52 protein-coding genes and 2 pseudogenes are annotated in these 50,394 nt (G+C 40.0%); 15 read left to right on the top strand and 39 right to left on the bottom strand.

Annotation, left to right across the window (positions count from 1 at the left end; all coding sequences use genetic code 11):
• Positions 1-347 precede the first annotated feature (347 nt).
• Positions 348-1,196: a hypothetical protein gene (locus tag HMPREF1505_RS11160; protein ID WP_036925378.1), complete on the bottom strand. Its 849-nt coding sequence runs from the start codon at positions 1,194-1,196 to the stop codon at positions 348-350.
• Between the two features lie 148 nt (positions 1,197-1,344).
• A complete protein-coding gene (locus HMPREF1505_RS11165) occupies positions 1,345-2,805 on the bottom strand; it encodes a hypothetical protein (RefSeq protein ID WP_081722959.1) in 1,461 nt (486 codons plus the stop codon).
• Positions 2,806-3,773: 968 nt separating this feature from the next.
• Here HMPREF1505_RS11165 and HMPREF1505_RS11175 point away from each other — a divergent pair.
• The 3 genes from HMPREF1505_RS11175 (at position 3,774) to HMPREF1505_RS11185 (ending at position 6,742) form a co-directional block, all read left to right on the top strand.
• Positions 3,774-4,871 carry a hypothetical protein gene (locus HMPREF1505_RS11175; protein ID WP_036925383.1) on the top strand — a complete coding sequence of 366 codons (1,098 nt, stop codon included), beginning with the start codon at positions 3,774-3,776 and terminating at the stop codon, positions 4,869-4,871.
• Positions 4,872-4,914: 43 nt separating this feature from the next.
• Positions 4,915-6,249, top strand: a complete 1,335-nt coding sequence (locus HMPREF1505_RS11180) for a vWA domain-containing protein (protein ID WP_036925385.1) — start codon at positions 4,915-4,917, stop codon at positions 6,247-6,249.
• A gap of 127 nt (positions 6,250-6,376) precedes the next feature.
• Complete coding sequence (locus HMPREF1505_RS11185; RefSeq protein ID WP_231480391.1) at positions 6,377-6,742, top strand: hypothetical protein; 366 nt, start codon at positions 6,377-6,379, stop codon at positions 6,740-6,742.
• Between the two features lie 98 nt (positions 6,743-6,840).
• On the opposite strand, the gene HMPREF1505_RS11190 is transcribed toward HMPREF1505_RS11185, so the two are convergent.
• Entirely contained in the window at positions 6,841-9,816 is a 2,976-nt protein-coding gene (locus HMPREF1505_RS11190) for a leucine-rich repeat domain-containing protein (RefSeq protein WP_231480392.1), read from the bottom strand.
• 946 nt (positions 9,817-10,762) lie between these two features.
• On the opposite strand from HMPREF1505_RS11190, the gene HMPREF1505_RS11195 reads away from it, so the two are divergent.
• Both HMPREF1505_RS11195 and HMPREF1505_RS11200 read left to right on the top strand, forming a co-directional pair.
• A complete protein-coding gene (locus HMPREF1505_RS11195; RefSeq protein ID WP_036925387.1) occupies positions 10,763-14,149 on the top strand; it encodes a SusC/RagA family TonB-linked outer membrane protein in 3,387 nt (1,128 codons plus the stop codon).
• A 12-nt stretch (positions 14,150-14,161) separates the two neighbouring features.
• On the top strand, positions 14,162-16,075 hold the full coding sequence (locus HMPREF1505_RS11200; protein WP_036925428.1) for a SusD/RagB family nutrient-binding outer membrane lipoprotein: 1,914 nt from the start codon (positions 14,162-14,164) through the stop codon (positions 16,073-16,075).
• 239 nt (positions 16,076-16,314) lie between these two features.
• Here the strand turns inward: HMPREF1505_RS11200 and HMPREF1505_RS13575 are convergent.
• A pseudogene (locus HMPREF1505_RS13575) lies at positions 16,315-16,488 on the bottom strand (PDDEXK nuclease domain-containing protein); the annotation flags it as partial.
• Positions 16,489-16,669: 181 nt separating this feature from the next.
• Between HMPREF1505_RS13575 and HMPREF1505_RS11205 the strand changes: the two are divergent.
• The 7 genes from HMPREF1505_RS11205 to HMPREF1505_RS11235 all read left to right on the top strand — a co-directional run bounded on the left by HMPREF1505_RS11205 (position 16,670) and on the right by HMPREF1505_RS11235 (position 22,527).
• The gene (locus tag HMPREF1505_RS11205; RefSeq protein ID WP_155948938.1) at positions 16,670-17,296 is read left to right on the top strand and encodes a hypothetical protein; all 627 of its coding nucleotides are present in this window, start codon (positions 16,670-16,672) and stop codon (positions 17,294-17,296) included.
• A 22-nt stretch (positions 17,297-17,318) separates the two neighbouring features.
• A complete protein-coding gene (locus HMPREF1505_RS11210; RefSeq protein ID WP_036925391.1) occupies positions 17,319-17,801 on the top strand; it encodes a hypothetical protein in 483 nt (160 codons plus the stop codon).
• A gap of 788 nt (positions 17,802-18,589) precedes the next feature.
• Positions 18,590-18,808 (top strand): DUF6140 family protein, encoded by a 219-nt coding sequence (locus tag HMPREF1505_RS11215; RefSeq protein WP_036925393.1) that lies wholly within the window; start codon positions 18,590-18,592, stop codon positions 18,806-18,808.
• A 10-nt stretch (positions 18,809-18,818) separates the two neighbouring features.
• Positions 18,819-20,747: a M48 family metallopeptidase gene (locus HMPREF1505_RS11220; protein ID WP_036925394.1), complete on the top strand. Its 1,929-nt coding sequence runs from the start codon at positions 18,819-18,821 to the stop codon at positions 20,745-20,747.
• Positions 20,748-20,967: 220 nt separating this feature from the next.
• Positions 20,968-21,333 (top strand): hypothetical protein, encoded by a 366-nt coding sequence (locus tag HMPREF1505_RS11225; RefSeq protein ID WP_036925396.1) that lies wholly within the window; start codon positions 20,968-20,970, stop codon positions 21,331-21,333.
• 92 nt (positions 21,334-21,425) lie between these two features.
• Complete coding sequence (locus HMPREF1505_RS11230) at positions 21,426-21,998, top strand: hypothetical protein (protein ID WP_231480393.1); 573 nt, start codon at positions 21,426-21,428, stop codon at positions 21,996-21,998.
• A gap of 10 nt (positions 21,999-22,008) precedes the next feature.
• Entirely contained in the window at positions 22,009-22,527 is a 519-nt protein-coding gene (locus tag HMPREF1505_RS11235; protein ID WP_036925401.1) for a hypothetical protein, read from the top strand.
• Positions 22,528-22,604: 77 nt separating this feature from the next.
• Here the strand turns inward: HMPREF1505_RS11235 and rplQ are convergent, their stop codons facing one another.
• From rplQ to rpsL, 33 genes are all read right to left on the bottom strand, one after another.
• The gene (gene rplQ / locus HMPREF1505_RS11240; RefSeq protein WP_036866554.1) at positions 22,605-23,087 is read right to left on the bottom strand and encodes a 50S ribosomal protein L17; all 483 of its coding nucleotides are present in this window, start codon (positions 23,085-23,087) and stop codon (positions 22,605-22,607) included.
• Between the two features lie 58 nt (positions 23,088-23,145).
• Positions 23,146-24,144, bottom strand: coding sequence for a DNA-directed RNA polymerase subunit alpha (locus HMPREF1505_RS11245; protein WP_004361631.1), 999 nt, complete (start codon positions 24,142-24,144; stop codon positions 23,146-23,148).
• 14 nt (positions 24,145-24,158) lie between these two features.
• A complete protein-coding gene (gene rpsD / locus HMPREF1505_RS11250) occupies positions 24,159-24,767 on the bottom strand; it encodes a 30S ribosomal protein S4 (protein ID WP_004361630.1) in 609 nt (202 codons plus the stop codon).
• A 37-nt stretch (positions 24,768-24,804) separates the two neighbouring features.
• A complete protein-coding gene (rpsK, locus tag HMPREF1505_RS11255; RefSeq protein WP_004383890.1) occupies positions 24,805-25,194 on the bottom strand; it encodes a 30S ribosomal protein S11 in 390 nt (129 codons plus the stop codon).
• 20 nt (positions 25,195-25,214) lie between these two features.
• Complete coding sequence (gene rpsM / locus HMPREF1505_RS11260; protein WP_004361628.1) at positions 25,215-25,595, bottom strand: 30S ribosomal protein S13; 381 nt, start codon at positions 25,593-25,595, stop codon at positions 25,215-25,217.
• A gap of 97 nt (positions 25,596-25,692) precedes the next feature.
• On the bottom strand, positions 25,693-25,809 hold the full coding sequence (gene ykgO, locus HMPREF1505_RS11265) for a type B 50S ribosomal protein L36 (RefSeq protein WP_004361627.1): 117 nt from the start codon (positions 25,807-25,809) through the stop codon (positions 25,693-25,695).
• Between the two features lie 13 nt (positions 25,810-25,822).
• Positions 25,823-26,041, bottom strand: coding sequence for a translation initiation factor IF-1 (gene infA / locus HMPREF1505_RS11270; RefSeq protein ID WP_004352768.1), 219 nt, complete (start codon positions 26,039-26,041; stop codon positions 25,823-25,825).
• 7 nt (positions 26,042-26,048) lie between these two features.
• Positions 26,049-26,849, bottom strand: a complete 801-nt coding sequence (map, locus tag HMPREF1505_RS11275) for a type I methionyl aminopeptidase (RefSeq protein WP_036925404.1) — start codon at positions 26,847-26,849, stop codon at positions 26,049-26,051.
• A gap of 16 nt (positions 26,850-26,865) precedes the next feature.
• Positions 26,866-28,206 carry a preprotein translocase subunit SecY gene (gene secY / locus HMPREF1505_RS11280; RefSeq protein WP_004361625.1) on the bottom strand — a complete coding sequence of 447 codons (1,341 nt, stop codon included), beginning with the start codon at positions 28,204-28,206 and terminating at the stop codon, positions 26,866-26,868.
• A 4-nt stretch (positions 28,207-28,210) separates the two neighbouring features.
• Positions 28,211-28,657, bottom strand: coding sequence for a 50S ribosomal protein L15 (rplO, locus tag HMPREF1505_RS11285; RefSeq protein WP_004361624.1), 447 nt, complete (start codon positions 28,655-28,657; stop codon positions 28,211-28,213).
• Between the two features lie 26 nt (positions 28,658-28,683).
• Positions 28,684-28,860: a 50S ribosomal protein L30 gene (gene rpmD / locus HMPREF1505_RS11290; protein WP_004361623.1), complete on the bottom strand. Its 177-nt coding sequence runs from the start codon at positions 28,858-28,860 to the stop codon at positions 28,684-28,686.
• Between the two features lie 19 nt (positions 28,861-28,879).
• Entirely contained in the window at positions 28,880-29,392 is a 513-nt protein-coding gene (rpsE, locus tag HMPREF1505_RS11295; RefSeq protein WP_004361622.1) for a 30S ribosomal protein S5, read from the bottom strand.
• A gap of 6 nt (positions 29,393-29,398) precedes the next feature.
• Complete coding sequence (rplR, locus tag HMPREF1505_RS11300; protein WP_009435167.1) at positions 29,399-29,743, bottom strand: 50S ribosomal protein L18; 345 nt, start codon at positions 29,741-29,743, stop codon at positions 29,399-29,401.
• Between the two features lie 21 nt (positions 29,744-29,764).
• On the bottom strand, positions 29,765-30,331 hold the full coding sequence (rplF, locus tag HMPREF1505_RS11305) for a 50S ribosomal protein L6 (RefSeq protein WP_009012402.1): 567 nt from the start codon (positions 30,329-30,331) through the stop codon (positions 29,765-29,767).
• A 14-nt stretch (positions 30,332-30,345) separates the two neighbouring features.
• Positions 30,346-30,741, bottom strand: a complete 396-nt coding sequence (gene rpsH / locus HMPREF1505_RS11310; RefSeq protein WP_004361620.1) for a 30S ribosomal protein S8 — start codon at positions 30,739-30,741, stop codon at positions 30,346-30,348.
• A 125-nt stretch (positions 30,742-30,866) separates the two neighbouring features.
• Positions 30,867-31,169 (bottom strand): 30S ribosomal protein S14, encoded by a 303-nt coding sequence (rpsN, locus tag HMPREF1505_RS11315; protein WP_004361619.1) that lies wholly within the window; start codon positions 31,167-31,169, stop codon positions 30,867-30,869.
• A gap of 5 nt (positions 31,170-31,174) precedes the next feature.
• The gene (gene rplE, locus HMPREF1505_RS11320) at positions 31,175-31,729 is read right to left on the bottom strand and encodes a 50S ribosomal protein L5 (protein WP_004361618.1); all 555 of its coding nucleotides are present in this window, start codon (positions 31,727-31,729) and stop codon (positions 31,175-31,177) included.
• Positions 31,729-32,046, bottom strand: coding sequence for a 50S ribosomal protein L24 (rplX, locus tag HMPREF1505_RS11325; RefSeq protein ID WP_004361617.1), 318 nt, complete (start codon positions 32,044-32,046; stop codon positions 31,729-31,731). Before rplX ends, rplE begins: the two co-directional genes overlap by 1 nt.
• Positions 32,047-32,066: 20 nt before the next feature.
• The gene (gene rplN, locus HMPREF1505_RS11330) at positions 32,067-32,432 is read right to left on the bottom strand and encodes a 50S ribosomal protein L14 (RefSeq protein ID WP_004361616.1); all 366 of its coding nucleotides are present in this window, start codon (positions 32,430-32,432) and stop codon (positions 32,067-32,069) included.
• Between the two features lie 2 nt (positions 32,433-32,434).
• On the bottom strand, positions 32,435-32,701 hold the full coding sequence (gene rpsQ / locus HMPREF1505_RS11335) for a 30S ribosomal protein S17 (protein ID WP_004361615.1): 267 nt from the start codon (positions 32,699-32,701) through the stop codon (positions 32,435-32,437).
• A 2-nt stretch (positions 32,702-32,703) separates the two neighbouring features.
• Positions 32,704-32,898, bottom strand: coding sequence for a 50S ribosomal protein L29 (gene rpmC, locus HMPREF1505_RS11340; RefSeq protein ID WP_004361614.1), 195 nt, complete (start codon positions 32,896-32,898; stop codon positions 32,704-32,706).
• A 5-nt stretch (positions 32,899-32,903) separates the two neighbouring features.
• The gene (rplP, locus tag HMPREF1505_RS11345; RefSeq protein ID WP_004361613.1) at positions 32,904-33,332 is read right to left on the bottom strand and encodes a 50S ribosomal protein L16; all 429 of its coding nucleotides are present in this window, start codon (positions 33,330-33,332) and stop codon (positions 32,904-32,906) included.
• Between the two features lie 14 nt (positions 33,333-33,346).
• A complete protein-coding gene (rpsC, locus tag HMPREF1505_RS11350) occupies positions 33,347-34,075 on the bottom strand; it encodes a 30S ribosomal protein S3 (RefSeq protein WP_004352815.1) in 729 nt (242 codons plus the stop codon).
• 8 nt (positions 34,076-34,083) lie between these two features.
• Positions 34,084-34,497, bottom strand: a complete 414-nt coding sequence (rplV, locus tag HMPREF1505_RS11355; RefSeq protein ID WP_004361612.1) for a 50S ribosomal protein L22 — start codon at positions 34,495-34,497, stop codon at positions 34,084-34,086.
• A 36-nt stretch (positions 34,498-34,533) separates the two neighbouring features.
• A complete protein-coding gene (gene rpsS, locus HMPREF1505_RS11360) occupies positions 34,534-34,803 on the bottom strand; it encodes a 30S ribosomal protein S19 (RefSeq protein ID WP_004361611.1) in 270 nt (89 codons plus the stop codon).
• Positions 34,804-34,825: 22 nt separating this feature from the next.
• Positions 34,826-35,653 (bottom strand): 50S ribosomal protein L2, encoded by an 828-nt coding sequence (rplB, locus tag HMPREF1505_RS11365; protein ID WP_004361610.1) that lies wholly within the window; start codon positions 35,651-35,653, stop codon positions 34,826-34,828.
• Positions 35,654-35,660: 7 nt separating this feature from the next.
• A complete protein-coding gene (rplW, locus tag HMPREF1505_RS11370; protein WP_004361609.1) occupies positions 35,661-36,005 on the bottom strand; it encodes a 50S ribosomal protein L23 in 345 nt (114 codons plus the stop codon).
• 22 nt (positions 36,006-36,027) lie between these two features.
• On the bottom strand, positions 36,028-36,657 hold the full coding sequence (gene rplD / locus HMPREF1505_RS11375) for a 50S ribosomal protein L4 (protein WP_013264195.1): 630 nt from the start codon (positions 36,655-36,657) through the stop codon (positions 36,028-36,030).
• A complete protein-coding gene (rplC, locus tag HMPREF1505_RS11380; protein WP_004361607.1) occupies positions 36,657-37,271 on the bottom strand; it encodes a 50S ribosomal protein L3 in 615 nt (204 codons plus the stop codon). The genes rplD and rplC overlap by 1 nt, the downstream gene beginning before the upstream one ends.
• Positions 37,272-37,342: 71 nt before the next feature.
• Positions 37,343-37,648, bottom strand: a complete 306-nt coding sequence (rpsJ, locus tag HMPREF1505_RS11385) for a 30S ribosomal protein S10 (RefSeq protein WP_004352787.1) — start codon at positions 37,646-37,648, stop codon at positions 37,343-37,345.
• Between the two features lie 88 nt (positions 37,649-37,736).
• Positions 37,737-39,854: an elongation factor G gene (fusA, locus tag HMPREF1505_RS11390; RefSeq protein ID WP_036925408.1), complete on the bottom strand. Its 2,118-nt coding sequence runs from the start codon at positions 39,852-39,854 to the stop codon at positions 37,737-37,739.
• Positions 39,855-39,881: 27 nt separating this feature from the next.
• On the bottom strand, positions 39,882-40,358 hold the full coding sequence (gene rpsG, locus HMPREF1505_RS11395; RefSeq protein WP_004361605.1) for a 30S ribosomal protein S7: 477 nt from the start codon (positions 40,356-40,358) through the stop codon (positions 39,882-39,884).
• Positions 40,359-40,576: 218 nt separating this feature from the next.
• Positions 40,577-40,960, bottom strand: coding sequence for a 30S ribosomal protein S12 (gene rpsL, locus HMPREF1505_RS11400; protein ID WP_004335835.1), 384 nt, complete (start codon positions 40,958-40,960; stop codon positions 40,577-40,579).
• A gap of 893 nt (positions 40,961-41,853) precedes the next feature.
• On the opposite strand from rpsL, the gene HMPREF1505_RS11405 reads away from it, so the two are divergent.
• The 3 genes from HMPREF1505_RS11405 to HMPREF1505_RS11415 all read left to right on the top strand — a co-directional run bounded on the left by HMPREF1505_RS11405 (position 41,854) and on the right by HMPREF1505_RS11415 (position 48,599).
• On the top strand, positions 41,854-44,673 hold the full coding sequence (locus HMPREF1505_RS11405) for a TonB-dependent receptor domain-containing protein (RefSeq protein WP_036925412.1): 2,820 nt from the start codon (positions 41,854-41,856) through the stop codon (positions 44,671-44,673).
• Positions 44,674-44,688: 15 nt separating this feature from the next.
• Positions 44,689-45,975, top strand: a complete 1,287-nt coding sequence (locus HMPREF1505_RS11410; protein WP_036925416.1) for a hypothetical protein — start codon at positions 44,689-44,691, stop codon at positions 45,973-45,975.
• 551 nt (positions 45,976-46,526) lie between these two features.
• Positions 46,527-48,599 carry an LTA synthase family protein gene (locus HMPREF1505_RS11415; protein WP_036925418.1) on the top strand — a complete coding sequence of 691 codons (2,073 nt, stop codon included), beginning with the start codon at positions 46,527-46,529 and terminating at the stop codon, positions 48,597-48,599.
• 107 nt (positions 48,600-48,706) lie between these two features.
• Here HMPREF1505_RS11415 and HMPREF1505_RS13025 read toward each other — a convergent pair.
• Together HMPREF1505_RS13025 and HMPREF1505_RS11425 are read right to left on the bottom strand one after the other, a co-directional pair.
• A pseudogene (locus tag HMPREF1505_RS13025) lies at positions 48,707-48,867 on the bottom strand (DUF3467 domain-containing protein); the annotation flags it as partial.
• 862 nt (positions 48,868-49,729) lie between these two features.
• On the bottom strand, positions 49,730-50,059 hold the full coding sequence (locus HMPREF1505_RS11425) for a DUF3467 domain-containing protein (protein ID WP_004361672.1): 330 nt from the start codon (positions 50,057-50,059) through the stop codon (positions 49,730-49,732).
• Positions 50,060-50,394: the final 335 nt, after the last annotated feature.

The following is a 50,394-nucleotide window of genomic DNA, read 5'->3' on the forward strand; positions in this document are numbered from 1 at the left end:
GGCGTCTTTTAGAAGCTAAAAGAGCATGTATTCAAAATTATGATGTGAAAAATTATGACAGAACAATAAGTTATTAGCCTAATTAGACCAAATAGCCTAATTAGGCTAATAGGAATAAGTTGTTTGTAGAAATATGTTTAGCCTCTAATGACCGATTTGGGTTAAAAAGAAATAGAGGCTGCACCAGTTTAATGATACAGCCCCATTCCGTCATTTAAAGTTTTAGTTATCAGTAGTTAGTACTTACACAATAATATCTTTATAATCTCTATTTAATCTTACTCTTTTTAGAATCCATATCGTAAGACGATTTGCTGACTCTTTATGTTTTCTGTTTATCAACAATCTTACTTACTGGTTCTTATATTGAATTCTGTCACTTTGCTTATACTCTTCTGACCCTGCAAAACAGTTAAAGCAAATCGTGCCATACCATTCTTTAATTTCTTATCAGCCTTCACAAGTGCTGTGTAACGGACGCCCTTACCGGGTGCAATACTCTCAATGTGGATAGATGGACTGATGTAAATGTGTGCATTACCGGTTGTTTCCAACACTGAAGGCTGTACATCACTGATCGTCTTATCCCCTCGATTCATCACCTCAAAGATAATCTTACCCACCTCATTGCGCGACAAGATACCATCTTGGTTATCATCAACAAAACGAGCATTGATAATCTCAATATTCGGTGTATACTGATAATTACCTGCCAACTTATCCACACTTGACTCAGCTGGTGCCTTGGTATTTGGCTGTGCTGCGCTGTAACTGCCTGTATAATCACTGCCTTGGAAATCGTAAATACGGTCGTCACCAGAGTTGGTACTATCAAAACCGCTTCCATCTACCCTATTAGGCTGTGCATAGTCGTCTGTCTGATTATAATTATCGTATCCTGATTGATTCCTTCTTTCACGTGCCTTACGCTGTTGCACCTTCTCATAATGGTCGTGTACATCCTCTTTCGCACGTCTGTCAGCCTTTGCTCCTGTAGAAGCACCTATGATAGCACCACCAGCCATACCAACAATCGTACCGATATCTGAACCTCTCGCTCCACCAGCAATACCACCAATAGCGCTTCCAAGAATGCTTCCTAACGAGCCACCTGTTACAGCACCTGACCCTGTATAGGTATCGCAACTGCTCAGCACCACAGCTGCAGAGAGGGAAAGAATTAAAGACTTCTTCATAACTTACAATTTCTTAACGTTGGCAAAATTAGCTACATATTTTCACACTTACAAAGATATTTCCCTACTCAGCGAGGGGAAAACCCTAAAATACCTAAACATATCTTCCACTACTCTGATTTCCAAAAGTAAAAAGCAATAAAATATATTATTCCTCTATCGGAAGATACAACATCAAATGATCAAATGCTATATAACGTTTACCAGCCCAAGTGATAATACCAATAGCATCATTCAACGTACAGTTTCTTAACTCTTCATGTTCAGAAACAGAAACTCTATATGACTTCCCATTCTCATCTTTTACAGAGATAAAATCTGGTGTTATAGCTTCCAATTCTTGATAGAAAGTATAGGAATAGGCTGCAAAATCATTTACTACCTCCATTCCCTTTTCAGTTGGAGCTACCCAATCATCTTTTGCACGTGTCAATTGTATCGGACGAAACCACGACACATCCATCATAAACGACTCAAAAGCTATCTTCGTTGGTTTTTCTCCTCCCCCAAAAACAAAGTGTGGATAAGTGATATCATCCTTTGACAGCTTTTCATTGTTCAACCACTGCAAGACAGAACGTGGATGCTGCACACAAGCATAATCCTCACCATTACTATAGAAGCTTACAGTGAACTCTTGCTGATGCAGTTTACCAACCTCACCTTCCTTCTGAAAATAATGACAAAATAGATAGCTTGTTGCTAATTCTTCCACCCGCCAATAGTCTGGACATTGCTCACTATGCTGCTCACCCAACCAATAACCATCGAGATTAGGATATAACTGGTCCCACTGAACACGCCGACCATTCTCTGCGATCTGCTCTGCACTTGCAAGAATTGACAGATTGCAAAGTACATCAGCCGTAAACTTAACCAATCTAATACGCGTCAGTTTCTCTTCTGCTTCCTTTAAAGCCTTATGAAAGAGTGTCATCCTTGGCGTTTGTACAAAAAGAATATTCCGATGACATACACGTAGAAAGAAGTTATAAACCTGCTCGTATTTCCCCTTCATCTCCTTCGCATCCCCTTGTCGAGTATCAAAAGACGAGGGCAATACGCCAAGCAACATCAACAACAAAACCGCAAGGCAATAAGTATCTTCTTCCTGCAAACGCAGAAGAAGTTCCCTCATCTTCGCATCTTGCTTATCTGTTATCTCATCATCAAAAACACAAACATTGATGATTTGCTCACAACATTCTGTCCTCACATCCCTATCTTCGACATCCCCCAGCAAGGGCTTGTACCTCTCCATCAGTCTTTCCGCCAGCCCATAAGCTTCTATCAATCTATCAAGAGAAATACCCATTTCTTCATTCCATTCACGCTCCAACTCGTGATAAACAGCCTTACGCAAAAAGGCATCTTTCCCTCCAACACGACCAAAGGAATTGTTTCCACTACCCGCCTTTCCTATATGTTTCCACAGCTCTTCACCACTATTATATAATAGTCTAAGGCGATACACAGCATTCAGCTTTGCCTTTATTGCCTCGTCTTCAATATCAGTCTCGACAGACTTTCCGCACGTCTTAGCCTCCTCAGTACTTAAGTTGATAGTCTTATCGTCTATATTCATATCTTTCATTCTTAGCTTTGCCATCTTCTATCTGCCTACAAATACTGCACAGATACAAGTCCTTCCAAACGTTTTCTGCTATTAACACCATCTCTCGCCCTCAATCTGTAAAGAAGATTCCGAAGTTCTTTCCTACAATTTTGAGTTCCCCTTTCTTCATATATTACTAATCGCAGCACTTAAGCTACTCTTCCGCAAAAATACAAATTAATTCCTTTGTGCCTCTCACAATTAAATATTTATTTTGCAAACAGAAACAAAAACCTAATAAATTATGAACAAAACAACATTTATCTTAACGATTGGTATTACATTACTCTGTAGCACTACCTTACTCACAACTACCAGTTAAATTGAGTTTTTCTGTTCATAAAGGAGTAAATAGTTCCTACGTTTCAAATATGCTTTATTAACTTGTGATAGTACAACTCATTCCCTAAAAAGAAGTTGATTCCTTCACAACAAGACTGAGAATTATAATTTAAATCATCAAACTTATGATCAGAGGTTATATAAATTTCAGATGCGATAACTGCAACAACACCTTTCGCGCATTAGATATTGAATATGGAGCAACTGCTATGTCAGTTCCAATGCCCTGCCCAAATTGTAATAGTCGCCACACTTACCCTCCTAACTGGCGTATTCTCGGCTTTTATCCCCTCGACAACAACCGTGAGCTTTATAAAAGAATCTGGGAAAGGATGGATAAAGAGGAAAGCAAGTGTGATAGCTAATAGGCTAAAATGTGATAGCTTCCTCGCTTGTTAAAATGATGAACAAGATTAGCAATTTTCAAAAAGTAAGTAAACATTCAAGGTAATAAAGGCTCCACAATAAGAGAGAGAAATGCCTTATTGGATTTTATTCACTTTATTTTGTTGTTATTTTGTAATTTATAATAAGATTATTATATTTGCAACAGATATTATAGAATGACACGAGTCAGCCACTCGAGTTTAATTGAAACATATAACTAAAAACAAAAGTAAATGAAAATCAAGCTCACTACAAAGCAGTACTTTATAGTACTCTTAACGACATACATGTTTGTATCAATTATAGGATGCTCCTCTAAGGTAAATAATAAACCTACTGCAGATGAACAAGATTCTCTTTCATATGTAGAAACTGCGAGTACAGATCCTGCCCCACTCAGTCAAAAAGAGGCAACAGATATTATGAAAAGTCTATTGATAAGACATTCTCCACAAGCAGAAACTGTTCTTATCAAATACGCATTGTCACAAAATCAGCCAACAATTATCGCAGTATTTAATGAAACTAACTCAGAAGGTTTACCTGAGTTTCATTACGCTATAGCACGAAAATATGGAGAAAGTTGGCAACTTGATAAAGCAACGCCAAAAACTGGTTATTGCGATTATATACACGAATATAATCCTAAATATGATGTTTTTAAAATTGTTGAAATCAAAAAACAACAATACATCTATTTTTCCTACATAAACAACTGTGGGGGTACCGCATGCGACGGATTCTCATATATAACGTTTTCATTACTAAACCTTGAAAGTGGGAAGGTTATTGACCTCGTTTATAGTGGAGAATACAAAGGAGAATCTGATGATAATCTTGATCAAATCCTGTATGGAGAATATTCTAACATTGAGCAATTGAAGTCAGAAGCTCCTTTCTTAACAACATGGTTAGTAAATGCATCAACTAACAGCAAACGCATTTACAAGCCAACAAAGGGGGACTTCGACTTGGATGCTCCAAGAAATTTCAGCAAAAAATGGGAAGTTGATAATCAAGCTGCAATAGATCAAAATATAGGAACTTTGACCTATACATATTATTCAACATTTATACCTGATGGGCTTGAACCCAAAGATGCGGATGACATCCTTGAGAATAAAACATATAAAGTGTTTAGCTATTGGAGAGGATGTGTAATTGCATTTAACAAAAAAGAAAAGAAATATTTTACTTTAATTGCTGGGTATTGGAAGCCAGAGTTAATAAGCTGGAAAAATAAAGATAATAATGTCTTGCGTATTTCAAACATTGGATCACAAACAATGACAATAAACATTGATACTGGTGATTTTGAGATTACAGACTGATAAATTACGCAAAATATAATCAAAAATAAAATAGAACAGAAAAATGAGAAAAAGTATTTTCATACTACTTATATTGCTTGTAAGCACCTCTTTATGGGCAAACGAGAAAACAGAGAAACATATCTATATCGTAGATTTGAGTGGTTCAATGGCAGGATACAAAACTTCCATAAACGTCTTTAATAAAGAGAAAAGAATACTATCAGAATCGCTACACTCACTCAACAGAAATATAGAAGTGTCAATAATACCTTTCGCTGAAAACATATTACCTGTATTGCATGGAAATGGAGAAGAATTATCAGTGTTAGTTAAGTCCTTTAAAGTTTATCCCGGCAACTCCAATATCTATACAGCATGGATTAAAGGTATCAATGAAATAGACAGTAACAAAAACAATAAGTTATTTCTGATTTCTGATGGACTTCAAAATACAGGATGTCAGACAACTAAATTTATAGAAGCATTAAATGTTTTTTCTGCCAAAGCTTTATTATGGAAGACAAAAGCTTATTTTGTAGCTCTTGATAGCACAATGGAGAACACAGAAGTAGCTATGACTTTCAAGAGAAATGACAATATGTTTATAATAAAAGATTTAAATACAGAAATTATAGAACAAAGTAAAAAATCCACCACACATATGCCATCAGAAACATATATAAAACAAAATAAAGCTCAAACAACTATAAAGATCAAAGAAAAAAACACTTTAGATAATTTAGACTCAATAGATAAATATATAGTCGGAATAATAATATTAATTTGTATTCTTATTATAACACTGAAATATATTGACATCGATTTTATCATAAGTGAATTTGGATATCAAAAAGGAGAAAGAAACATTCTCCCCAGAGACAATCCAGAAAGAAATCCAGAATATGGTTACTTTACCGGGGAAAAAGGGGAATCAAACTATATGCTTGCCGAAAAACCACATATCAATGGTTCGAATAAAGAAGGACTCAGTGGAAAAGAGCTACTAAAAAACCCTATGTCTTTTTATAATTATGAGGATTGTCCAAACAAATATGTAAGAAAAGAAATTAGATATATGATGAGAAAAAGGGGAAAAGAAAAAGGGATTCCATACAAAAACAAAAGACCTAATTTTTACAAATGGACAATCCCTCTTCTATTTATAAAAATAACGGATAACAGAATAGATAATGAAATGCGAGCTATCACTAAACTTGCAAAAAGATGGCACTGTTCAATTGAAGAAGCAAGCTATTATAAAGCGCAAGCTGATTTAACTTTCCACGAAACCATAATTAATTTTATGGGGTTTAAAATAGGATGTGTCTATAGTATTCCAACAAACATACATGAAAATGCAAGACACTCAGGAGGAGTATCTGATGCTAAACAATAAAAATATTGAGAGGTAATAAGACTTTATAGGATACGCGCCGACAAACATATAAAGAACTGATTACATTTTAGTTGTATTCAGTTCTCCATATTTAACCCAAATCAACACCCACACTATTGCACGCCAAATGGCAGAGGAATGCAACGAACGTAACAGCAGAGATGGGTTTACGATGTATAAAATAGATAGGGAATACTGCTTTGAAGGACTACGAGTAGGCCCAAAGGTGAAAATCCCTTCTAAAGAAGAATTATTGGCTCTATTAGGAAATCAACCCATCAACGCACCCTCTATCCGTAACATCACATATACGCTCATACGCGAAGAATTAGCACGTTTATACGGAACATCTGTACAAGAAGCAGCAGACATCATTGGAAACCAACTTGACTGCGCTCCGCACGAAGACATCTCTGGCTATATCTTTATGGTACCTAACTGGGCACATAAATGGTTTCGTCACAATGGCTATGTGTCAAGAATGTTAAAGTAAAAACACTTATAGAAAAACAATCCCGAAAGTTTATAATGACCTTCGGGATTGCTAATTCTACTCTTTCCGCTTTCTCATGCGGACAAGTTTGATTCATTCTATTCAACTGCTACAACCTTTGAATAGTCCTTCGTTTTAACAATATAGATACCTGATGGTAGACTAACCGTCTTATGCTCTCTTACAATAGTAGAGAACATCAATTTGCCACTTAAGGTATAGACTTGCAAGTGTGTAGGCGTTCCTGTTATAAAACTTAGATAATTTTTACCCCCAGACACTTTAAGTGCTTCATTAGAAAGAGTATCTATTTGATCCGAAACTGTGAAGATTCCTCCAATAGTCACAGAAGAAGTAACCTTAAAATTAGGAGAATCTACTTCTTCATCATTAAGTGTCAAAGTTTCAAGTTTATATCCAGATGCGGGTATTGCTTTAATAACAAGATCTGTATTCTTAGCCACCTTTGTGCCCGTCAGAACCTCAACATCATCTGTTGTAAAAACCTTTAACGTTCCATATTCCGGCTCCTGTATTGTAATATATGCCATATTACAACCTGTTCCATCGCCCTCGTAATCAATCGTCCAACCCTTCAACTTAGCAATAGAAGACTCAGCATGCTCGGCATCATTATACTCTCCTGCTTTTTCACCATGAACGAAAAGCGTGTTACCACGTGGCATCTTTCCACTCTGAAGTTTAGGATAACGTGAAAGGCTATAATAAAGATCATTTAAAGTACATGCATCCCATCTATTACCACCTACATTCAGATAGGTCAATCGTTCATGTCCCTTAAGGTCCAGCCCCTCTAATCTATTACCATCTACAGTAAGTGTCACAAGTTGAAGATTATTCTTTAAGTCTAAGTTTGAGACTGAATTATTAGAAAGCTGCAATGTCTTCAATGCAGGGTTCTTACTAACATCAAGAGTCGTAATCTTGTTATTTGAAACATAAAGTTCTACAAGTTCTGGCATATCCCTCACGTCAACTGTCTCTATCTCATTACTACTTATATTCAAATAAACGAGTTTCTTGTTATGACTTAAGTCTAAGCTTTCTAACCAATTATTTTTGACATCAAGATAAGCTAAATCGACAGCACCTGTAATATCTATATTTTCAACTTGATTACCATAAGCACGTAAATTAACAAGTTTACTATTCTTGCTAACATCCAAGGAACTGAGGTCTGAATAAGAACAATCAAGAGATTCAAGATCCAATAGCTTTGAAACATCTATAGACGTAATAGAATTCATATACGTAGAAAGAGAACGTAAATGAATATTATGACTCAAATCAATAGCAGTTATCTTATTATCAACACCTACACCTGGATAACTTGAGAAGTCAGCTCCTGTAACAGCACCATATATCGTTACAGTCGCTCCAGATGTTTGCCCCTCTACTGTTGTTGGAGTCGATTTAACCTTCACTTTTACAAGTTCGCCATCTCCCCAGTCAATTGAAACATCTTTTTCCTCACCATTAACAGAAAGGAAATACTGTTGATCTATACCTGTAGGAACTGTTAGTTTGATATAATCATCATCACCAGAAACACTAAAAATAGGTTTTACAACCGCCGCTTCAGATACGACAAATATACTGTCAGCTATTAATTTTCCATTCACCTCTACCCCAACGAACTTTGAGCCAGCAGGTGCTTTAGTATCTATCTTAATTGGAAAACCAGGCAGAACTTTCCCATTAACAGGTTCATAAGTTGCAAAATACCCATCATCAGGGATTTGACTTAGTGTATAACTACCTCCATTTTCGGATGTTTGCATAGTTATAGAAACAGAATCCATAGACGCAGTAGCATCACCATGAACATCGAGTTTATAGGAATTGTCGGCATCATCATCTAAAATCCCAGTATTGGCGTGTTCGTAGTTAGACCCCGATAGGAAAACATTTGTACGATAAGAATTACCGGTATGTGACGGCATTGCTTTGAACGTGAAGTTAAGTGACTGAGGAGTAGTATTCTTACAGTCACGCATATCAAGGTGATTAAGTCTATTAGTACCGATAGCACCATGCATATCAAGAAATTGTATTCCAGTATTCCGTACGCTCACACTACGTAAAAACCGTTGGTGAGATAAATCAATACGTTGTATCTTCGTATTATCAATATTAATCGTATAAAGATTTGCAAGATTAGACACATCTAAACGAGACAACTTCGTATCACTAAGTTCAAGCGTTGTTACATTCTTGTTACCACTTAAGTCAAGCTTTGCAATGTCGGTATTAGACGCATCAAGCATGATAAGCTCTGGGTTATTAATAAGGTTTAACTCAGTTATCTTCGTTCCCTTTATAAGGAGCTTTTCAAGTTTAGTTTGTTGCATAACATCAATAGATGTTACTCCGATATTCCCTGTAATATCGACATCACGTAACTCTGGATAATTATTACCCAGTTCTAACTCTAACAAACTACCGTTCGCAAGATTAAGATAACGGAGGTTAGGAAGACTAACAGAATAAAAGTGTGTGATATCTCCATCTGACATGTCGATATTTCGTAGTTCTGTACTGCCATCTGGAAATAAAACAGTTGCCAAAATTGTATTATGATTAGCTGTAAAGTTAGTTAACTTCTTAAAATTACGCAGGTCTAAACGCGTAATTTTATTATAGCTAAGGTCAAGTGTAACAAGATTAGGAGCACCTAAGAGATCAATACCCTCGTAGGTTAATTCGTTCTTCTTTGCTTCAATTTGCTTTAAATTAGGCTGATTCTTAAAAGCAAGATATGTTGCTTTTGCCTCAGAAACTTCAACAGCAGAAAAATCACCATAAACAATAATTGTGTCTTTCAGTAACTTTCCTGTTACCTTCTTATTATTACTCCATCCTTCTAACGTAGCCTCTTGTTTATTACCATCTCCCCAGTCAACAAAAACTTTACTGGCATCATTGGTTCGAGTAACACGGAATTCAAAGTCTTGCCCTACGGGCGTAGATGTTGCAATCCTCATTTCACCACCTGTTTGTGCATAAGAAGTTAAAGACACAAACAAAGAAAACATCAGTAAAAATTTCTTCATAAGCTGTAATGTCTAAGCACTTTATAAGAAAGGTTTATCAAACGACAGAACATAGAAATTAACCATAGTTCTGTCGACCAAAGCGTAAAGAACATCGTGATAGTGCTATTAAACCACAATATAAATCACACTTTTGATTGCAAATATAAGTAAAATAAACATAACATGCAATATATTGTAACATTGACTATTATCATTTATTACATACCACAGAATAAGCGTCAAATGTAAGTCCTCAACAAATACTTAGATTTTAACATTAACGAATGAAGAAACATGTACTATACAATATCACCTAAAACATCTGAAAAATCGAGATTTTTAAGTAACAAAGTCTATTGTCGCATGGTAGAAGATGAGGGATTTGTAAGGAACAACTGATTGTAAGTAGCTGATTAGCCTATTCTCTCTACTTCGTTACAAATAATCATCTTAGTCATCTTAACCAAAGGACAACTCTTTCCGACCCACTCTCTTGTCTACTTATCTACTTGCGAGCACCTCATTTTATCGCCTTTACATATTTACAAAAATTAATCGCCATTTTTATTGCTTAATATATTTATTTTATTTATATTTGCTCACATAATAAAAACTATATAAATAACCGTTAAGCAACACTTTATGTGTCGTAAAACATACTAACACTAACCTACAATCGAAATTACAATATCTACAATACTTAAAAACCATCTTTAGAGTATCAATCTGTTTACTCAAAGATATCAGAAGTTATTAATAAGAACCTATAACAAAACAAATAAAAGTCTCTCTCAATAAGAGTTACAAGAGCGATAAATTCATTGCGGTAATAGCTGCTACACATAGCTAATATTCAAAACAACAAAACCTAACACAAAGAGCTGATACAGAATGAAAGTGAAATAGAGACATATATAAAACCTAAACAATAAATTTTACATATTAATCTTTAACTATAAGCAAAATGAACAACAAGCAGAACAAAGCGCAAGCCTTATGGCGAATCTGTATGATGGCACTGATATGGATGTTCGCTACTGAGCTTTATGCGCAAAATGTCACGGTTAGTGGCATTGTGAAAGACCCAACGGGCGAGCCTGTAATCGGTGCTTCGGTAACGGTGAAAGGTACAAATATGGGTACTGTGACTAATATCGACGGGCAATACACCCTACAATGCCCCACAAAAGGCACGTTAGTATTCTCATACTTGGGAATGAAGCCTAAAAATGTAGATATTAATGGTCGACAACAGATAAACGTTGCCCTTGAAGAAGAAGCCACTGCGCTTAATGATGTGGTGGTTACGGCATTGGGAATTAAACGACAAACAAAAGCATTGGGTTATGCTGTCACCGAACTGAAAAGCGATGAACTGGAACGAGCCAACACGGTTTCTCCTGTTACAGCATTGCAAGGTAAGGTGGCTGGTGTAGAGATCAGCCAGTCAGACGGTGGAATGTTTGGTTCTACTAAAATTCAAATAAGAGGTGCATCTACTCTTAATGCCAACAACCAACCTATCTTTGTAGTAGACGGTGTGATATTAGATAATGCTACAAGCCAATCAGGGGACGCTGACTGGAATAGCAATATCAACGACTATGGTAACCAACTAAAGAACCTTAACCCCGACGACTTTGAGAGTGTGAGCGTACTAAAAGGCGCTGCAGCAACAGCATTGTATGGTTCACGTGGTTTGAATGGTGCTGTAGTAATTACCACTAAAAGTGGGAAAGCAGGCAAAGGTGTTACTGTAAAGGTTTCACAAACTATAGGATTAGAAACTGTCTATCGTTCTCCAGATCTACAAAACACCTATATGATTGGTGCTTTCCCTGGTGGTGTAGATTACGGAGACGAATACACTGCCACGGGCAACCTTTGGAGCGATAACATGACATCGTTCGCTCGTAACTCTAAAGGTGAATACTCGCTCATCGAACAATATGGGAACTATGCTTGGGGACCTGATATCTCATGGGCTGAAGGTAAACAGTTTGAACAGTACGATGGGACAATGGGAACAGCGAAAATGTTCCCAAACAACTATAAAGATGCTTACGACACAGGCTTTAATACAAATACAAATGTATCATTGCAAGGTGGTAATGATCGTACACAATTCTATGCTTCAGCATCTTATAAATATAATAAGGGTACTACACCACGCAACACCTTTAACCGTCTGTCGTTCTTAGGAAAAGCTTCACAAAAGATTGGAAATATCGTGACGGTAGATTTCAGCGTAAACTTTACGCAATCACAACCTCGTAATGCACCTTTAAACATCGGAGAATACTTTGCAAATAGTACGTTCCCACGTGAATACGACGTTAATCGTTATCGTAATCTTTACAAAGGGGAACATGGTGGACTTGCCAGCGAAAGATATGGCGATCTCTATCGTGCTGTACCTGGTAAGGAGCTGTGGTGGAGTATCTTTGAAAACGATTACAAACAAACAGAAACCATGTTCAGGCCTGTGCTTAACATCAATATTCAAGCACTGCCTTGGCTACAACTTTCAACTGGTGGTTCGCTCAACTATTATGCTATCGACGGCGAGCTAAAAGCCCCTGGTAGTGGTTATGCCAACGAAGGTGGGTCTTATGCACTCTCACACACGCACACTACACAAGAGAACTTGTACCTTGCGGCCAACCTAAACTATCAAATTAATAAGGACTGGGAAGTGCACGGGTTCTTACGTGAGGAATATTTTAACCAATATGCACAGTATAATAGCGAGAGTACGAACGGTGGACTTATTGTGCCCAACCAATTCTTTATCAAGAATTCAAAACAACAAGCCAGCTTTAATGCGTATAAATTCAACACCAAGCGTATCGTCTCTACCATCTTTATGATTGGAACAAGCTGGAAGAATCAACTATTCTTGGACATAACGGGACGTAACGACTGGTCCTCAGCCTTGGTTTACAGCTACGGAACAGGTAATTTCTCTTATTTCTATCCTTCTGTTTCGGGCTCATGGATCATCACAGAAACCCTCAAAGACAAACTTCCAAAATGGGTTAGCTTTGCAAAGGTACGCGGTTCTTGGGCGCAGGTGGGAAACGACACCTCTCCTTATTATATAAATTCGGGCTATTCTGTGGCAACATATCAACGTGGCGACAGGAAAATCTATGGAATGACTATCCCTGAGAATATGAAGAGTACCAACTTAAAACCTGAACGTAAGAATGCTTGGGAAGTAGGACTTGACTGGCGTTTCCTTGACAGTAGGATTGGGGTAGACCTCACCTATTATAAGGAGAACACTCGAAACCAAATTATGACTATCAATGTACCTTGGGAATCGGGCGTAAAAGAAAAGCTAATCAACGCTGGTAATATACAGAACTCAGGTATAGAAATAGCACTCAACACAACTCCTATAAAGAAGAAACAATGGCAATGGGACCTAAATTTCACCTACACTCGCAACCGCAATAAGATTGTAGAACTAAGTCCTGATGTAACCTCTTACATTAATCTGGATGGTGCAGCAAACTATGGTAACTACCGCATAGCATCTGTTGCCAAAGTAGGCTCCGACTATGGTATGCTAATGTCTGACTCTTGGATAAAGACCGACGAAAAGACTGGCAAACCAGTGGTGGGCTACACTAACAAATTCCGAACAGTGTATTATAAGCGCGGAGGTACTGTGAAAGAAGTTGGATCGATGTTGCCTAACTTCCTTGGATCACTAAACTCTACCCTAAGATGGAAAGACCTTAGTCTCTATGTGCTATTTGACGCACGCTTTGGAGGATACGTTGCTTCGTATAACTCACGCTACGCAACTGCATACGGTTTCTCTGGAGAGACCGAGAAATACCGTAAGGGGATGACCTGGACCAGCAAATACGCTAATGCGCAAGATAAGGTGTTTACTGATGGCTTTATCCCTGATGTCGTTTTCGATGCTGGTACTATTGTTACCACACCAGGAGGAACTAACCAAGACGTTAGTGGAATGACCTATCAGGAGGCTTATGAAAAAGGTTATGTAGAACCAGCACACCTACAAAGTGCTGCATACTTTAAGAATAGCTGGGGAACAGGTGTTATTAACGATGATTGGTTTAAGAAAATCAACTACATCGCTCTGCGAGAAATAACTCTCTCGTACAACGTTCCAACCAAAATTAGCAGCTATATCGGTGCAAAGAACTTATCCCTTAGTTTCACCGGACGTAATTTGGCATACCTACTGAACACAGCGCCAAATCACGAGAATCCTGAATCGGTACGTGGAACAGGAGCTGCGCAGTTCCGTATGCGATCATTTATGCCTTACACAGCAAGCTATCTCTTCACATTAAACGCTACATTCTAAATGCCTTTCATTATGAAACAGAATATTATAAAATTCAAGTCGCTCGCCTTTGGTATATGTGCCACATGCATGGTACTGGTAACAGGATGCAGCGAAAGCGAATACGCAAAAATAAATACTGACCCATCGACTATCGCCGAAGGAAATCCTGTATTCTTGTTTACTCAGGAACAGGTGCAATACCAACCCTTCGATTACCTGCTGTGGTATTACGATGGGGCTTACACGTCAAAAATAGTTCAGGCATATTCACCATCAAGTAGTTTTAATGACTTGTATAACAAGTTGGCTGAACTGGGCGGTGTGGGTTCTCAGCTTATTTATGTTAAACGATACGAGAACGATATTAAAGCTACTATCGATAAGATGCCAGCTAACAAAGCTGCTCAATACTCACACCTTTCGGCTATGGCAAACGCTCTAACAGTTTACATGGGACTATTCGATACCGACCTCTTTGGTTCAAGACCTTACTCTGAAGCTGCACAAGCCAAGTATGGGGGCACATTAACTCCTAACTACGAATCGCAAGAGAGTCTATTCGACCAATGGTTGACTGAACTGAACACCGATCTGGATAAGCTGAAGTCAACGACAACGCAGATAAGTGTTGGAGACAATGACTTAGCCTACGGGGGAGATACTAAGAAATGGGTGAAATTTGTAAACGGCATAAAACTTAAAATTGCAGTAAGACTTCTTCACCAAAACAAAGCTAAAGCCTTAAAAATAGCAGAAGAAGTGGGTGCTGATGATGCAAACGTAATGCAATCTATTGCAGACGACTATGTATATAATAAAGGTACAGGTGGAGATGGTGGCAACAACACCTATGGAAGTGATAATAGTGTGAACTTAGGTGTTAGCAGCAAAAACGTTATCGACTTCATGAAACGTAACAAAGATCCACGTATGCTGGTGATGTTTACCAAAAACGATTTCAACTCTGAGGTAGTACAAGCATTCTTTGATGCACAAGCAAGAGGGGATAACAACTGTGCTATTCCTAAATATATTTTAGACCAGGTGAACTATACCACAGATGCTTCTGGCAAGAAACATTTCGACAGTTGGAAAGGTGATGGGGAACCATGGGTGCGCTATCAGGGATTACCTATCGGTATGGCTATATCTGAAAAGACAGAATACACTGGCGTCAACAATTATTTTGTAACAACCAGATGGAAAGTAACTGACGGAGAAAAAACAAAAACCTACTCACCACTATCGTACTTTAACGAGGAATTAGTGCGTGGCCGCGTTGACTTCACTTTCCCAACAGCTCCAAAAGGTAAGGTGGTACAAGACACTGAAGATAACCCACTTTACGAGATGACCCTTTCCACAGCTGAAATGAACCTCTATCTGGCTGAGTTTAAGTTACTGGGTGCTAACTTGCCACATACTGCAGCCGAATATTTCAAACTTGGCGTTGAGGCTTCAGCTAAGGCTTATAACCGTTTAGCGATACTGAACAAAATACCTTATTATGATAAGGCACATTGTAACGACAAGTTAGACGAGCCTGTTACCTACGACGATGCAGCCATTACTACGATGATGGCTAATTCTGACTACCAACTAACAGGTAGTGTTCGAAGCGATTTAGAGAAGGTTTACATCCAATTGTATCTACATTTCTTCTATCAACCACTTGAGCAGTTTGTAACAGTGCGCCGCTCTGGCGTTCCTAAAGTTGGTAGCTCACTCATTCCTTGGATTACAATGAAGCCCAACACTGAGTTGCCTCGCCGATTCTATATCGCTCAACCCGATCCAGCCGATAAAATGCGTACTATTATTGAAACTGCGATGACGCAGCAAGGATTCACCTTTACAGATGGACAAAGACCTGAACTGCTTAACTCTGAAAGGGTGTGGTACGACAAGGGGGCTCCAAACTTTGGTGAAGGTCCTAACTACTAATAGGGAGACTTGCAGAATAAAGAGGCATCAATAAACGCTATGAAGAAGCAAGTGGGTAAAAACACCCAATAAACTTGTGCTCACATGCCTCAAGATTGTTTTCGTTAGATTATTGAAAGAGGGTGTGTCAATTATGAACACACCCTCCTTCGTGAAATAAATGGTTTACAAGAGACTTTAGGTCTCTTTTTGTCACTTATGCCCATATAAGCTATAAATTGATTTGTCTCATATTTTCGGGGTTTGGATGATGTGCCTTTAAGTTCGATAACATCGTATGTATGTAGTTGGAAGTTATAGAGGATAAGGTCATTATAGAAATCAGCATCACCAACTTCAAATTACCTCTGTTATGCAACGAAGGCAAAGTCACTGTCTTTTTCCAAAAGATATTTAGTGATATGAGAAACTAATTACCGCTCTATGGGGAGAAGAACATCGGTGTTTCGTCAAATCAAGAAGAAAAACGACTCTTCCTTTCTTCATATATTACTAATCACAATACTAATATCATTCTCCCGAAAAAAAACAAATTAATTCCTTTGTGCCTCTCACGAAGATACATTTATTTTGCAAACAAAAACCTAATAAATTATGAACAAAACAACATTTATCTTAACGATTAGTATTACATTACTCTGTAGCACTACCTTACTCACAACTACCAGTTGCACGCCTAAAACTCCCGAAGAAATGCGACAAGATAGTATTGAAGCATTCTATGCTACGCCTGAAGGTGAGGCTGCAGCTGCTGTTGAGAAATTCTACGAAGCATTAAAAACAGAAGGACTTTCTGAAGCTGCGTCAAAGTTCTGTACTGGAAAGATAGCAAAACAATTAAATTCAATGGCAACACTTCTTAATATGGCGAAAGGCGGAAGTGGTTATGATAAGTCGGACATGGGCTTCGAGTCCGTAAAAACTGCTACACTAACCAACTATCAAGATGTAGCAATGGTCGTAATTAAGAATAAAAAGGGAATCTTCACCGCAATGCTAATCCTACAAGAAGATGGGTGGCGGATTTTCTCGATAGAGCCTAACGATATGACTGGTTTTAAGAATATGATATTTCAAGACAAATTGTCTGACAGCTATGACGTTTACCCTACAGACGGAGAAGACCCTGATGGTGGCGCTTCTGCTGCACGACAGTTAGAAGAGGATATGAACCAAGATTTCGATGATTCATACAATAATACTGATTCATACTCAGAATAAAAACTTCAAAATATACAGAGACATGACAAAAGAAAACCTCATCAAAGCGATTAAAGATTATGAGTGCCATGCACTTCCTATAAGTAAGAATGTTTTTACTGGTGACAACATTACTGCAGAACTCATCGAGAAACATTGCAACCGCTATGGCATTAACTGCCAAGGAGAACAACCGCTACTCATTGTCAATGACTCTATCGTGGGTTCATTTGGCGGATATGGTTGGACGGGACTGATGATTACCGACAAGACACTCTATTATAAGTGTACAAAGGATTCCTTCCTCAGTGGTTTAATTGCATTCAGTTCAAAAGGCATACTTCCTTTAGATCAAGTGCAGACCATTGCTATCGGAAATCACGATGCCTGCTTCGGCACAGCCTACGTAGGTCATCAACTTGTTATCAACAATGGAGTAATGGGCTTACTGCGTATGGGTGGGGGTGTTGAGTTTGACGACAAGGCTATCAGCCAACTGAATCATATCTTTAAAGCCGCCAGATAAGCTTGTTTAACTCTGTCTTTCGCTATTAAAAAGTTGAAGAATAAACATCCTTAGTAAATATGTTATATTTGGTTTTGGCAGTTATACCCTCTCTTAGCAATAAGTTACTGACAGTCTAACATCGTATAATAATGTGTTAGCACTTCAATTGCATTCGTATTAACATTCCGCACCAGTAGTGTTAGGCTTCCGCACCATTGGTGCTGAGCCTTAGCACTACCCATGCGGGACATTAACACGCAAATTGGAGAGAAGAAGAAAGATTCTTCACAATCATTACATTCTACGGAGTAATAGATCAGCAACCAACCTATATGAGAAAGGAAATGTGATAGCTTCCATTAGCTAAAACAGTAAACAAGCTTTCTACTGAACATATTTTACCAAGCAAATATATCGTAATTATATCCTTTAAAATAGTATCAATATCTACTTTTCATTGTGTTTTCTTTACTTTATTTCATTATTATTTTGCTATTTCCAATAAATTCCCTACATTTGTGCCATGTTTGGTGGGCACTTTACAAACCACTCGCCATTCACTGCACAAAACTTGCAAACGAGGTTATTCGACCCGGTTAAATCTGGAAAATTAAACTAAGGAGTCGTCATTAATCGAGTTTAGGCAGGTTCTGTGCCCCTATCCTATATGGGGGCATGGACTGTCTTTACTTTATTTTGACTCCAAGGTTTTCCAGAACCGAACCGGATAGATAGAGATAAAGCGGGTCGTGCCCCCTTTCTTCTTTTGACTTCGTCTAATACAATTATAACTAAAAACAAAAATCATGGCACTTTTCAAAATTACCGTGAAGATGTCAAAGCACTGCGATGGAATGGTTATAGAACCAGGCATGAGCATCCAGTATGCTGCATTCTTTCCAAACGTTCTGTCAAACGACAAAGAACGAGACAAAATCAACACTCTCTTCTTCAACCACTTTGGTGTAGACCTAAAGAAGATGAATGCTTTAAACCCTGCGTATTTAAATGTAGAAAAACTGTAAATTACAAATTATGGATACAACTTCATTAACAAAAAGATTAAAGATAGAAATTGATGGGTGGCTATCATTGGGAGGGATAGAAACATCAAAAGAGGAGATAAGGGACATAAAAAAAGAATGGAATCTGGGTCCAAAAGAAGATGTTATTTTTAGGTCGTTACCTCTTTCGTTTTTTATATGTCTTAGAGTCCCTTTCGTTTTTTTTACAAACTATGCTATCTACATAAAAGACATACTAAATAAAACGAAAGATATTATAAGATGGTGGGAAATCACAAAGGTTAGTTATGAAAATGAACACTTCATGTTTTTCAATTCAGAAGGAAAAATTTTTAAAAACATAAATGTTAGAGCATTCTTTCCCAAAGAAATTTCTATATCTACTGGTGTTGACTTCTCAGAGGGTTTAACATCTGTAGCATCTATCGCACCTAATCCTTTACAATTAGCTCAAGAAAACAAATATTCAGAAGCCATTGAGGCTGTAAACTATTACATAACAATAGAATCAAGCATAGAACTTTACGTAACTCGTGCTTTTATATATTACGATAGAGCTATAAAATCGAATGATAACAAAAACTTATTACAAGAAGCATTAACAGAAATAGAAAAAACTATTGACCATTGTAAAGACCACAAAGAGTGTTGGGAACTACATAAATATAAAGGACATATTTTAGAACTCATGGGTAAAACAACTAATTCAAGGAATGCCTATATGAAATCTTTAGCTGAGGCTCCAGAAGAACAAAAATATAAACTTCAAAATAGAATAACAAAGTTAGAAGAAGCAAATACAGACCTTTGGGATAACTATGTATTGAAGGTACCCTATAAGGAGCGTAAATATATAATGCTTGTCGAAGATTCTAAAATCAAAAATTGTGCTATTTCAGGAATCACAATATTCAATTCTTCGAATGTTCCTAATTGTATCAATTTCTATGATAATATGCCTCTGAACAATGAACTATACGTTGGTCATCCCTACAATCCCTCTGTATATATTCCATATAACCAAGCAGAGGATATCCTATTTCAAGACAAAATACAAGAATTTTGCTATATCTTACAACAACTCGGCGCAGAGGAAATTACAATCACCAGTCTTAAGGGGCGAAAAATCAATGAGACAAATAATAAGAAAGAAGAACTTGAAGTGGCTGCTAATGCTGGAAGATTTGCTAATGCATTTCTAAATATTTGTTCAAGTACCTCTAATTTAATGGATCGCACATCACACGAACAATACGATGTTAAATATGTTTACGACCCTATAGATATGCCCGAGATGCCATCAGAAACTATTTGGTATCAGAATCAACCTAAATGGCAACGACTTGTTCAAAGTAGAATTGATGGCAACACCTTGGAATACACAGAATGTATTTCAAGCAAATTAACATTCTTTACTTCCAGTTCTGAAAAAGAGGATATAAAAGCTAAACTAAAAGTACTTATGGCTAACATAGAAGGTAGAATCTATGAGGAAGAAGAAAAACAACTGAGGGAAGATATCGAGACTATATGGAGAGTGTCTGTCAAATTCCGTTCGAAGAATCTGCTTCAAGAAAAAAGCCAGTCTCGAAATACCATAAGTTCAACTTTAACTTACAAGGAAAAAGAGTTTCTTAACGAGGTCCGCTTTTGCATAGAGGATGATGGTATCATTGATAATTCTGAACAGATTTTCTTAAATAAAACCAGAGAAAAATTAGGTCTTACAGAAGAAAGAGCAAAAGAATTACAAGAATCAATACTTAAACCTCAATTTACAGAGAATGAAAAAGAATATATCAATGCATTATCTGAGCTTATGATTGATGGTCAAATTCCGGAATCAGCTCAACGCATTGTGGAGCGCTTCAGAAACCTATACGAGATAGACGAACAGCGTGCAAATGAGATAGAGAAAAGGCTTTTATATGAACCTTAATGGAACTTTTTACGCCTTAATAAACAATGTATTTATAGGATTTTTCTATGGGGCTTATGTGATTTCACATACCCCATAGAACCCGAGGAGACAATTTGTATACTATTATACATCTTAGGTCTTATATATTGTAAACAGAGTAAAAGATCGTTAGGACAAATTTTAAGAGAATTACCCCTAATGAAGTAAAATATTATAAAGAATGAAAAGTAAAAACAGTATGAAAAAAATCGATTTTTTTAAATTAGCTTACGATAGTATTCAACCAGGAAGTGAAATCTGGTATTCTGGAGGAGAAAATAATGAAATAACTACGAAAGAGATAACACAACAATTAAAGAGAATACAATTAGAGGAGTTAAGGAAAGAAGCAAATAAATTTATAGACAAAGAAGATACTGATTTAGAATTTACAATATTGAGCCGCAATGGTTCTACTTGCGAGATTTGGATATCATGTCCAAATAAACCAAACCAAAATCTACCCTTAAATTTATTGAAATATTTAATGGAAAATAGAACTGATAAAAATGATGATCTTCCAGAGTCTCTGATCATAACCGATGCACATTTCCGAAATAAATAATAAAGAAAGATATAAAAGAGAAACTTTATAGAATAGAAACTTATCTCTTAAACTACTACGAGAACCCACAATTAAAAGCACGTGATGAGAAGATGGAAGGTCTCATCTTTAATCGTCGAATGCTCCTTAACCAACTATTCAAGCCAACAGATGAAAACTATCAGCTGTTAAAGGAATTCAACGAAACACTTAAAGAAGTAGTAATCAAAAACTATCAACAAAGTAGAGAGTTGTTTTACAACACAAAGAAAATGTTGGCAGATAGTGGAAGTAGTTTGCTGTTTGAGGGTGTAGAGTGTAAAATCTTCTTAGGAAAAGATAGACAATACTCGAAAAGTAATCCTATTCAAGGAGAAGAATCAGAAATGATTTGGGAGATTCTCAATGATGAAAGTTATAACGACATCTATTGCAAATATGGCTGTTGTATGAGCTTCGACGGATATCATGGAGAGGAAGATGACAAGACTGAAATGGAACTCATGGGATTGCAAGATGCGGATGATTGTTGGAATGAAGGATTAGACAGAGAATGGAGTTACGACTTACACCTTCATCAGCATTTCCACAATCTATACGACCATACAAGCTTCAGCATCTTCGACTTCATTTATGTTAGGGACTTCTACACAAAGTTTGAACTAAAATTTAATCAGAATACTTAAACAAGAATAAATGGAAACAAAAGAGTTATGCATAATCTCCGACTCAGACATCCCATCAGGTTCTGGTGGTATCAACGGAGAAGGCTATACATACGGACAATTACGCCATCAACCGATTATCACAGAGATATTACAACGCATCACCCACCCTATTGCACGCCAAATGGCAGAGGACTGTAACGAACGTAACAGCAGAGATGGGTTTACGATGTATAAAGTAGATGGGGAATACAGTTTTGAAGGACTACGGGTAGGACCGAAAGTAAAAATCCCTTCTAAAGAAGAATTATTGGCTCTATTAGAAGATCAACCCATCAATGCAGCCTCTATCCGGAACATCACATATACACTTATACGTGAAAAATTAGCACGTTTATACGGAACATCTGTACAAGAAGCTGCAGACATCATAGGAAACCAACTTGACTGCGCCCCACACGAAGACATCTCTGGCTATATCTTCATGGTACCCAACTGGGCACATAAATGGTTCCGCCACAATGGCTATGTAGCAAGAATGTTAAAGTAGAAAGCTTAATCTACAAAAAAACTCCCGCTACATTAAGTACCGGGAGTTCTTTATTATAGAGATAAAATCTATTCGGATTATTCAGCCTTTGCTTCTTCAGCAACGTTCTCAGCAGCCTCTGCAGGAGCATCAGCCTTCTTTGTAGAACGACGGCTACGACGAGTCTTCTTAGCTTCAGCCTTTGGAGACTTAGCCATATTCTCATTGTAGTCAACCAACTCGATAAATGCTATCTGAGCAGCGTCACCCTGACGAGTACCGAGCTTGATAACGCGTGTATAACCGCCTGGACGATCAGCTACCTTAACTGAGATCTCCTTGAAGAGCTCAGTAACAGCCTCTTTGTTCTGAAGATAACGGAATACAACACGACGTGAGTTAGTTGTATCATTCTTAGAACGTGTAATCAGCGGCTCAACATACTTCTTAAGAGCCTTTGCCTTAGCAAGAGTCGTAGTGATTCTTTTGTGCTGAATCAAAGCGACTGCCAAGTTTGAAAGCAACGCAGCGCGGTGGTCAGCAGTACGACCCAAATGGTTGAATTTCTTATTATGTCTCATTTTGTTTTTAACTTGTTGTGGATAAACCCGTCAACTTGTCGTTTAGACAACTCGTCAACTATTCTTTATCCAATTTATACTTTGTAATGTCGGTTCCAAACGACAGATTCAGACTCTCGAGCAAATCATCAAGCTCAGAAAGCGATTTCTTACCAAAGTTACGGAACTTAAGAAGATCCGTCTTGTTGTACTGTACGAGGTCGCCTAATGTCTCTACATCAGCTGCCTTCAAGCAGTTAAGTGCACGAACACTCAAGTTGAGACTTGCGTCGGTCAACTTGGTCTTCAAGAGCTGGCGCATGTGCAGAACCTCCTCATCAAACTCTTGGTTGCCCTCCTGATCTGGATTCTCGAGAGTAATCTTCTCATCAGAGAACAACATGAAGTGATAAATAAGAATCTTTGCAGCCTCTTTCAGGGCATCCTTTGGGTGGATGGAACCATCAGTCGTAACTTCAACAACCAATTTGTCATAGTCGGTCTTCTGTTCAACACGATATGGCTCAACGGCATATTTTACGTTACGAATTGGGGTGTAGATGGAATCGATTGGGAGTACGTTTACATCAGTGCAGTATTCACGATTTTCCTCAGCAGGAACGTAACCACGTCCCTTGTTGATGGTCAAATCAATCTGCATAGAAGCCTTGGAGTCTAAATGACAAATCACCAAATCAGGGTTTAACACTTCAAATCCAGTCAGATACTTACCGATATCACCTGCTTTGAATTCGGTGGAATTCTCTACGGTGATACTAACTTTCTCATTCTCGAATTCTTCTACTACTTGCTTGAATCGAACTTGTTTGAGATTCAAGATGATGTTGGTAACATCTTCCTTTACACCTGGAACTGAAGAGAACTCGTGCTCAACACCAGCTATACGGATGGTGTTGATTGCGAAACCTTCCAGCGATGAAAGGAGGATGCGGCGAAGAGCGTTACCAATGGTAACACCAAAGCCAGGCTCAAGAGGACGGAATTCGAACTTGCCGAAATGGTCATTGGCCTCCAGCATCACTACTTTATCAGGTTTTTGAAATGCTAATATCGCCATTAATTTAATGAATTTTATTGTTTAGAGTACAACTCAACGATTAACTGCTCCTTAATGTTCTCAGGGATGTCAGCACGGTCTGGACGATGGAGGAACTTACCGCACTTAGCGTTATCATCCCACTCGAGCCAAGGATACTTGCTGTGATTGAAGCCTGCCAAAGCAGCCTCGATAACCTCAAGTGACTTAGCCTTCTCGCGAACACCTACAACGTCACCAGCCTTTACCTGATATGAAGCAATATTTACGACATTACCGTTAACAACAATGTGCTTGTGGCTAACGAGCTGACGAGCAGCTGCACGAGTAGGAGCGATACCAAGACGGAACACTACATTATCCAGACGGCTCTCAAGGCTCTGAAGAAGAACCTCACCAGTAATACCCTCTGCCTTTGCAGCCTTATCGAACAGATTACGGAACTGACGCTCCAAAACGCCATAAGTGTATTTAGCCTTCTGCTTCTCTGCAAGCTGAGCACCATACTCAGATACCTTACGACGACGGTTGTTACCATGCTGTCCAGGAGGGAAGTTTCTCTTAGCTAATACCTTATCTGCGCCGAAAATTGGCTCACCGAAACGGCGTGCAATTCGTGATTTTGGACCTATGTATCTTGCCATAATTAATATGAATTCTTTTAATTGTTATAAGATGTGATTATACACGACGACGCTTTGGAGGACGGCAGCCGTTGTGTGGCAATGGAGTAACGTCAACGATTTCAGTTACCTGAATACCTGCTGCATTCACCGCACGGATTGCGCTCTCACGACCGTTACCTGGACCCTTAACGAATGCCTTAACCTTACGAAGACCGAGATCGAAAGCTACCTTAGAGCAATCCTCTGCTGCCATCTGAGCAGCGTAAGGAGTATTCTTCTTTGATCCACGGAATCCCATCTTACCAGCCGAAGACCAAGAGATAACCTGACCCTCGTTGTTAGCCAAAGATACAATGATGTTATTGAATGAGCTGTGTACGTGGAGCTGTCCCAACGCATCAACTCTTACATTTCTTTTTTTAGATGTTGCTGATTTCTTTGCCATAATTAATTTCCTCCTTAGAATTACTTAGTAGCCTTCTTCTTATTAGCAACAGTCTTCTTCTTTCCCTTACGGGTACGAGCATTGTTCTTAGTACTCTGACCGCGAACAGGAAGACCATTACGATGTCTAACACCACGATAGCAACCTATATCCATGAGGCGCTTGATGTTCATTTGGATCTCAGAACGGAGATCACCTTCAACTTTGAATTCAGCACCGATAATTTCACGGATCTTGGCTGCCTGGTCATCAGACCACTCGCTGACCTTCAGGTCACGGCTAATACCAGCCTTATCCAATATCTTTGCTGAACTACTTCGACCAATACCATAGATATAGGTCAATGCGATTTCGCCACGCTTATTCTGGGGCAAATCTACTCCAACAATTCTTATTGCCATTGTTTGATAATTAAATAAATAAATGTCATTTACCGCTAAAAAGCACGCAAAGGTAAGCATTAATTACGAGAAAACTTACTCTTTACGCTTTTTTAACTTAACCCTGACGTGTTTTGAACTTAGGGTTTTTCTTGTTAATAACGAACAGACGACCCTTACGACGAACGATCTTGCAGTCAGCTGTACGCTTCTTTAATGATGCTCTTGTCTTCATATCTCTATGTTGTTTATTTGTATCTGAAAACGATTCGACCTTTAGTTAAATCGTATGGACTCATCTCAACCTTCACCTTGTCACCAGGAAGAATCTTGATGTAGTGCATTCTCATTTTACCGGAAATATGAGCGGTGATATCAACACCATTCTCTAATTCCACTCGGAACATTGCATTTGAAAGTGCTTCAAGAATTGTTCCATCCTGCTCTATTGCAGTTTGCTTTGCCATATACTAATTAAAAAATTTGTCCTTCTAAATGTTCAACTTCCTCAAAAGAAGATAAAATATCAGCCTTACCAGCCCTAATCGCAATAGTATGCTCGAAATGGGCTGCCAGATGACGATCACGTGTAACGATACTCCAACGATCAGGTAATAAACCAATTTCTCGTTTACCCATAGTTACCATCGGTTCTATCGCAATACACATTCCTGCCTTAAGCAATACTCCACTTCCACGCTTACCATAATTGGGAACGGATGGCTCCTCATGCATCTCACGTCCAATACCATGTCCTGTTAATTCACGAACTATACCATAACCTTGTGCTTGGCAATAATCCTGAATCACTTGACCAATATCACCTACATGATGACCTGCTTGTGCTACCTCAATACCCTTATAAAGGGATTCCTTCGTTGTACGAAGCAACTTCTTGACATCTTCACTTACTTCCCCAACACAAAAAGTATAACAACTATCTCCGTTGAAGCCATTAAGTAAAGTCCCACAATCAACAGAGATAATATCTCCATCTTTCAAAACAACATCCTCACTTGGCACCCCATGCACCACAACATCGTTTACAGACGCACAGATACTGCCAGGGAAAGGAGGTCCATAAGAACTTGGATAACCTTTGAATGTGGGTATAGCACCATTGTCACGAATAAACTCTTCAGCTATTTTATCTAACTGGAGAGTTGTGACACCAGGCTTGACATGACGACCAACTTCTGCCAGCGTTTTACCGACCAGCAGGTTGGCCTCACGCATGAGTTCAATTTCATCTTCAGTCTTTAGAAATATACTCATTTCTTAAGATAAAGATTTAATAGGCTGCAACACCACTATTGCCACGTGTATGTCCAGAATTGAGAAGTCCATCATAGTGACGCATCATCAAATGTGACTCAATCTGCTGGAGTGTATCAATAACAACACCAACAAGAATCAACAATGAAGTACCACCAAAGAACTGACCAAATGCATCAGCAACATTTAAATATCCTGCTAATGCTGGCATAATAGCAATAAAAGCGATAAACAAAGCTCCTGGTCCCGTAAGACGAGACATAACAGTATCAATGTAATCTGCAGTATCCTTTCCAGGTTTAACGCCAGGGATAAAACCGTTGTTACGCTTCATATCCTCAGCCATCTGAGTTGGATTAAGTGTAATCGCAGTATAGAAATAAGTAAACACTACGATAAGAAGCACATAAATACAGTTATAAGCCAAACTTTTCGTGTTCATCAAAGACTGAAGTACAGAACTTGTACTATCAGATGAATACTGAACGATTGCCAACGGAATAAACATCAATGCTTGCGCAAAGATAATAGGCATTACGTTAGCTGCGAAAAGTTTCAATGGAATATACTGACGTGCACCACCATATTGTTTATTTCCAACAACACGCTTAGCATACTGCACAGGAATCTTACGAGTTCCCTGTGTCAGAAGTATAGCCGCACATACAACAGCATAAAGGATGATAATCTCAATGATAAGCATCACAATACCACCACCAATAGCCTCTGAAACACGGTTACCGAATTCCAAAATAAGCGCTTGTGGCAGACGCGCAATGATACCAATCATAATGATAATAGAGATACCGTTTCCGACACCTTTATCCGTAATACGCTCACCGAGCCAAAGAATGAACATTGAACCAGCTGCAAGAATAATTGTAGCTGGAATCATAAATGTAGTCCAATCAATACCTGATGCTAACGCACCAGCGGCCTGCATTTTTAAGTTCATCAGGTAAGACGGTGCCTGAAACAGTAGGATCACTACTGTCAGGACACGCGTATACCAATTTATCTTCTTATGGCCACTCTCGCCTTCACGCTGCATCTTCTGAAAATAAGGTACAGCGACAGCAAGGAGCTGCATAACGATAGAAGCTGAGATGTATGGCATAATTCCTAATGCGAAGATTGACGCATGAGAAAATGCACCACCGGAGAACATGTCCAAAAGTGACATAAGACCGCCCTTGGTCTGTGCCTGCAATTTTTCCAACAGGGTAGGATTGATGCCAGGAAGCACCACAAACGACCCAAACCGGTAAATAGCTGTGAACAGAATAGTAATGAGAAGGCGCTGACGCAAATCCTCAATTTTCCAACAGTTCTTCAGTGTCTCAATAAACTTTTTCATTAACTTAGATTATAGTTGTGTTACCACCTACTGCCTTGATAGCCTCTTCAGCAGTCTTAGAGAAGGCATTTGCTGAAACCTCCAACTTAGCCTTCAACTCACCATTACCGAGAACCTTAACAAGTTCCTTACCATTGGTAAGTCCAGCAGCCTTAAGCTCCTCAACACCAATCTTAGTAAGATTGTTCTTCTCAGCAAGTGCCTGAAGAGTAGAAAGATTTACAGCGAAATATTCCTTGTGGTTGATGTTCTTGAAACCAGCCTTCGGTACACGACGCTGGAGAGGCATCTGACCACCCTCAAAGCCAATCTTCTTCTTATAACCAGAACGTGACTTTGCACCCTTATGACCACGAGTAGAAGTACCACCGAGTCCAGAACCTGGACCACGACCAATACGACGACGTGAATGTGTAGAGCCAACAGCTGGTTTCAAATTATTTAATTTCATAATTACTGTTTTCTTTAAAAGATTAATTAATCAATTACTGATACCAGGTGATGCACCTTACGGATCATACCTCGGCAGCTTGGAGTATCCTCTACCTCAACAACCTGAGAAATCTTACGAAGTCCCAATGCCTGCAAAGTTTCCTTCTGGTCCTTAGGAGCACCAATACGGCTCTTAATCTGCTTAATCTTAATTGTTGCCATAATTTAATACCTCCTAAAATTAACCGTTAAATACTTTATCCATGCTAATACCACGCTCACCAGCGATTGTATATGCGTCACGCATATCAGCGAGGGCAGCGATAGTAGCCTTTACAAGGTTATGAGGGTTAGAAGAGCCCTTTGACTTTGCAATCACGTCAGTAACACCTGCGCTCTCAAGAACAGCACGCATAGCACCACCGGCCTTCAAACCAGTACCGGCAGCAGCTGGCTTAAGGAGAACATGAGCACCGCTAAAGCGAGCCTCTGCCTCATGAGGAACAGTACCCTTCAAAACAGGAACCTTAACAAGGTTCTTCTTTGCTGAATCTGTACCCTTCTGGATAGCAGCAGTAACCTCACCAGCTTTACCAAGACCCCAGCCAATAACGCCCTTACCGTCACCTACAACGACGATAGCTGCGAATGTGAAAGTACGACCACCCTTTGTAACCTTAGTTACACGGTTGATAGCAACCAAGCGATCTTTCAGTTCTACATCACTATTTACTTTTACTCTATTCATTGCCATAATCGTTTAGAATTTAAGTCCTCCCTCACGTGCAGCATCAGCCAAAGCCTGTACACGTCCGTGATAGAGATAACCGTTACGGTCAAAAACAACCTGCTCTACGCCAGCAGCCTTAGCATGCTCAGCAACGAGTGCACCTACTTTCTTAGCCTGTTCAATCTTAGCCATCTTATCAAGGCCAAGTGAAGAAGCAGAAGCGAGTGTTGTTCCTGTCAGATCGTTAATAACCTGTGCATAAATCTGCTTATTACTGCGGAAAACACTCAAACGTGGGCGCTCAGCAGTACCGTTCACACTCTTACGAATGCGGAACTTTATCTTAATTCTTCTTTGTTCTTTCTTTGTTGTCATAATCGTAATGATGTATTAAAGTTACTTAGCTGCAGCTGTCTTACCAGACTTTCTGCGAATAACCTCACCCTGGAACAGGACACCCTTACCCTTGTAAGGCTCAGGCTTACGGAAAGAACGAATCTTTGCACAGATGAGACCAAGCAGCTGCTTGTCAGCTGATTCAAGAGTGATGATTGGATTCTGGTTACGCTCGCTCTTTGTCTCAACCTTAACTTCTGAAGGAAGCTGAATAAAGATTGGGTGAGTATAACCAAGAGAGAACTCTACCAAGTTACCTTGGTTAGAAACACGATAACCTACACCAACAAGTTCCAATGTCTTTTTGTAACCCTCACTTACACCAACAACCATATTGTTAACAAGTGAACGATAAAGACCGTGGAAAGCCTGCTTCTGCTTGTAGTTTACTGGGCTATTCTCATCAATTTCGAATGTTACCTGACCGTCCTCGATGATAGTCTTAATAGAAGAATCTACCTTCTGAGAAAGTTCACCCTTAGGACCCTTTACTGTAACAACACCATTGTTAAGAGCAACTGTAACGCCAGCTGGAACACTAATTGGTAATTTTCCTATTCTTGACATATTCAATCCTCCAATTAATAAACATAGCAAAGAACCTCACCACCAATCTTCTCTGCAGCAGCTTCCTTGTCTGTCATTACACCTTTAGACGTGGAAAGGATAGCAATTCCAAGTCCGTTAATTACTCTCGGCATGTCTTTGTAACCAGTATACTGGCGAAGACCTGGGGTAGAAACACGCTTCAACTTCTTGATAGCGCTCTGCTTTGTTACAGGATCGTACTTAAGTGCGACCTTGATTGAACCTTGGGGACCATCCTCAATGAACTTATAGTTCAAGATGTAACCCTTCTCGAAGAGAATCTTAGTAATAGACTTCTTCAAGTTAGACGCAGGAACCTCAACAACACGGTGATGAGCCATGATTGCGTTTCTGAGTCTTGTCAGATAATCTGCTATTGGATCTGTCATAAAAATATAAAGTTTAATTAATCGGGACTACCCCGACAATATTAAAAAATCGCTTGAAAGCGGATAATGAACTGCAAAGATACAAAATAAATTTCACAATTCACTATCCGCGTCGATATATTTGCTTACCAGCTTGCCTTCTTAACTCCTGGAATAAGTCCCTGAGATGCCATCTCACGGAACTGAATACGAGAGAGACCGAACTGACGAATGTAACCCTTTGGACGTCCTGTTATCTTGCAACGATTGTGCAAACGGATTGGATTAGCATTCTTAGGAATAGACTGCAACTTGCGAGCAGCCTCATAAGCCTCTTCAGGATCATTTGAAGTAGCGATAATCTTCTTCAGAGCAGCGCGTTTCTCAGCATAGCGAGCAACAAGCTTTGCACGCTTTACCTCGCGAGCTTTCATTGATTCTTTTGCCATATCAATTAATCGTTTTTAGCATTCTTGAATGGAAGTCCGAAGCCCTTCAGCAAAGCATAACCCTCTTCATCAGTCTTAGCTGATGTAACAAAGGTAATGTTCATACCCTGGATGCGGTCAACCTGATCGATATTAATCTCTGGGAAAATAATCTGCTCGGTGATACCGAGAGTATAATTTCCACGACCATCGAACTTGCTCTCGATACCCTTGAAGTCACGGATACGTGGCAAAGATACGCGAACGAGTTTCTCGAGGAACTCATACATACGCTCACGACGCAGAGTTACCATAACGCCAATAGGCATCTTCTTACGCAACTTGAAGTTTGCAATATCCTTTTTAGAATATGTTGCAACAGCCTTCTGACCTGTGATAGAAGAAATCTCGTTCACTGCAACCTCGATAAGCTTCTTATCTTGAGTTGCGTCACCAAGACCCTGATTGATAACAATCTTCTTCAAAACAGGCACCTGCATAGCTGAAGAATAGTTAAACTGCTTCTGCAAAGCAGGAGCAATCTGCTCCTTATACTGTTTCTTTAACTGAGCTGTATTCATTACTTAATTTCCTCCCCTGACTTTTTAGCGATACGCTTAACAGTCTTGCCTTCACGCTCAATCTTGATACGTGTAGCCTTACCGCTCTTCGGATCGATGAGACTTAAATTTGAGATATGAATTGCAGCCTCCTGCTTAACGATACCACCCTGAGGGTTAGCAGCAGAAGGTTTTGTGCTCTTAGAGACCATATTCACGCCCTCAACGATAGCACGCTCCTTGTCTGCGATGACCTTAAGCACCTTTCCAGTCTTGCCCTTGTCCGCACCGGCAAGAACAATGACCTGATCGTCTTTCTTTATATGGAATTTTGCCATTTTATTATTCTATTTAATAATTAAAGAACCTCAGGTGCCAAAGAAACGACCTTCATGTTCACTGCACGCAACTCACGAGCAACAGGGCCGAAGATACGGCTACCACGAATTTCGCCAGCATTGTTCAGCAATACACATGCATTATCATCGAAGCGGATGTATGAACCATCAGCACGACGAATTTCCTTCTTTGTGCGAACGATCAAAGCCTTTGATACTGCACCCTTTTTCAATTCACTTGATGGGATGACGTTCTGTACAGCAACTACGATAACGTCACCAACACTTGCGTAACGACGGCGAGTACCACCGAGTACACGAATGCACTTAGCTTCACGAGCACCGCTGTTATCACATACTGTAAGTTTTGATTCTGTCTGTATCATAATTACTTAGCTTTTTCTACAATTTGAACTAATCTCCATCTCTTTGTCTTAGAAAGAGGACGAGTCTCCATAATGAGTACTGTATCACCTACATTAGCCTCATTCTTCTCGTCATGAGCATGGTACTTCTTTGTCTTCTGGACAAACTTACCATAAATAGGGTGCTTCTCCTTGAACTTAGCTGCAATAACGATGGTTTTATCCATTTTGTTGCTGATAACGACACCCTGTCTTACTTTTCTTAAATTTCTTGTTTCCATCTGGACCATTGTTATTTATTAAGTTCTCTCTGAGAAAGTTCTGTTTTCATACGTGCTATATCACGACGAGCGGCCTTAATCTGAGATGGATTCTCAAGCGGAGTAATCTGATGATTCAGCTTCATCTTTGCGAGAGCTGTCTCAGCGTTCTCAATTTTCTCAACCAAATCCTTGGTCTCGAGTTCTTTTACTTCTTTAATCTTCATCTTTCTTAAGCGTTTTTATCGAAATCACGTCTAACAATAAACTTTGTCTTAACAGGCAGCTTCTGTGCAGCGAGGCGGAGAGCCTCCTTTGCAATATCAAAGCTTACGCCCTCTACTTCAAAGAGAACACGACCTGGAGTAACCGGTGCAACCCATCCTGCTGGATCACCCTTACCCTTACCCATACGAACATCGGCAGGCTTACGAGTGATTGGCTTATCAGGGAAGATGCGAATCCAGACCTGGCCCTGACGGTTCATATAGCGGTTTACTGCTATACGAGCGGCCTCAATCTGACGGCTGTCGATCCACTTAGCCTCAAGTGTCTTGATGCCGAATGAGCCGAAAGCCAGCTGTGTACCTCTGTGGGCGTTGCCTTTATTGCCACGTCCGTCTTGAGGTCTTCTATATTTTACTCTTTTTGGCTGTAACATGATAGCTTCTTCTTTTAACGGTTATTGTTTCTTCTACGATTACCTCTTCCAGAACGGCCACCATTATTAGAACGGCCATTGCTCTTCTCCTGAGTAAAGTTAGGAGTAAGATCTACCTTGTTGTAAACTTCACCACGGCAAATCCATACCTTAATACCCAGCAGACCAACCTTTGTAAGGGCTTCTGTCTGACAATAATCGATGTCTGCACGGAATGTATGCAGAGGAGTACGACCCTCCTTAAACATTTCCTTACGAGCCATTTCGGCACCGTTCAGACGACCTGTAATTTGAACTTTGATACCCTCAGCACCAGCACGCATAGTGTTAGCGACTGCCATCTTGATAGCACGACGGTAAGCAATCTTACCCTCTACCTGGCGAGCGATATTGTTACCAACGATGTTTGCATCAAGTTCAGGTTTCTTAACCTCGAAGATATTAATCTGAATCTCCTTCTTAAAAAGGTTCTTCAACTCTTCTTTAAGCTTATCAACATCCTGACCACCTTTACCGATAACGATACCCGGACGGGCGGTGCAAATAGTAATGGTGACGAGCTTCAATGTGCGCTCAATGACAATACGGGAAACGCTTGCTTTTTCCAAACGCTTGTTCAGGTAAGTACGAATCTTGCGATCCTCTACGAGATTATCCCCGAAATTCTTGCCACCGAACCAATTTGACTCCCAACCGCGGATGATACCAAGACGGTTGCTAATTGGATTAACTTTCTGTCCCATTCTACTATTTATTTATCATCATTATTAGCGTCATTCTTTGAATCAACGAAAAGAGTGACGTGGTTAGAACGTTTGCGGATTCTGTAGCCACGGCCCTGTGGTGCAGGACGCATGCGCTTCATTGTAACGCCTTCATCAACGAAGATCTTAGAGATATAAAGTTCACCGTCTTCAGCCTTGCGGTCATTCTTTGTCTCCCAGTTGTTGATAGCTGAACGCAGAAGTTTCTCAACGTTCTGAGCAGCTGCCTTCTTGGAGAATCTCAGCACGCCAAGGGCACGATTGACCTCCATACCACGAACCATGTCTACTACATAGCGCATCTTACGTGGAGAAGAAGGACAGTCCTTGAGCTTTGCAAAATACTGGCTTTTCAAAGCTTCTTTACGAGCTTCAGCCTTTATATGTTTTCTTGCTCCCATTATATTTTTCTATTTTCTAAATGGATTATGACCTGCTTACCTCTTATTATTACCAGAGTGACCACCGAAACGGCGTGTAGGGCTGAACTCTCCGAGCTTGTGACCTACCATATTCTCAGTAATGTAAACAGGGATAAATTTATTTCCGTTATGAACTGCAACAGTGTGACCCACAAAATCAGGGGAAATCATTGATGCTCTGGCCCATGTCTTAACTACATTCTGCTTACCACTCTCATTCATAGCAAGAATCTTCTTCTCGAGTGATACGTTGATGTATGGACCTTTTTTTAATGAACGACTCATAATTTACTCTTAATTACTTTGATTACTTCTTGTTAGCTCTCTCAATAATGTACTTGTTTGAAAGCTTCTTAGGTGCACGAGTCTTAAGACCCTTAGCGTACAAGCCCTTACGTGAACGTGGGTGACCACCAGACTGGCGACCTTCACCACCACCCATTGGGTGATCAACAGGGTTCATAACAACACCACGGTTGTGAGGACGACGTCCCAACCAGCGAGAACGACCAGCCTTACCAGACTGCTCAAGAGCGTGGTCAGAGTTACCTACACTACCTACAGTTGCCTTACAAGCTGACAAAATCTGGCGTGTTTCACCAGAAGGGAGCTTGATAACACAATAACTGCCTTCACGAGAAGTAAGCTGAGCAAAGTTACCAGCCGAACGAACGAGCAATGCACCCTGACCTGGACGTAACTCAATGTTATGAATTACAGTACCAACAGGAATGTTAGCCAAAGGAAGTGCGTTACCAACCTCAGGTGCTGCCTCAGCACCAGACATCAGTGTTGCACCAACCTGCAGTCCGTTAGGAGCAATAATGTAACGTTTTTCACCATCAGCATAGTATAACAGCGCAATGCGAGCTGATCTGTTAGGATCATACTCGATTGTCTTCACTACAGCTGGAACACCATCTTTCTCTCGCTTGAAGTCGATAAGACGATACTTCTTCTTGTGACCACCGCCCATGTAGCGAACAGTCATCTTACCGGTGTTGTTTCGACCACCGGTAGAACGTTTACCGTAAACGAGAGACTTCTCTGGCACGGATGCAGTAATATCCTCGAACGTGCCAATAACCTTGTGTCTTTGTCCCGGAGTAACCGGGTTTAATTTACGTACTGCCATTTTTTATTTAAATATTGCTGTAAAAATCGATTGAATCGCCATTCTTCAAAGTGACGATAGCCTTCTTGAATGCGTTCTTCTGTCCCTTAACGAGACCCGCCTTGGTATAACGTGCCTGACGCTTACCTGCGTAACGAATCGTATTCACATCTACTACTGTAACGTTGTACAAAGCCTCAACTTCTTTCTTAATCTCAAGCTTGTTGGCCTCAGGCTTAACGATGAAACCATACTTTGGCTGAGCCAAAATAGTTCTCTTCTCACCCTTGTGCTTTACAACCTTATCCTCAGAAGACTTGTCAGTCAACTTGGTCATCTTCTCAGTGACCACTGGTTTAATGATAAATCCCATAATTCTTCTTGTCTCCTAATAATTACTTGGTTAAGATTTCGTCGATAACCTTCAGAGAGTTCTCTGTGATAACAACTACATCAGCATTCAAAACTTTGTATGAATTTACCTGAGCAGCTGTCATAACCTCAGCTTTCTGTAGATTACGAGCCGACAAATATACGTTTTTCTCTACTTCTGGCAAAACAAGAAGAACTTTCTTGCTATCAACTTTAAGATTTTTTGCAATATTTACAAAATCTTTAGTCTTTGGAGCGTCAAGATTGAAATCTTCAACAACAACGATAGCATTATCCTGTGCCTTATAAGCCAATGCAGACTTACGAGCAAGAACCTTTACCTTCTTATTCAGCTTGAAGCTGTAATCACGTGGCTTAGGACCAAATACACGACCACCACCTACGAGGACTGGAGAATTGATATCACCACGACGAGCACCGCCGCCGCCCTTCTGACGACCTAACTTACGAGTAGAACCAGCGTGCTCACTTCTTTCCTTTGACTTAGCTGTACCCTGACGCTGATCAGCGAGATACTGCTTAACTGCGAGATAGAGGACGTGATCGTTAGGCTCAATTCCGAAGATATTCTCGTTAAGAGTTACCTTACGGCCGGTCTCCTGACCTTTGATATCTAATACGTTAATATCCATTACTTCTTAATTATTACGGTTGAACCATTACATCCAGCAACACTACCCTTAACAAGAATAAGATTGTGCTCTGGAATAACCTTTAACACCTGAAGGTTCTGAGTAGTTACTCTGTCGCCTCCCATCTGGCCGCCCATGCGCATGCCCTTGAAGACCTTAGCTGGGTAAGAACAAGCACCAATAGAACCCGGCTTACGTGCGCGGTCATCCTGACCGTGAGTAGACTGACCTACACCACCGAATCCGTGACGCTTAACAACACCCTGGAAACCTTTACCCTTAGATGTACCTACAACGTCTACGAACTTAGCATTGCTGAACAATTCAACAGTAACAGTGTCACCGAGGTTATACTCCTCGTCAAACTTGAACTCGGCCAAGTGCTTCTTTGGTGTTGTGCCGGCTTTCTTAAAGTGTCCCTGCTGTGGCTTAGAAGTTCTCTTCTCCTTAGCCTCGCCGAAACCTAACTGAACAGCCTTGTAACCATCCTTTTCAACGGTTTTAACCTGGGTTACAACACAAGGACCAGCTTCGATAACAGTGCACGGTACATTCTTACCGTCGGCACTGAAAACGGATGTCATTCCGATTTTCTTTCCTAATAATCCTGGCATTTCAATTAATGATTTTAAAATGAATGTAAATGCTTTTTGTATTAATTTTTTTCTTATTTGTCAACAGATGACTACACCTTGATTTCAACCTCTACACCTGAAGGCAACTCAAGCTTCATCAAAGCGTCAACAGTCTTTGCTGTAGAGCTATAAATATCGATGAGACGCTTGAAATCTGAGAGCTGGAACTGCTCACGTGACTTCTTGTTAACGAATGTAGAGCGGTTTACAGTGTAAATACGCTTGTGTGTTGGCAATGGAATAGGACCGCTAACGATAGCGCCAGTAGCCTTAACAGCCTTCACAATCTTCTCTGCTGACTTATCAACCAACTGGTGGTCGTAAGACTTCAGCTTAATACGAATCTTCTGACTCATGTTTTACTTTTTATTTATTATTGAATATACATAAAGGTTGCTCTCTCATAAGAGTCATTCGCTATGAGAGAGCAGAACCTTACATTATTTACTTAACGAGGTCAGAATTACCCTTCAACTCATCAAGAATCTCCTTAGCGAGAGTGCTTGATACTGGTGAGTGATGATCATACTCCATAGAAGAAGTAGCACGACCAGAAGTAATAGTACGAAGAGCTGTTACATAACCGAACATCTCAGACAATGGTACCATAGCCTTAACGATACGAGCACCGCTACGAGCCTCTTCCATACCCTGTACAAGACCACGACGCTTGTTCAAGTCACCGATAACATCACCCATGTTCTCCTCTGGAGTAACAACCTCTACCTTCATGATAGGCTCCATAAGAACAGGACCTGCCTTAGGACAGAGAACCTTGAATGCCTGGTGAGCTACGAGCTCGAATGACAACTGGTCAGAGTCAACTGGGTGGAAAGAACCATCAGTCAAAGTAACCTTAAGACCTGTCATTGGGAAACCACCGAGTACACCGTTGCCAAGACAATCCTTGAAGCCCTTCTCTACTGCAGGGATGAACTCCTTAGGTACGTTACCACCCTTAACAACGTTGATAAACTGCAAGTCGCCCTCCTCGTAATCCTCGTCCTTTGGCTCAATAGTTACGTCAATACAAGCGAACTTACCACGACCACCAGACTGCTTCTTATAAGTCTCACGGCTCTGAGCTGCCTTAGTAATAGCCTCCTTGTAGTTAACCTGTGGCTTACCCTGGTTACACTCTACCTTGAACTCACGCTTCAGACGGTCGATAATAATATCGAGGTGAAGCTCACCCATACCAGAGATAATGGTCTGACCACTCTGCTCATCAGTACGAACGGTGAATGTTGGATCCTCCTCAGCAAGCTTAGAAAGACCGTTATCAAGCTTAGCAACGTCAGCCTGGCTCTTTGGCTCAACTGCGATAGAAATCACAGTATCAGGGAAGGTAATAGACTCGAGGATGATTGGTGCGTTCTCATCACAGAGAGTATCACCAGTACGAATATCCTTGAAACCTACACCAGCACCAATATCACCTGCATCGATTGACTCCATAGGAATTTCCTTATTAGAGTTCATCTGGAACAGACGGCTGATACGCTCCTTCTTGCCAGAACGTGTATTGAATACGTAAGAACCAGCAACAACCTTACCTGAGTAGACACGGAAGAATACCAAACGGCCCATGAATGGGTCAGTAGCAATCTTAAATGCCAAAGCAGATGTAGGCTCGCTCTCACTTGGCTTACGATCCTCTTCCTCCTCTGTATCTGGATTAATACCAACGATAGCTGGTGTATCCAATGGAGAAGGCAAGAAAGCACAAACATAATCGAGAAGAGGCTGTACACCCTTATTCTTATAAGAAGAACCAAGAAGCATTGGGCAGCACTCCATAGCGATACAACCCTTACGGATTGCAGCAATCAGCTTATCCTCTGGAATATCCTGTCCCTCAAGGTACATCTCCATCAACTCATCATCGTAGTTAGCTGCACCTTCGAGCAACTTCTCACGCCACTCAGCAGCCTCGTCAGCAAGATCAGCAGGGATGTCCTCAATATCATACTGAGCACCCATAGTCTCATCATGCCACAAGATAGCCTTCATCTTGATAAGGTCTACAACACCCTTGAAGTTCTCCTCTGCGCCGATAGGAATCTGAATAGCGATAGGATTAGCACCAAGGATATCCTTCATCTGCTGTACTGTCTCATAGAAGTCAGCACCAGAGCGGTCCATCTTGTTTACATAACCAATACGTGGAACATTGTACTTGTCAGCCTGGCGCCAAACAGTCTCAGACTGTGGCTGTACACCATCAGCTGCAGAATAAGTAGCAACTGCACCATCGAGAACACGAAGTGAACGCTCTACCTCAGCAGTAAAGTCAACGTGTCCCGGAGTATCAATCAAGTTAATCTTATAAGACTTGCCGAGATAGTTCCAGTTACATGTTGTAGCAGCAGATGTAATTGTGATACCACGCTCCTGCTCCTGTGCCATCCAGTCCATGGTTGCAGCACCATCATGAACCTCACCAATCTTGTGAGTCTTACCTGTATAAAAAAGAATACGTTCAGATGTTGTCGTCTTACCGGCATCGATGTGTGCCATAATACCGATATTACGAGTCAAATGTAAATCGTGACTTGCCATTTCTTTTACCTTATTATAATAACTTGATTAGAATCTGAAGTGAGCAAACGCACGGTTAGCCTCAGCCATACGGTGCATATCTTCCTTACGCTTGTAAGCACCACCCTGGTTGTTGAAAGCATCCATGATCTCAGAAGCAAGCTTATCAGCCATGCTCTTACCACCACGCTTACGTGCAAAGGCAATCATATTCTTCATTGAAACACTCTCCTTACGATCTGGGCGAATCTCTGTTGGTACCTGGAAAGTAGCACCACCAATACGGCGGCTCTTTACCTCTACCTGTGGAGTGATGTTGTCGAGAGCCTGCTTCCACACCTCAAGTGGAGACTTCTCTTCATCCTTCATCTTACCGCCTACGATATCGAGGGCTGCATAGAAGATTTCGTATGAGGTATTCTTCTTACCATCATACATCAAGTGATTTACGAACTTTGACACCTTCTGATCATTAAACTTTGGATCTGGAAGGACTACACGCTTCTTTGGTTTTGCTTTTCTCATTTTTATTTTAAACTTTAAGTCTGCGGAGGCTGTCGTCTTTCGTTCTTCAACGCCCTCTCTTGGGCATTTACTCAACCTTTGTGATTACAAATCTCCAGCAAAACTGTTTGTTTTTAGTTGCTTCTTTTTAAAGAGCCTCGGGGCATCGACCATCACCGGCCGTTGCACCTCGGCTTTATGGTTTGAAGTTTCTTAGCTGCCTTTAGGCAACTTGAATATTACTTCTTAGCTGCCTTTGGACGTTTAGCACCGTACTTAGAACGACGCTGTGTACGGTTGGCAACACCTGCGGTATCAAGAGTACCACGAACGATGTGATAACGTACACCAGGAAGGTCCTTAACACGACCACCACGAACGAGAACAATACTGTGCTCCTGCAAGTTGTGACCCTCTCCTGGGATATAAGAGTTCACTTCCTTCTGGTTGGTCAAACGAACACGGGCAACCTTACGCATTGCCGAATTAGGCTTCTTAGGAGTTGTTGTGTAAACACGAACACATACACCACGACGCTGTGGACAGTTGTCCAAAGCCGGAGACTTGCTCTTGTCTACGATGTCCTTTCTGCCTTTTCTTACTAATTGTGAAATAGTAGGCATAATTTTACTTTTTATTGTTATATATTTATTTTGTTTATTTTCAAACCATTACAAACACAAGTGAGACACTCTAAAAACGATATAATTCACTCTGTTGTTTCGGGTTGCAAAGGTACGAATAATCCGTTAAATGACCTAATAATAAGAAAAAGAATAATCTGCCAAACGCTATTCGTTAACAATAAATAACCTTTTACTTATTATTTAACAGTTCAAAAGCACCCATTTGAACGATTTTGGGTCTGAAAAACGTTACCAAAAGAATCCTTTTTCTATAATTTTTGAGTGAAAAACACATTCAAAGAAGCTAAATTATGTCATATCTGCTATAAGAGACGTCTGATTCATCTACAGCCATAGAATGTCAATAATGAGCACTATCCGACATACAACACAGAGTATTTAATGGACTACAAACACCCTATAAATCAGACACTTCATAGTACATGGTAAAGATTTGTGATTTTGCCAAAGGTGTTCTTTGTTGACTAAAACTAACTCTACCCCTACAAAATAGCAATGTTACCACTTTTTAGCAAGCTTCTAAGGAGTGTTTATTAGGTTGCGCACATATGGTGCGGAGCATCAGCACCAATGGTGCTTACGAACAACACCACATGTGCTAAGGACCTATACTTAGAAAGAAGACAACCTACTGAAGTCTTGATAATTAGAAGAAGACCCCTTATATCAGAAGATTCCCATCTTACTTCATACTGAATCAACACATTTATGAGTGCAACGATACTACTTGCCAATAAAAATCACAATTTTTAGGTATTGTAGTATCATTATTTAAGAGGTATCTTTGCGCCACCAAATTCGGCTACACCTTATATAATGTAGTCATTACTTAATATTACTCCTTAGGAGGATAACAACAGAAACATTTCATGATACAAAACATTAAGAGAGGTATTGCCATGCTATCGGTAGCCTCTGCTATCAATTTAAGTGCGCAAACAACCTACAAGGCGCGAGTTATTAACCAAGATACAGGAGAACCTATTATTGGTGCTGTGGTCAAAGGAAATAAAGGTGTAGAGGCAGTAACCAACGAAGACGGTTACTTCTCACTGAACACAAACGATGACCAGACACTGCACATCAGCTATATTGGTTTCAAGGAACAGAACATAAAGGCACAAGCACTAAAAGGGCAACCTACTATCAGTCTTATTCCTGGTATCGACCTTCAGGAGGTACAGGTTACAGCCAGTATCTCCAGTGCACGTAGTCAGAAAGCACTTGGAAGCAAGGTTGACCATGTCGACATTGAAAATCTGAGTAAGAATGCGCATACAAATTCTCTCAGTGACATGCTTGATGGTAAGATTGGTGGTGTACAGATGTACCAAAGCAATGGTAAAGTTGGTATGCCAATCCGTTTTAACATGCGCAGTGGTGCTACAATGAGTATGGAACGTGACCCAATTATCTATGTTGACGGTGTGAAATACAATAGCTCACATATCTCAGACATCAACAGTTCACAAGATGCACTCAGTGCACTCAATGATTTGACCATTGATGATATTGCAACGATCGATGTCATAAAAGGTCCTTCTGCCGCAGCCAGCTATGGAGCAGAGGCTGCCAATGGTGTTATAGTTATCACAACCAAAAGAGGTAAAAATAACAATCCAGAAAACAGAAAGGCTGACATACAAGTGAAGATGTCGTTAGGCGCAGCTACATTGGCAAAAAAGTATGACCAGTTTGTAAATAATGATCCTATCAATAATTTCTTCCAAACGGGCTGGCAGAAAACAATCTACACCTCTGTTTCAAAAGCATTCAAAGGGAATCAGAACCTCTTCTTCTCTTACAATATGAATGACATTGCTGGTATCGTACCAGGCAATAAGGACAAGCGACATAGTGCGAAGATGGCTTATGACCTTCGCTCTGGTCGCTTCTCACTCGGTGCTACTGCTTCCTACATACATGGTAACATCAGTCTTCCACAGACTGCAATGGGTAGATATGATGCGATATGGAACTTAATGATTAACCAGACGCCATGGCCATATGTCGACGAAAGTACGTGGCGAGCACAGAGTTGGACCTATGGCAACGACCGTTTCATCGGTAACCTTCGTCTTAGCTATATGCTTCCAGCAGATGTAAAGATTGAGACTATCATTGGCGCAGACGTAAACCATACAGAAGGAATCTATCGTCTACCTTTCGGTTATAAGTTAGGAAATAATGCTGAGGGTGCAAAAAATATAAGTAACCGTAGAAACTCTAACTTTAACTGGGACATAAAAGCTACTCGTAAGTTTCATCTTGCAGACAAATGGGACCTTACAGCAACCCTTCTCTCACAGATTGCACGCCAGTACGAAACACTGAATAGTATTTCTGCATCTCGTTTTAGAAGTGATATCGACAATATCTCAGCAGCAACGGAACGTACAGTAACAGAGTCAAGCTTCGAACAACGTACATGGGGTCTCTATGGTGAGGCCTTCCTCAACTATGATAACCGTTTCTTTGTCAATGCAGGACTCAGACGTGATGCATCTAATCTTATCGGTAGTAATGTGGCGAGCATCTATTATCCCTCTTTGAGTGCATCATACAACCTCAAGAATCAGAAGTTCCGCATTGCCTATGGTGAGAGTGGACGCCTTCCCTACCCTACAGATGCCCGCACATCTTATGTCATGGACGGCATCAGTGCTTATGGCCCAATTGTTAAGCCTCAGTACAAAGGTAACCCTGATATCAAACCTGAGCGTATGCGAGAGATTGAATTAGGAACAGACTGGACTATTCGTAACAGACATACATTAGCACTTACTCTGTATGCACAATACACCTCTGACGCTATCATCTACGATGACCTTCTTTCAAGCGATGGTTGGATTGGTAGCGTTCCACGTAACGTAGGACGCATCAAGGGTCATGGTATAGAGTTCAGCTATAATGGCAACCTATGGAAACAAGCTAACCGCCATTCTCTTGACGTGTATGCAAACCTTAATTATCAGGCAAACAAAGTGATTGATACTGGCGGAAAGGATATCGATAACTATCCTAACGTTGTGAAAGAGGGGCAACCTGTCTATGCTTTCTACTATCACACCGTTGAGAAGCCAGCCTTCAATGCAGACGGTACATACAACCAGAAGATAGGCGCCATTGAGAGTAATGACTACCAGTATCTTGGTAAGCCATTCCCATCTGTCAATGGTTCGTTTGGTTTCGACCTAAAACTCTTCAGCCACTTCACCTTCGGTACAAAGTGGAATTATGCTTTGGGTGCATCTATCTATAATCAAAGTTTCTATAATGTATCTGGTTTGGGTGACAACTTGAAGAAGCGTAACGATCAGCTGCAGGCTCTTGCTAATGCTACCGTAGGTACTGCAGAATATAACCAAATTGCTGAGGACTTGGCACACAGCGCACGCTTCAGAGCTAACTACATCGAGAAAGCTAACTTCTTGCGCTTGTCAACGCTCTACTTAGGTTATGATTTATCATCACTCTCTCGCAAGTGGACACGCAACGTGGTGAATGGAATGCGTTTCTCTTTCGCTATACAAAATGTATTTGTCCTTACCAACTACTCTGGTGCTGACCCACAAGTAGAAGGCAACGGTGGTAATCGTAAGCAAAGAGGTATTGGAAGTTTGTCACGTGACATTACCAATACTCCACACCCACGCACTTACACAGCAACTTTAAGTTTCACATTATAAAAAGAAGACGATAAAATGAAAAAATCAATATATGCCATTCTCGCCCTTTCTGTACTATTCGCGAGTTGCGATTCATGGGTAGAAAATGCGGAGACGCCAAGTAACACACTTACAAGAGACCAACTGAATAAATCTGCAATGGTTGCTAATATTCAAAGCAATAGTATTACTGATGGTCCGTTGGTAGCCTACGTAAAGACGCTTCAAGGCGATGCCTCTGCTGCAGCCTTCCTCGCGTTGGGTACAACTGTTGACGAATTGACCGAAGGAACGATTCCAAATGCGCTCCTTTATCGCCAAATAGCGACTGACAACCTCACTCCATCTTCGGGTACTCAGAATGATCTATGGAATAAAATTCATAACTATTATGCTCGAAGCATTGAACTAACTGAGATTGCTGGACAGATAACAGGAGCAAATGCTGAGCAGACTGAGATTGTAAAAGCATATGGTAACTACGTTGGACATCTCCATGCTGGCTATGCTCTACAGTTGCTTGCAGAGTCTTTCTCTACAACTCCTGCTGCAGAAGGTGGGTCTGTCATCCTGAATAAGGCTGTTGTCCCGCACGAGACACTACTAAACCAAGCCAAGGAGCAATACGAAGCTGCTGAGAAAGCTGCAAAGTCTGATGCACTAAAGTCCTTCAAAGGTTTTGACCAAGACGCAGCTATCCGACAAGTAAAAACCTACGAACTCAAATTAGCTATGCATCGTGGACAATACGCAGACGCTAAGACATTCGTAGAAGGAGCACTGAAAGATGGTGAGACTGTGGAGGTAATCTATAACAACGATGGTGGTGACAACCCACTTTACAGTGCTATCGGGCCAAACAGCCGTGATGTACAAGTAAGTCCTTCTCTTGAAGCAGCAAGAACAACAGATGCAGAAAAGAAAGCCTTACCACTGGCTCATGCGAGTGTAGATAAGAAGAATCCTAATCGCTATAACATTTATGCGTCAGGGCTAACAAGAAAGGGTTCGATGATTATTTCAAACGATGATGACATCCATCTTATCAAAGCTGAACTCATCGTAAGAGGTGTTATGACTGGTGATGCAATGACAGAGGTTAATAAGGTTATTGGCAAATATGACACAGCCAGTCAACTGTCAACTACCCCTACCCTTGCACAAATAGCCGAGTTACGTCGTATCTTCCTCGCTTTCCGTGGTGAACGCACAGCAGATATCCGGCGCGGATTGGAGCAAGGTTCTGCCGCAACAACTTGGGCAAGCCGTAAAATCAAGTGGTTGCCAATACCCGAGAAAGAATTGCAAAGCCAAGGACTATAAAGCATATTATTTAACTATATTGTCTGTAAGAGGGTGTGTCAAAATGTACACATCCTCTTTTTTATACACAAAGCCCCGACTTTCTCAAGCCAGGGCTTTGCTATTTCCTAAAGTTTTTGTACCTTTAGGCATACAAATACAGCGTACGTTATCAGGCAGAACGCTGTGATAGTTCTCCGTTGAGAGGCTCATATTTTAAGGCAAGAGGGAACAGAATTATAGAAGTAAACCACCAACTACAGCACTATAAATAAAAGGCACGGGACTAACAATCCTGCACAATAGCACCTAACAATAAAAGAATAGTAAATACAATAATACTCATTGAGATTGAATTTTGAATGCAAAAGTAAGCACATACTTCGAAAATAGATAGCCTCTTTAAAAAATAAGTTGAACCTTATCTAAAAACAAAGAAACACCATCGACAAATAGAATCACATTTATCATTCCAAGGATCTAACATTCTCAAACACGCGAGCGCAATTACTGCTCAAAATATGTCTGAACCTCATCTATAATTATTAACTTTGCCGAAAAATAAGCAAACGATGGACAAAAGAACAAATGTAATTACCAAGAATCCTATTAATTTCATTGGAACACGATTTTTAAAACTATATCTACTCATTGGATTCATCCTAAGAATTATCTTAATGTGGAATGTCCCCGAAGATTCTTCTTTCTCATTCTGGGAGATAATCAGATTTTTAAGTGTTGGCTTCGTAACAGACATTTGTATGGCAATTTTGCTTGCCTTACCATTACAGATTATAAACCTTGGGCTAAATGAAGCTAAATATCATCGCGTCACAGGATGGATCATTGAACTTCTACTAACTATCTCCTTTGCCTACGTATTATTCTTCCATACCATCTTCCACGAATACGGAGGCGGCGCACCAAAGATTGCACGAATATTCCTCGGATGGAAACTATTTAGTTTCTCCATACGCTTTTTCATTCCAAGAACAAGAGAAACATGGCGTAAGGTTTCCCTCTATATAACTTGGGCTGTATATGTTTTCTTATTACTTTGCGTCACAGCAGGAGAATACATCTTCTGGGGAGAGTTTGGTGTAAGATATAATTTCATTGCAGTAGACTATCTCGTCTACACTCATGAGGTTATTGGGAACATCATGGAGTCTTATTCTATTGTTCCGTTGATTGGCATTACATTACTCTTAACAGCTGCAATTATCTTCCTTCAATCACGACATTACAAGCTAAAGGTTACTCATCTTTACAATGCGAAGAAGTTTCTTATACACTTTTCTATATATATGGTCTTAGCAATAAGCTCATATTTTATCTTACAAGGCACCCATGCTCTACGAAGTAACAATCAATACGTTACTCAACTTGAACAAAACGGAGCCTGCGACTTTGTCATTGCTTTCCAAAGTAACAAGTTAGAGTATGATAAGTTCTATACCATGTTACCCAAACAACAATGTGTGTCTCTGTATCGTCAACTAAGTGGACTTAATAATGAGGGAAAGAAGGCGATTGGAGAGTCCCTTGCGCCACAACGCCCTAACATCGTCTTAATAACAGTAGAAAGCCTAAGTGCTGATTTCCTTACGCGATATGGAAATAAAGAGAACCTTACCCCACAACTTGACAAGCTCATGCAAGGGAGTATTGTCTTTGACAGTCTATACGCAGCAGGAAACAGAACAGTTAGAGGATTAGAAGCATTATCTCTTTGCATTCCACCGAGTGCAGGAGAAAGCATCATCAAGCGAAAGGCTAACCGAATGGGGAACTTATCAATAGGTCGTATCCTTTCTCACTTGGGATACAAATCGCAATTCATCTATGGCGGAGATAGTTATTTCGATAACATGGGCGACTTCTTCAGTCATAATGGCTACGAGGTAATAGACCGAAAGGACATACCGAACAATCAAGTAACATTCGCAAACATTTGGGGTGTCTGTGATGAAGATATCTTCAACAAGAGCTTACAAGTATTCGAGAAGAACTATCAGTCGAAGCATCCTTTCTTCGCACAGATTATGACCACGAGCAATCATCGCCCTTACACCTATCCTAATGGCAGAATTAAAGTAGACGGTGACCCTAACACAAGAGAAGCCGCAGTAAAATATACAGACTATGCAATCGGTAAATTCATTAATGACGCCCGAAAGAAAGCATGGTTCCAGAATACCGTATTCGTAGTTATTGCTGATCACTGTGCATCCAGTGCCGGAAAAACATCACTTCCTATAGACCGCTACCATATTCCATGCCTCATCTATGCGCCAGCTATTCTCCAACCAAGAAAGATTGAAACTATATGCTCGCAGATTGATGTCATGCCTACCCTACTTTCTCTCCTCAAGTTACGTTGCACTGTAAGTTTCACAGGACAAGACATCCTCGCACCAACCTATCATCCTCGTGCATTCATGGCAACTTACCAAGACCTTGGGTATCTTGAAGGTAACCGACTAACAGTTTTATCGCCAGTCCGCAATGTACGACAATACATCGTTCGTCCATTACACGATGGTACATTTGAAGAGCAACCTACAAAGCAGATGAATCAAGAACTCATCCGCAAAGCGCAGGCTTACTACCAATACACAAACTTATACGTGAAAGCGCAATAGCTTAACCAAAGTAGTGACTTTGTAACATGCTTACAAGCCCCCCTGAAACAGAAAGTCGCCCCCAATATGGACGCGACTTTCAAGTATTTTAATCTTAAAGGGATTGCTTATGCTTCAACCTTACCATTGCCGAATGGAGCGATGGTGCGTGGTCCCTGCTCTTTGGGTTCGTGGCGGTCATCTTACCAAACTCTTTCTCGTAGCGTACTACATTGTCCTGCAAAGCTGCAAGGAGACGCAATGCATGCTCAGGAGCAATAAATACTTTCTTCTTTTACGCAAAGATAATACATTAAAGTTATTTGTCCAAATCTAACTACAAAAGTTTTACTCTAAACCTATTAGATTTCCACCTCAAAATAACACTACTAACAGAACTTTCTTTAGGTTCTTTCATTAAAGTCAAATCAACCAATAGAGCCTCATGACATTTTGTTTTATTATTGATATCTTTCCGTCTTCTGCGAGGCTACTTATTCCCATATCAACCAATACTTGTAAACTATTTTCATACAACTCAAAACCAATACATGCTCTTTTGGTTTCTAAAAGACGCCTAATTGACTTACAAAAGATGCCCTTTAGAGGTCTTACTAACGCCCTTTTGAAGTCCAATTAAGCACCTTTTCTTACACAGGATCATAACTAACTGATTTACTATTGGTTACAAACTTATCTTTTACATATATTTTTGCCGTTATTTGTAGATCTTTTATTCGAGATTATGTAATAATTTTTCAAAACAATTATCTGCAACGCTTTGTTTTTACAGCATTTTTATTTATCTTTGTCTTTCAAAAGCAATTCTTATTATGTGGACATTTATAGAGCTCATCATTACACTAATTCTTATGCCCTTTGTCATCAAGTGGAGAGATTGGGGTTGGCTATCGTGCTTCATATTTATAGGATTAAGCCTTGCTTTCACACCTCTTGTTGGTATCTTTATTTATAAATATGCCTTTGAAGGTTAAATCCTTTACGCTCAAATAGTCGACGAACATATTTCCTACCATTGCTATAGATACAAGTGATTTGATAACTGTTCTTCTATATCTATCGAGATTATCAAAAACAACAAAGCCGCCCAAATCCTTGGACGGCTTTGTTGTATCTCCTTAAAAGACTGTTTATGCATCAACCTTACCAGGACCAAATGGAGCAATCGTACGTGGCTCCTGCTCTGGCTCATGACGGTCAATCTTACCAAACTCTTTCTCATAACGAACGACATTGTCCTGCAAAGCTGCAAGAAGACGCAATGCGTGCTCAGGTGCAATAATAACACGGCTTGTCACTGTTGCCTTTGGTACACCTGGAAGAAGTGTAGCAAAATCAAGTACAAACTCTGAACTTGAATGAGAGATTATCTGGAAGTTTGTATAAACACCTTTAGCGATTTCTGGTGAGAGATCAATCTGCAACTGCTGTCCCTCTTGATTCTGATTGTTATTGTCCATTTTGTTAATATGATTTAGATAATACTTTATTTCTCTTATGCAAAGATAATACATTAAAGTCATTTGCCCAAATCTAACTACAAAAGTTTTTACCTTGACTGTCTTCGCTTACACCCTCAAAATAACACTACTGATATAGGTTTCTTTAGGTTCTTCCGTTAAATGCATGGATTGGAAATAAAATAAAGGCTATACGCTAACATCGTATTACTATCCAAAATTAGATGACATTACAAAGAGGAATAAACTATAAGATATAATGCAAAAAGGCAAGGCTTGAATAATGGGATATTCTTTCTCACTAAAAAAACGCTTGTAAGGTACTTCATTGTTAA

The organism is Prevotella sp. ICM33, assembly GCF_000517825.1.
GTDB lineage: Bacteria > Bacteroidota > Bacteroidia > Bacteroidales > Bacteroidaceae > Prevotella > Prevotella melaninogenica.

Coding starts and splice junctions, on each gene's coding strand:
- HMPREF1505_RS11160 (WP_036925378.1), bottom strand. CDS start 1,196: ATGAAGAAGTCTTTAATTCTTTCCCTCTCTGCAGCTGTGGTGCTGAGC.
- HMPREF1505_RS11165 (WP_081722959.1), bottom strand. CDS start 2,805: ATGGCAAAGCTAAGAATGAAAGATATGAATATAGACGATAAGACTATC.
- HMPREF1505_RS11175 (WP_036925383.1), top strand. CDS start 3,774: ATGAAAATCAAGCTCACTACAAAGCAGTACTTTATAGTACTCTTAACG.
- HMPREF1505_RS11180 (WP_036925385.1), top strand. CDS start 4,915: ATGAGAAAAAGTATTTTCATACTACTTATATTGCTTGTAAGCACCTCT.
- HMPREF1505_RS11185 (WP_231480391.1), top strand. CDS start 6,377: ATGGCAGAGGAATGCAACGAACGTAACAGCAGAGATGGGTTTACGATG.
- HMPREF1505_RS11190 (WP_231480392.1), bottom strand. CDS start 9,816: ATGAAGAAATTTTTACTGATGTTTTCTTTGTTTGTGTCTTTAACTTCT.
- HMPREF1505_RS11195 (WP_036925387.1), top strand. CDS start 10,763: ATGAACAACAAGCAGAACAAAGCGCAAGCCTTATGGCGAATCTGTATG.
- HMPREF1505_RS11200 (WP_036925428.1), top strand. CDS start 14,162: ATGAAACAGAATATTATAAAATTCAAGTCGCTCGCCTTTGGTATATGT.
- HMPREF1505_RS11205 (WP_155948938.1), top strand. CDS start 16,670: ATGAACAAAACAACATTTATCTTAACGATTAGTATTACATTACTCTGT.
- HMPREF1505_RS11210 (WP_036925391.1), top strand. CDS start 17,319: ATGACAAAAGAAAACCTCATCAAAGCGATTAAAGATTATGAGTGCCAT.
- HMPREF1505_RS11215 (WP_036925393.1), top strand. CDS start 18,590: ATGGCACTTTTCAAAATTACCGTGAAGATGTCAAAGCACTGCGATGGA.
- HMPREF1505_RS11220 (WP_036925394.1), top strand. CDS start 18,819: ATGGATACAACTTCATTAACAAAAAGATTAAAGATAGAAATTGATGGG.
- HMPREF1505_RS11225 (WP_036925396.1), top strand. CDS start 20,968: ATGAAAAAAATCGATTTTTTTAAATTAGCTTACGATAGTATTCAACCA.
- HMPREF1505_RS11230 (WP_231480393.1), top strand. CDS start 21,426: ATGGAAGGTCTCATCTTTAATCGTCGAATGCTCCTTAACCAACTATTC.
- HMPREF1505_RS11235 (WP_036925401.1), top strand. CDS start 22,009: ATGGAAACAAAAGAGTTATGCATAATCTCCGACTCAGACATCCCATCA.
- rplQ (WP_036866554.1), bottom strand. CDS start 23,087: ATGAGACATAATAAGAAATTCAACCATTTGGGTCGTACTGCTGACCAC.
- HMPREF1505_RS11245 (WP_004361631.1), bottom strand. CDS start 24,144: ATGGCGATATTAGCATTTCAAAAACCTGATAAAGTAGTGATGCTGGAG.
- rpsD (WP_004361630.1), bottom strand. CDS start 24,767: ATGGCAAGATACATAGGTCCAAAATCACGAATTGCACGCCGTTTCGGT.
- rpsK (WP_004383890.1), bottom strand. CDS start 25,194: ATGGCAAAGAAATCAGCAACATCTAAAAAAAGAAATGTAAGAGTTGAT.
- rpsM (WP_004361628.1), bottom strand. CDS start 25,595: ATGGCAATAAGAATTGTTGGAGTAGATTTGCCCCAGAATAAGCGTGGC.
- ykgO (WP_004361627.1), bottom strand. CDS start 25,809: ATGAAGACAAGAGCATCATTAAAGAAGCGTACAGCTGACTGCAAGATC.
- infA (WP_004352768.1), bottom strand. CDS start 26,041: ATGGCAAAGCAAACTGCAATAGAGCAGGATGGAACAATTCTTGAAGCA.
- map (WP_036925404.1), bottom strand. CDS start 26,849: ATGAGTATATTTCTAAAGACTGAAGATGAAATTGAACTCATGCGTGAG.
- secY (WP_004361625.1), bottom strand. CDS start 28,206: ATGAAAAAGTTTATTGAGACACTGAAGAACTGTTGGAAAATTGAGGAT.
- rplO (WP_004361624.1), bottom strand. CDS start 28,657: ATGAAATTAAATAATTTGAAACCAGCTGTTGGCTCTACACATTCACGT.
- rpmD (WP_004361623.1), bottom strand. CDS start 28,860: ATGGCAACAATTAAGATTAAGCAGATTAAGAGCCGTATTGGTGCTCCT.
- rpsE (WP_004361622.1), bottom strand. CDS start 29,392: ATGGCAATGAATAGAGTAAAAGTAAATAGTGATGTAGAACTGAAAGAT.
- rplR (WP_009435167.1), bottom strand. CDS start 29,743: ATGACAACAAAGAAAGAACAAAGAAGAATTAAGATAAAGTTCCGCATT.
- rplF (WP_009012402.1), bottom strand. CDS start 30,331: ATGTCAAGAATAGGAAAATTACCAATTAGTGTTCCAGCTGGCGTTACA.
- rpsH (WP_004361620.1), bottom strand. CDS start 30,741: ATGACAGATCCAATAGCAGATTATCTGACAAGACTCAGAAACGCAATC.
- rpsN (WP_004361619.1), bottom strand. CDS start 31,169: ATGGCAAAAGAATCAATGAAAGCTCGCGAGGTAAAGCGTGCAAAGCTT.
- rplE (WP_004361618.1), bottom strand. CDS start 31,729: ATGAATACAGCTCAGTTAAAGAAACAGTATAAGGAGCAGATTGCTCCT.
- rplX (WP_004361617.1), bottom strand. CDS start 32,046: ATGGCAAAATTCCATATAAAGAAAGACGATCAGGTCATTGTTCTTGCC.
- rplN (WP_004361616.1), bottom strand. CDS start 32,432: ATGATACAGACAGAATCAAAACTTACAGTATGTGATAACAGCGGTGCT.
- rpsQ (WP_004361615.1), bottom strand. CDS start 32,701: ATGGTCCAGATGGAAACAAGAAATTTAAGAAAAGTAAGACAGGGTGTC.
- rpmC (WP_004361614.1), bottom strand. CDS start 32,898: ATGAAGATTAAAGAAGTAAAAGAACTCGAGACCAAGGATTTGGTTGAG.
- rplP (WP_004361613.1), bottom strand. CDS start 33,332: ATGTTACAGCCAAAAAGAGTAAAATATAGAAGACCTCAAGACGGACGT.
- rpsC (WP_004352815.1), bottom strand. CDS start 34,075: ATGGGACAGAAAGTTAATCCAATTAGCAACCGTCTTGGTATCATCCGC.
- rplV (WP_004361612.1), bottom strand. CDS start 34,497: ATGGGAGCAAGAAAACATATAAAGGCTGAAGCTCGTAAAGAAGCTTTG.
- rpsS (WP_004361611.1), bottom strand. CDS start 34,803: ATGAGTCGTTCATTAAAAAAAGGTCCATACATCAACGTATCACTCGAG.
- rplB (WP_004361610.1), bottom strand. CDS start 35,653: ATGGCAGTACGTAAATTAAACCCGGTTACTCCGGGACAAAGACACAAG.
- rplW (WP_004361609.1), bottom strand. CDS start 36,005: ATGGGATTTATCATTAAACCAGTGGTCACTGAGAAGATGACCAAGTTG.
- rplD (WP_013264195.1), bottom strand. CDS start 36,657: ATGGATATTAACGTATTAGATATCAAAGGTCAGGAGACCGGCCGTAAG.
- rplC (WP_004361607.1), bottom strand. CDS start 37,271: ATGCCAGGATTATTAGGAAAGAAAATCGGAATGACATCCGTTTTCAGT.
- rpsJ (WP_004352787.1), bottom strand. CDS start 37,648: ATGAGTCAGAAGATTCGTATTAAGCTGAAGTCTTACGACCACCAGTTG.
- fusA (WP_036925408.1), bottom strand. CDS start 39,854: ATGGCAAGTCACGATTTACATTTGACTCGTAATATCGGTATTATGGCA.
- rpsG (WP_004361605.1), bottom strand. CDS start 40,358: ATGAGAAAAGCAAAACCAAAGAAGCGTGTAGTCCTTCCAGATCCAAAG.
- rpsL (WP_004335835.1), bottom strand. CDS start 40,960: ATGCCTACTATTTCACAATTAGTAAGAAAAGGCAGAAAGGACATCGTA.
- HMPREF1505_RS11405 (WP_036925412.1), top strand. CDS start 41,854: ATGATACAAAACATTAAGAGAGGTATTGCCATGCTATCGGTAGCCTCT.
- HMPREF1505_RS11410 (WP_036925416.1), top strand. CDS start 44,689: ATGAAAAAATCAATATATGCCATTCTCGCCCTTTCTGTACTATTCGCG.
- HMPREF1505_RS11415 (WP_036925418.1), top strand. CDS start 46,527: ATGGACAAAAGAACAAATGTAATTACCAAGAATCCTATTAATTTCATT.
- HMPREF1505_RS11425 (WP_004361672.1), bottom strand. CDS start 50,059: ATGGACAATAACAATCAGAATCAAGAGGGACAGCAGTTGCAGATTGAT.